Below are 57671 nucleotides of genomic sequence, written 5' to 3' on the forward strand. Positions count from 1 at the left end.
CGTTGTCCACCATCACCCTGACCACGCCGGTACGCATTCCCACCACCCTGCTCCCCCCCCCCCCCCCCCCCCTCTCGCCTCCCCCCCCCCCCCCCCCCCCCCCCCCCCCCCCCCCCCCGCAGCCGCTGGTCTCCGGGCGCGCGACGCGCTCAGCCGGCCAGCAGCGTCACTCCCCGGTCCGACAGCGCCCGGCTGAGCGGCTCGTGGATCATGCCGCAGCCGCTGTCGGGCCCGCCGCTGAGGATGCCATGAGCGGTGGATCCGTCATAGACGCCGCTGCCGCTGTCACCAGCAGCGTCGCAGGCGGTGCTCCAGGTCATGCCGGCCAGGGTGCGGTCGGGATAGGACACGGTCGCGTCGGTCTCGGTGATCTGCCCGCAGGTGTAGCCGGTCGTGGAGCCCTGCTTGCAGACGTACTGCCCGACGTAGTCGTAGCCCCAGCCGGTGATGCGGGTCGAGGGGTAGACCCAGCCCCGGGGCTGCCACCAGTTGGAGTCGTCGATGCGTACGACGGCGGAGTCGCCGTAGTAGCCGAAGGTGTAGTCGGCGACGCTGCCGACTCCCTGGTAGCCGTAACTGTAGGTCGGGACCTGCCAGTACGAGCTGCCCTCCGCGCAGTGGCCGGCGGTCATCATGTAGTAGCCGGACGAGTCGTAGGCCATGAAGGCGCTGGTGCAGCGGATGTTGCTGCCGTAGATGGCCAGACCCGAGCGCAGCGGCGGGTCACAGGAGTACTGACCGCCGCAGTAGAACGGCTTGGAGGCGTGCGCGTAGCTGCTGACGGTGAGGGCGTCACCGAAGGTGTGCTTCGCCCACCGCACGACCGTGCGCTGAGCACCGGTCAGGGCCTTGCCCCGGGGCAGGTCCAGGCGCAGCTTGTTGTCCTGCACCACCACCGCGGACTGCAGGCCGTGGGGCGCCGACTTGTTCGCCGCGGCGATGCGCCTGGCCAGCGTGTCCGACATGCGGCTGAGCTGCTGCCAGCTGCGGCGCACGACCACGGTGGCGGTGTCGGGCGCCTGGGCCCGTGCCGCCTGCCGCCGCACGGACGCCGCGGCCTCGGGGCGCGTGACGGCGACGGTGAGTCTGCCGCCGTGCTCCTGGTCGATCCAGGCTCCGCCGAAGCGGGAGGCCAGGGACTTGCGTAAGGTGCCGGCGACGTCCGTGAGGCGGTCCTGACGGAGGATCCGCCGTCCTGCTTCCTGCGCGGAGACGTGCTGGTCCGCGGCGAGTCGGGTGGCGGCGGCCCGCTGCGCGGTGCTCAGTCGCGGTGTGCTGCGGTCGCTGCTGCCCGCGGCGGGGGACGCGAGGGCACAGGTGACCGTGAGAGAAGCGAGGATCGGCCAGAGAAGGCGACGTCGTGGGGTCGAGGCTTTCACTTGATTACCTCCTTCGCTGAGGCGGAGCCGGCCGCTTACTGCGGCCGGAGTCCGGGCGGCGGCGCCACCCCGTGCCGCCGCCGCCCGGGGTATCACGGCCGGGCGGGGGGAGCCGCGCCGGCCGTGAGGTGGGGGAAGTACCGGGGAGACCCCTCAGTACTGGGTGGTGACGGTTGCTCCGGAGAAGCTCTGGTTCGCGTAGAGGGTGATGTAGTTGTAGCCGGCCGGCGGGTTGGTGATGGTCAGGGTGTGGCTGTTGCCCGCGCCCGTCGCACGGCTGGTGTAGCTGGTGCTGGTCGCCCAGCTGCTGCCGCTGTAGTAGAGGTCGGCGTCACCGGTACCACCGGAGGTGGTGATCTTCAGCGAGGTCACACCGGCCGGCAGGTAGACGTAGAGGTAGTCGTTGTTGCCGGTGGTGGCGGTCCGGTTGCTGCGCTTGCAGTTCTGGCCCAGCACCCGGGTGTCGGTGTCGGTGCACTCGGTCACGGTGCCGCCGCCGCCGACGGTGACGGTCTTGGTGACGGAGTTGGTCGCACCGTTGTTGTCGGTGACGGTGAGCTTGACGCTGTAGGAGCCGGCCGTGGCGTAGGCGTGGCTCGGGTTGGTCGCCGTGGAGGTGGCACCGTCACCGAAGGTCCAGGAACGCGACGCGATGGTGCCGTCGGCGTCGGTGGACTGGTCGGTGAAGTTGGCCGTCAGGTTGCTCACGGAGAAGGTGTACGCCGCGGTCGGGGCCTGGTTGGTGCCGCCGCCACCGCCGCCGCAGTTGCCCGCCGCGCAGGCGGCGAGGAAGGTGCGGAAGTCGGCGTCGTAGCGGGTGCCGATGGTGCTGGTCAGGTAGGTGCGGGCGGCGTTCCAGTTACCGGTGCGGTAGTAGCCGAGCACGGTGGCCATGTCGGAGGGGTGCTTCTCCAGCATGTACCGGGAGGCGAGGTAGCCCCAGCGGTAGATCCGCGTGGTGTCGTTGCTGTAAGTGGTGTCGAACAGCGTGCGCAGCGAGTACGTGCCGTAACCGGCCTCGGTCATGGCCTCGTTGTAGGTGACACCGCGGTAGGAGTAGGAGATGTACTCCGCGAAGCCCTCGATCCACCAGACGGTCGGCGTGGTGACGTTGGCGTTGAAGTCGCCGTACATGTCGAACCGGCCGTCGAGGTAGTGCGTGTACTCGTGGTTGAGGTTCCAGATCTGGAAGTCCGGACGCAGCCACTCGGCCTCGTAGGCGATGAAGCGGGGCTGGTTGCCCGCCGCCGCCGGGTCACCCTCGAGGTACATGCCGCCGTTGTTGGTGTCGATCCCGTACATGGCGCCGGCGTACGTCTGGTAGTCGGTGCTGGAGTCGAAGACGACGACCTCGATGGTGTTGTTGTTGTCGTTCGCGACCGGTCCGCTGTCCTTGACGACGCTGTGGAAGTAGGCGTCCTGGTTGCGCAGGCTGTTGCAGGCCCAGGACAGCTCGCTGGACGTCATCTGCTGGGCCTTGATGACGATGCTGGAGCTGCAGTTGTACGTCACCGTCAGGACCGAGCTGGTGAGCTGCTGCTGCAGGTTGCAGGTGCCGTAGTAGGAGCAGTTGGCCTTGTCGTAGTAGTCGGTCATCTCGGCCACGCCGACCCAGAGCGGGGCGGTGGTGCCCTTGATCGAACTCGAGTTGAGCAGGCCGGAGGCCAGCGGACGGACCTTCGACTGCAGCGCCGTCTCCTGGAGGAACCTGCCGAGTTCACGTCCGGCGTTGGACGTGAGGTACGACTGGTCGGTGCCCAGGAGTGAGAGGTGTCCGGTCGCGAAGTTGTACAGCGAGTCGATCAGGCTGGGGTCCGACTGGACGGCACTGACGAACGCCGGCACCTGGTGGCCGCGGAACGTCACGGTGTAGACGTTGTTGGCCGCGTTGAGCATCCACCAGGAGCTGTTCCAGGAGGAGTTGTAGTTCGCCAGCAGCCGCTTGAGGACGTATATGTAGCGGGCGTTCTCCTCGGCGCTGTCGATCAGGGTGACGGCCTCGGCCAGGGTCTCGCCGTTGGCGTCGGAGACGTCGCCGGAGTGCGCGCTGGCGAAGAAGGCGTCCAGACCGGCACGGACGGCCGTCTGCAGGGTGGTGCCGTAGGTGCCCACGTCCGTCGCGTTGTACCAGTGGACGTAGTAGCCGGCGCGCAGGTACAGCACGAGCTGCGGCATGCCGGTGGTGCCGTTGCCGGGGTAGGACGCCGAGCCGTCGCGCACCGCGTAGGCGACGCTGGCCATCTGCGACTCGTTGAACGCGTAGTAGGCGTTGGTGCCGGTCAGGCTGAACAGCGTGTTGACGCAGTCGGTGGTGGACGCCTTGATCTGCGTCACCAGGGCACTGCCGGTGCGGCTGGTGAAGTCGGAGACGTTGCACGTGGCCGCGGCGGCGAGACCCTTCTTCCCGGCCTTCTTGCCCGACGTCTTCGCCGACATGGAGGGCCGGACCGGCTGCTTCTCGGGCCGGCCGTAGGGCGTCTTGAGCGCGTCCTTGCTCGCTCCCAGCGGCGGCAGCTGGGACGCCTTCAGACGCCCCTTGGCGACGTGGTGGGCATCGGCCGTGGCGGACTGTGCCACGGGCGCGGGCCCGGAGTGCTTCGCGCCCCGGGCCGCGGCGTGCGCGGCGGACACCGGGGCTTCCGTCCGAGCGCTGGCCGGCTGCGCCAGCAGGCCGACGCCCATGGCGAAGGTCAGGGCCAGCGGCAGCGCCGCGCCCAGACTTCGCCGGACAAGTGACTTTCTCACTACGCCTCCCATGAGGATTCGGACCACGCGTGGGTGGTCTGTGGGGGATGACGGGTCCGTGGATCGGGGTGGGCCGCGCCGTCGATTCGACGGGGGCACCGACCGATGTCGCGATTGACATGACCACGACCTGTGACATGTACCATTGCACACGTGACATGGTTCTGGGAAGGTGTCCGCCGGAATCGAGGGCCGCCAATTGGCTTGCTGCGGCGCGGAGTTGGCTCCGCCGGGGAAAGGGCCTGGTGGGGCCTGTGGCGGGGCCCTAACCGTTCTCGGGGAAGTGGCAGGCCGCCTTCCGGGTCCCCGGACCGACGGCCGCCAGATCGGGCCGCTGGGTACGGCAGATCTCCCGCGCCTTGGGGCACCGTGGATGGAAGGCGCAGCCGCTGGGCGGCGCGGCCGGGCTCGGCGGATCGCCCAGGAGCACGATGCGTTCGCGGCGGCGCTCCGCGACGGGGTCGGGGAGCGGGACGGCGGACAGCAGCGCCCGGGTGTACGGGTGCGCCGGCGTTTGGTACACGTCCCGCTTGTCGCCCACCTCGACGATGCGGCCGAGGTACATCACCGCCACCCGGTCGCATATCCGCTTCACGACCGACAGGTCGTGGGCGATGAAGAGGAGGCCGAGGCCGAGTTCGTGCTGCAGGCGCTCCAGCAGGTTGACGATCTGGGCCTGCACGGAGACGTCGAGCGCGGAGACGGGTTCGTCGGCGACGATGAGCCGGGGACCGGTGGCGAGGGCGCGGGCGATGCCGATGCGCTGGGCCTGGCCGCCGGAGAACTGGTGCGGATGACGGTCCAGGTGTTCCGGGCTGAGGCCCACCAGGTCCAGCAGTTCCGCGGCCTTGTCCCGTGCGGCCTGGGCGGAGGCGCCCTGGACCAGCAACGGCTCGGAGATGATGCGCGCGACGGTCTGCCGTGGGTTGAGCGACGCGTACGGATCCTGGAAGATCATCTGCAGGTGCCGCCGTGTCGGTCTCAGCCGGCGTTGCGGGACGTGCGTGATGTCCTGGCCGTCGAAGGCGATGGCGCCGGAGGTCGGCTCCAGCAGCCGTACGAGCATCCGGCCGGTGGTGGACTTGCCGCATCCGGACTCGCCGACCAGTCCCAGCGTCTCGCCCGCCCCCAGGTCGAGACTCACCCCGTCGACCGCCCGCACCGGGGCGGAGGGCCGGCCGACTCTGCGCCGGCCGGGAAACGTCTTGGTCAGATCGCGTACGGAGAGCAGCGCGGAATCGGCCGGTATCGCGGCGGCCGGGGCGTTCGGTCGGATCATCGGGTCTCCTCGGCCGGGATCTGGGCGCCGTCGCGGGGCGTGGCACGCGTGGAGACGCCCAGGGGCAGATGGCAGGCGACCAGCCGGCCCGGAGCGTAGTACGCGACCGAGGGCCGCTCGTCGGCGCAGCGGAGGCGGGCGGCCTCGTCGGCTTCGGCCCTGCGGGGGCAGCGCGGGGCGAAGGCGCATCCGGGTATCGGCGCGGCCAGCGACGGCGGGCTGCCCGGGATGGCGCGCAGCGGGGCGTCGTCGGGGTCGTCCAGCCGCGGCAGCGAGTCGAGCAGGCCGCGGGTGTACGGATGGGCGGGCTTGGCGAACAGGTCGTCGACCGGGGCCTGTTCGGCGGCCCGTCCGCCGTACATGACGAGCACGTCGTGCGCGACGCGGGCCACCACCCCCAGGTCGTGAGTGATCATCAGGACGCCCAGCCGCCGCTGCTGCTGGAGCCGGGCGACGAGTTCCAGGATCTGGGCCTGCACGGTGACGTCGAGGGCCGTGGTGGGCTCGTCGGCGATGAGCAGGTCGGGTTCGCAGGACAGCGCCATGGCGATCACGGCTCGCTGCCGCATGCCGCCGGAGAACTGGTGCGGGTACTCCCTGGCCCTGCGGGCCGGTTCGGGGATGCCGACTTCGCCGAGCATCTCCACGGCCTGCCGGTGGGCCGCCCGGCGGCCGGTGCCGAAGTGACGGCGGTGCGCCTCGGCGATCTGCTCGCCGACCGTGTAGGCGGGGTGCAGGGCGGAGAGCGGGTCCTGGAACACCATGGCCATGCGCCGGCCGCGCAGCCGGCTGAGCTGCCGGTCGGTCAGGGAGAGCAGTTCCTGTCCGGCCAGGGCGATCGAGCCGCTGACCCGGGCTCGCCGGTGCAGGCCCATGACGGCCATCGACGTGACCGACTTGCCGGACCCGGACTCACCGACCAGCCCCAGGGTGCGGCCGGCCTCGACGGTGAAGGAGATCCCGTCGACCGCCCGGACGGTTCCGGCCGGGGTGTCGAACTGTACGCGCAGATCGCGTACCCGCAGCAGTGGTGCGTCGGTTGTGGTGCTGGACGGCACGGCTAGTTCCTCACCCTCGGGTCCACGACGGCGTACAGCAGGTCGATGACGACGTTCGCCGCCACGATGAAGAAGGCGGCCAGCAGCGTCACGCCCAGGACCACGGGCTGGTCGGAGCGTTGCAGGGCGTCGTAGAACAGCCGGCCCACCCCGGGGATGCCGAAGATGGACTCGGTGATGACGGCTCCGGCGAGCAGGGCGCCGAGGTCCATGCCGAAGATGGTGAGCACCGGCATCATGGCGGACCGCAGGCCGTGTTTGGCCACCACCGTGTACTGGGGCATGCCCTTCGCCCTGGCGGTGCGGATGTAGGGCTGCGCCATGGCCTCGATCATGGAGCTGCGGCTCTGGCGGGCGTACATCGCGGCGTACAGCAGGGCCAGCGCGGTCCAGGGCAGCAGCAGGTTGGCGGCCCATCCCAGCGGGTCGTCGGTCAGCGCGGTGTAGGTGGGGTAGGGCAGGAGCCCGCCGACCCGGACCAGGCCGTAGATGAGCATGACGGCGGTGAAGTAGACGGGCAGCGAGGCCGTGGCGACGGCACCGACCATGAGCGTCCGGTCCAGCAGTCCGCCCTTCTTCAGGGCGGCGGTCACCCCGGCGCCCAGCCCCAGCACGAGCCACATGCAGGCGGCCCCGAAGGCGAGCGAGGCGGAGACCGGCAGCCGGTCCATCAGCAGGTCCCAGACCGGCAGGGCGTTGTCGTAGGAGTAGCCCAGGCACGGGAAGCCGCAGTGCAGCGCGTGCGGCCCGCTGCCCAGGTCCCGTCCGGCGAAGATGCCGACCACGTAGTCGCCGAACTGGCGCCACAACGGCTGGTCGAGCCCCATGTGGTGGCGCACCTCCGCCAGCCGCTCCGCGCTGCACGTCTTGCCGCAGGCGGCCGCGGCCGGGTCGGCGGGCAGGAGGTAGAAGATGACGAAGGTGACGGCACAGATGGCGAGCAGCACGCCGGCCACGCCGAGGCATCTGCGCAGCAGGTAGGCGGTCACGACCGGCCTCCCTGGGGATCGAGGATGTCGCGCAGGGCGTCGCCCAGCACCGTGAAGGCCAGCACCGCGACGAAGAGGAAGGTGCTCGGGACGAAGAAGTACATGGGGTCCGTCTCGTAGTAGGCGACGGCCTCGGCGATCATCTGACCCCAGGAGGAGGTCGGCGGGCGCACGCCCACTCCGAGGAAGCTCAGTGCCGCCTCCGTGCTGATCATGCCGGGGATCAGCAACGTGGTGTAGGCGATGATGGGTCCGGAGATGTTGGGAAGGACCTCGCGGGTCAGGATGCGCCACGATCCCGAGCCGGCCACCCGGGCCGCCTCGACGTACTCGCGGTGGCGCAGGGTGAGGGCCTCACCGCGCACCACGCGGGCGATGCCGGGCCAGCCGAAGACACCGATGACGGCGGTCATCAGGGCGACCCGGTTGACGTCCTGCGCCACGGACATCATGGCGATCATGAAGATGAGCGAGGGGAAGGACATGGTCAGGTCCATCAGCCGGCTCAGCACGGTGTCGACGCGGCCTCCGAAGTAGCCGGCCGCGATGCCGGCGGCGGTGCCCACCACGACGACGATCGCGGTGGCGGCGAACGCGATCAGCAGCGAGACCTGGGCTCCGTGCACCACGCGCGCGAACAGGTCACGGCCGGTGGCGGGCTCCACCCCCAGCCAGTGCTCGGCGCTGATGCCGCCGAGCGGCCCGCGGGGCATGCCCCCGAGGTAGGGGTCGATCGCGTCGCTGTCGAATTCGGTGGGTGACCAGCCGCCCAGCCGGCTGAGCAGCGGGGCGGTCAGGGCGACCAGGACCAGCAGTACGACGGCGACCAGGGCGGTCCTGCTGCCCCGGTCACCCCACAGCTTGCGCGACGTTGCCCGCAACGGATGCTCGGGCAGGGCCGAGGGCCCGGTCTGCGCGGTGGTGTCCAGTGTGAAGGTCACGACGGCTCGTCCTCAGCCCTTGCTCTTCGACGGGTCCTTCAGACCGATCACCGCGAAGTCGAACTGGCCGGTCCAGGCGGCGTGGCCGAAGGCTCCGGCGATGTTGTCGCCGGCCAGCAGGGGCTTGCGCTTCCACAGCAGCGGAACGGCCGGCGACTTGCGCTGGATGACGGGGTCGAGGCTGATCCAGGCCTGGTTGGCGGTCTCCGCGTCGGGCATCGCGGCGATCTCGTCCATCCGCTTCTCCACCGCCTTGTCGCGGAACTGGGAGACGTTGCCCTGGTTGCCCTTCTCCTTGATGGTCCGGCCGTCGAACACGAAGGGCAGGAAGGTGGAACCGGACGGGTAGTCGGGGCACCAGCCGCTGATCGCCATGTCCGGTGCGTGCTTGGTGTCACCGATGGTGTCGTAGTAGACCGACGGGTCGACGGTCTGGATCTGCAGGCGGACCCCGACCCGGGACAGGCTCTGCTGGAGCGCCTCGGCCCGGGTCTTGTCGCCCGTCGACACCGTGATCGTGGTGGCGAAGCCGTCCGGCTTGCCGCCCTCGGCGAGGAGCTTCTTGGCCTTGGCCACGTCGCCGGTGGCCGACCGCCCGTAGACGGCGTCGGCGCGGCTGCCGCCGGTGAGCGCCGGCGGGAGGTAACCGGTGGCCATGTCGTTGAGGGCGGGGCCGCCGCTGGCGGTCACCTGGGCCGACTTGTCGACCGCGTACTGCATCGCCTGACGCAGCTTCAGGTTGTCGAACGGCGCGCGGGAGGTGTTCAGGGCGAGCATGTCGGTGCAGCCGGTCCGCTCCGCGGACAGCCTCTTCCTGACCTCCGGCCGCGGCAGCACCTTGGCGATGCTGGACGGCTGCATGTCGGACCACTCGACGGCGGAGGCGTCGGCGCCCTCGCCGGCGATGATGCGGTCGTCGATCTGACCGCCCTTCAGGCCCTGCTGTACGACGATCCGGTCGGGGTAGGCCTTGCGCACCGGGTCCGTGCCGGGGTCCCAGTGCGTGTTGCGGACCAGTACCAGCTTCTTGCCCCGCGCATAGCTCTCGATCTTGTACGGCCCGGAGGAGAACGGGCGCAGGTCGTACTGGACGCCCTTCTCCCGCGCTTCGGGCACGGGGGAGAAGGTGGGCAGCGTGACCGTGTAGGAGAACTCCGCGACCGGTCTGCGCAGCGAGAAGACGATGGTGCGGTCGTCCGGGGTCTTGATCGAGTCCAGGTGCTTGCCCCGCAGCGGCCCGGTGTAGCCCTCGGTGCCGGCCAGGTACCGCTGGGCGTAGTCGGGACCTCCGACCAGGTCCGGGGCGAAGGAACGCTCGACGTTGTACTTGACGTCCTGGGCTCTGATCGGGGTCCCGTCCTCGTACTTCAGGCCGGGCTTGAGCGTGAACGTCCAGGTCCGGCCGCCGTCGGAGGACTTGCCGAGGTCCGTGGCGAGATCGGGGACGATCTCACTGCCCTGGTTGCCGGGGGCGGCCTTGAACGTGGTCAGCGTGCGGTAGAGCAGACGGCTGCCGAAGTCCATGGTCGGCATCACCCAGTTCCGGGCCGGGTCCAGGTGGCCGAAGTCCTGGTTGGACAGCACGGTGAGAGTGCCGCCCTTCTTCGGGGTGCCGCCGATGACCGTTCCGGTGGCGACGCCGGGCCTCTTGTGCTCGTCGGAGCCGCCCTCGCCCGACTGACTCGTACAGGCGCCCAACAGCGCCAGCGTGAGCGAGGCACTCAACGAGGCGGACAGGGCACGCGTGTGACGGCTCATCAGCCACTCCTTGCTTGTGTTGGCGGGAATCCGCCTGTGAGGTGTGACGCGTAAAACAGTAATGTGAAATTGCATAGCCGGAGGCGTGACGTCTCGTTGCCGAGCCGTGTCCGATATCCGGAATGCAGGCTGCCGACGCAGGTGACGCCGTCAGGGTGCGACGGCGCGGCCGGGCGGACCGGCAGTCTCACGGCCTGGGGAAACGGCCGTCCGGAACATGGCTATGGGTGATCGTGTATGCGGAAAAGTCCCCGCGCACCGCAGACAGGGGCTGCGGAGCGGTGGTGTGTCTGTGGCCCGTGTGGCGGCCCGGCCGGCGGCGTGCCGCCGTATTCCGGGGGTGGCCGGAGGCCTACCTGCCGAGCCGAAGAGCCGGTGCGTCGGCCGCGGCGTCGGCCTGGCCGTCCGCCCACAGGGTGCGGACGTGTGCGAGGTGGCGGCGCATGCACTCCTCCGCCTCCTGGATCCGGCCGGCCAGCATCAGGTCGAGGAGTTCGACATGCTCCTGAGCGGAAGAGACCAGACGGCCGGTCTCGTTCAGGCTGCCCAGTCCGAACAGGCGTGACCGCTTGCGCAGGTCGGCCACGACCTCCACGAGATGAGGATTGCCGGCCAGGGCCAACAGCTCCAGGTGGAACCGATGATCGGCTTCGAGGTACTTCAGGACGTCATGCCCCTGGGCTGCCGTGACGATCTGCTCCGCCAGTGGACGCAAAGACTCCAGCTGCTCGGCACTCGCCGTCGCGGCGACGCGGCCCACGGTGGGGACCTCGATCAGGGTCCGGATGTCGGTGAAGTCGTCGAGGTCCTTGTCGGTCATCTCCGTGACGCGGAACCCCTTGTTGCGCACCGCCTCGACCAGGCCCTCCCGCGCCAGGTCCAGCATGGCCTCACGCACCGGGGTGGCCGAGACGCCGAGTTCCGCCGCCAGTGTGGGGGCCGAATAGATGACACCCGGACGGAGCTCACCCGCTATGAGCGCTGCTCGGAGGGCGTTGGCGACCTGGTCGCGCAGATGGGTCTGGACGGAGATCGCCTGCGACTTGAGATGAGGCATCTTCGCTCCTCCGAACACCAGCCCTGCACAGCCCAATGACCTCCCACTATACAATGTCACGTTGCTCCACTTGCGCGATCGGTTCGAAGCCGCGGGGCCGCACCCGGGCAGGGCGGTGAGTCAGCGCAAGGACGCCATCCAGGTCTCCACCTCGTCCGCGCCGCGCGGCAGGCTCGAGGACAGGCAGGTGGCTCCGTCGGCCGTGATGACGAAGTCGTCCTCGATCCGTACGCCGATGCCGCGCAGCTCCTCGGGCACCGTCAGATCGTCGGGCTGGAAGTAGAGTCCGGGTTCGACGGTCAGGACGTGTCCGGCCTCCAGGACACCGTCCAGGTACGTCGCGTCGCGGGCGCCGGCGCAGTCGTGGCAGTCCAGACCGAGCATGTGGCCCGAACCGCACAGAGTGTACCGGCGGTAGCGATCGGACCCGGAACCCGGAACCGCACCGCCGGACGGCCGCAGACCCCAGGTATCGAGTCCCTCGCCGATGACCCGCATGGCGGCGTCGTGGAAGTCGCCGTACCGGGCGCCGGGCCGCAGCGCGGCGATGCCCGCCGACTGGGCGGCGAAGACCAGGTCGTAGACGCGGCGCTGGACATCGGTGAAGCGACCGCTGACCGGCAGCGTCCGGGTGACGTCCCCGGTGTAGAAGGAGTCCGCCTCGGCGCCCGCGTCCAGCAGGAGCAGGTCCCCGTTCCGCACCGGACCGTCGTTGCGCATCCAGTGCAGGACGCAGGCGTGCGCCCCGGCCGCCGCGATGGTCTCGAAGCCCAGACCGTGACCGCCCAGCCGGGCACGCCGGTTGAAGGTGCCCTCGATCCAGCGTTCCCCCCGCGCCAGGCGGGTGGCGTTGCCCAGTTCGCCGACGACGTCGTGGAAACCGGCGACGGTGCAGTCCACGGCGGCGCGCAGTTGGCCGATCTCCCACTCGTCCTTGACCAGCCGCAGTTCCGACAGGAAGGTGACCAGTTCGGCATCCGCCCGCGCGGCCGGCGGGACCAGCGCGTCGACGTCCGGGTCCTCACCGCGCAACACACGGGTCGGTACCTTCTTCCCGAGCGCCCGGTCGAGGCCGTCGCGCGCGGCGACCTCGAGGCCGAGGGCGTCCGCGGTCTCCGACAGCGTTCTGCGCCGGCCGATCCAGAACTCGCCGTGCCGTCGGTCGCCGTAGAACTCCGCGCCGTTCCGGCCGCCGTCACGTGGCGACCGCGGCCGGACGAACAGGGTCACCGAGTGTCCGCATCCTGTCGGTTCGAAGACGAGGACGCTGTCGGGAACCGCCTGCGTCCCGTGATCGGCGGTGAGATGGACGAAGGCGGAGTGCGGCCGGAACGTGTAGTCGAAGTCGTTGCTTCTGACCTTCAGCCCGCCCGACGGGACGACGATCCGCTCGCCGGGAAACCGTTCGGACACCGCCGAGCGCCGCTTGGCCGCGCACGCCGCACCCGGCAGGAGCGGCGGCCGCAGGTCCGTGTTGGCCCAGCCTCCCTGGAAGGGGCCGGCCGGGGTGGCCGGCACTTGGGACTCGTCATCGCCCGTGTCGGAGGCGTTGCCCTGCTCCTGCATCGAGAAGCCTCTCCTGTTCCGTGTCGTGGTTTCGGCGCTTCGGCTGCACGGCTTCCGCGCTGCAGCGAAGATGCGGTTGACCGGAGTCGTGCTGACGTCAGGCGCGCAGCCGGGACATCCAGGCCTCCACCTCGTCCGCTTGCCGCGGCAGGCCGGCCGAGAGGTTCTCGTTGCCCTCCTCGGTCACCAGGATGTCGTCCTCGATCCGTATGCCGATGCCCCGGTATTCCTCGGGAACCGTCAGGTCGTCGGACTGGAAGTAGAGGCCCGGCTCGACAGTGAGCACCATGCCGGGCTCCAGCGTGCCGTCCACGTACATCTCGGTGCGGGCCTTGGCGCAGTCGTGCACGTCCAGGCCGAGCATGTGGCCCGTGCCGGCCAGCGTCCAACGGCGCTGCAGCCCGAGTTCGTACGCCTCCTCCGCCGACCGGTCCCCGAACAGGCCCCAGGCGGCCAGGTGCTCGGCCAGAACCCGCTGGGCGGCGTCGTGGAAGTCCCGGTACGCGGCACCCGGCTTGACCGCGGCGATGCCGGCTTCCTGAGCCGCGTACACCGCTTCGTAGATCTTCCGCTGGACCGGGGTGAAGCACCCGTCGACGGGCAGCGTGCGCGTGATGTCGGCGGTGTAGAGATGACGGGTCTCCACTCCGGCGTCGAGCAGCAGAAGATCGCCGGGGCGGGTCTCGCCGTCGTTGCGCACCCAGTGCAGAGTCGTGGCGTGGGGTCCGGCCGCGCAGATCGACGCGTAGCCGACGTCATTGCCCTCGATCCGGGCGCGCGTGAAGAACGTACCCTCGATGAGGCGCTCGGACGTCGGTGCCCCGGCGCTGAGCGCGCGGACGACGTCCTCGAAACCGAGGGCCGTGGCCTCGCAGGCGAAACGGAGATCGGCGAGCTCCCACTCGTCCTTGACCAGACGCATCTCGGAGAGGGCCACCCGGAACTCGTCGTCGCGCTCGGCCGTCACCTTCCCGTCGAGCGCGGAGTCGATACCCGCGTCGTAGCCGCGCAGCAGGCGTACCGGGCCGTCGGCCGCGCCGAGCCGGTCGGCGAGCGTGCGGACATCGCCGCAGGGCAGACCGAGCAGTTGCTCGTTCTCGGCCAGGCTGTTGCGGCGACCGTCCCAGAGCTCACCGTGATAGTCGAGCCAGAACTCTCCGCTCTCCCGGTCGGAACGCGGGAGCAGGTACGCGATCGCCCGGTGCCCGCCGTACCGGCCGGGCTCCAGGACCAGCACGGCGTCCTGGGACTGATCGCCGGTCAGGTAGACGTAGTCCGACGAAGGCCTGAAGGGATAGGCCGTGTCGTTGGCGCGCACCTTCGGGTTGCCGGCCGGGATCACCAGCAACTCACCGGGGAACCGGGCGGACAGCTCCGTCCTGCGACGCGCGGTGTAAGCCGCCTGCGCGATCGGTTCGAGACCGCGGCGCTCCGTGTCCGCCCAGCCCTGCCTCATGTTCTCGGCGAGTTCGAGGCTCACCCCGCGGTACAGACCGTTCTTCCGCTGCCTGCTCTCATCCGTCTCCGCAGCAGTCTCCGCGGCAGTCCCTGCGGCCGTCTCTGCAGCAGTCTCCGCGGCAGTCCCTGCGGCCGTCTCTGCAGCAGTCTCCGCGGCAGTCCCTGCGGCCGTCTCTGCAGCAGTCTTTGCGGCCGTCTCTGCAGCCACCATCGCCTCCTCGGACGTATTGATCATGGACATATCTCGAACAGGCTCGACAGCAGCCATTCGCCGGCGGGCGTCACCGACCAGCGCGCATCCGGGGCGCTGCCGTCCTGAGTGCTCCGCTCGACAGCCGGGGCAGGTGTGGTCGCCACGGGCAGAACCGCCCAGCAACGCTTGCCGAAGGCGGTGCGTTCGACGCCCTGGAACAGACAGAGGGTCTCTATGAGAAGAAGGCCGCGTCCACGCTCGTCGTCGACCTCGGCCGCACCCGGCCGCGGAACCTCCTGACTGCCGTCGAGGACCGCGATGACGAGAAGGCCCTGCTCCAGGGTCACCTCGACGGTCATGGGTCCGCCCGCGTGCTGGAGGCCGTTGGTGAGCAGCTCCGATGCCACCAGTTCCAAGCGGGAGAGCAGTTCGTCGTCCAACGGATTGCCCCACGACCTCACCGTCGCGGAGACACGGTGGCGGGCGCCGTGAACCGCCGCCGCGGTCGCCTCGACGGTGAAGCGGGCCTGGTGATGAGGCATGTTTGTCTCTCCTCGAAGATGAGGCGCTTCGGCGGCCACCGGACGCCACAGCCGCCGCGGCGCACGAGCACTCCGCACGGCGGAAGGACCACCGCGGGGATGCACGAGTCACCGGGAGCAGACCCGCTCCACCTCGGCGGGTCAGGACGTGCAGTGGAGATTTCCACGACCGGCTCCGCGGGGACAACGGGCTGAGGCATAAGAGAACGAGCGGACCACGCATAACGCGCGGCGCCCGCGGCGAGCCGGCCGGGCCGCACCGCTCCGACCCGGAACGAGGAGTGCCGCGCCCGCCGGCTCGCGCGCATAATGGACCCCGTTTTCTGCCGCACGACGAGGTGGACCGATGGAACTGGAGTTGCGTCACCTGCGTGTGCTGTGCGCGATCGCGGACTGCGGGAGCGTCGGCCGGGCAGCCGTCGCGCTCGGATTCACCCAGCCCGCGCTGAGCACACAACTGCGTCGCATCGAGCGACTGCTCGGTGAGGGGGTGTTCCTGCGCGGCAGTACGGGCGTGCGGCTGACCGCCTATGGCGCGGAGGTCGTGAGCCAGGCACGCGAGATCCTGGTGCGTGCCGACGCCCTCGGGCGACGGCGTACGAGCGGCCCGACCACGGTGGACGGTACGCTCCGCCTCGGCGCCACCAACACACCGATCGTGCCGACGCTGCTGAACGCCCTGCGCGATGCCTGCCCGGACCTCAAGGTCTCCGTCTGCAGCGTCTACGCCACCGGCGAACTGCTCAGTCTGCTGGAGGCCGGCGAACTCGACGCCGCACTGGGCGTCGACTACCCCGGACTGCCCCTACGGCACTCCTCCGCTCTGGCGCACCGTGCCATCAACACCGTCCCGATCTTCGTGGCCATGCACGCCGCCCACCCACTGGCGCACCGCGTCGAGGTCCCGCTGGAGGAACTGGCCGAGGACACCTGGTTCGTCTCCTCCGACGACGGGGTGGGCTGGCCCGGTGCCTTCTACGACGCCTGCCAGGCCGCGGGTTTCATGCCGGCCGGTACCCACGAGTTCCACGTACTCGATCAGCTGCAGTCCATGATCGCCAGGGGGCTGGGGGTGACGGTGGTGCAGCCCACCGTGCGCCCCATCGACGGGGTGGTGGTCAAGCCCCTGGCCGGGGACCCGTTGTGGCAGCGGCACCTGCTGATCTGGCGCGATGAGGCCGTCGAGGCATCCGTGGTCGAGGCTGTGCACCACCACGCCGTCCGCGTCTACCGCGACCTGTTGGCCCAGGCCCCACACCTGCAGAGATGGGTGAACCGGGCCTACACCTCCACACGCCTGCCGAGCGGGCTCGGGTAGCAGGGCCCGGGCTGCCCGCGCCCTGCCCACCCCCGCTGCGCCGGTGATCCGTGCTGCGTCTCACCCGCTCTCGCCCGCTCTCACCCGCCGAGGTCGGGCAGGGGGCGGCGGGCGACCTCGTGGGCGTCGTCCGCGGAGAGGCCCAGCATGCGCAGGACCATCTCGGCGAGGTGCGATGCCGCCTCGTCCCCGTCCAGGTCGGGGCGGGAGAACTTCAGCTCCAGCAGTGACAGCAGCGTGCCACCCAGCGCGGAGAGGGCGACGGCGGGTTCCACGGCGGCGAAGCGGCCGGAGGCGATCCCGTTCTCCAGGTCGCGCCGGGCCCGGGAGGACAGGCCGTTGTCCGTGTGCAGGTAGCCGAGTCCGCGGCGGCACGACTGACCAGGACGCAGTTCTACCTTTGATCTTGGCCAGTGCTCCGGGGTTTACGCCGGGGGTGAAGGCCATCTCAGGGCTGCTCTGACCCGCATGCGGGCATGGGTCCGCAGTGTTCGGCTCGGCTCACGGGGCGCTTCTGGTTCTCGATGTACTGCTTGACCATGGTCAGCGGAGCACCGCCGCAGCTTCCGGCGAAGTAGGAGCCGGACCAGAAGTGTCCGCCCCGCGGGTACCGGCGCACGTGCGCGTCGTATTCCTTACGCAGGAGCCGGGCTGAGACGCCCTTGAGTAAGTTGACCAGCTTGGAGAGCCGGACCTTTGGCGGGTAGTGGACCAGGAGATGCACGTGGTCGTCCTCGCCGTTGAACTGTTTCAGTTCGGCCTCGAAGTCCGTGCGCACCTCCCGCATGATCTCTTCGCACCGCGTCAGCATGGCGTCAGTCATGGCCTTGCGCCGATACTTCGTGACAAAAACCAAGTGAACGTGCAGGTTGTGGACGACGTGATGCCTGTTGCGAACATCAGGATTGGGATTCATCGTGGTGACTTGGACCAAAGGGTAAGTTGATCGGCATGCAGCTTCGGTACGGCTTCCGCGTGTACCCGAGTGCCGGTCAGCGCACGGCGTTGGCGAGGGCGTTCGGGTGTGCTCGGGTCGCCTTCAACGACGCGCTTCGCGTCCGTGAGGACGCCCGCGCCGCCGGGCTGCCGTTCGTCGCCTCCGGCGAGCTGTCCAGGCGGCTCACCGCGTCGAAGAAGACACCGGAACGGGCCTGGCTCGGCGAGGTTTCCTCGGTGATCCTCCAGCAGTCCCTTCGCGACCTGGACGCCGCCTACCGGAGCTTCTTCGACGGCCTCAAGGGCAAGCGGCCCAGGATGGGACCGCCCCGCTTCAAGTCCAAGCGGGACACGCGGCAGGCGATCCGCTTCACCGCGAACGCCGGATGGAAGATCACCCCCGGCGGGAAGCTGCGGCTTCCGAAGGTCGGCGACGTGGCCGTGAAGTGGTCGCGCACCCTGCCGTCCACCCCCGCCACGGTGACCGTGATCAAGGACAGCGCGGGTCGTTACTTCGCGTCGTTCGTCGTGGAGACCGGCCCGGAAGAAGCCCTCGCCCCCGTCGCTTCCGAGGTCGGCATGGACCTCGGGTTGGGGCACTTCGCCGTCCTGAGCGACGGCCGGAAGATCGACAGTCCCCGCTTCCTGCGACGGGCTGAGAAACAGCTCAAGAAGGCTCAGCGCGCCCTCTCCCGAAAGGAGAAGGGCAGCAACAACCGGAACAAGGCCAGGGTTCGCGCCGCACGGGCACATGCCCGCGTCGCGGACGCACGGCGAGAATTCCACCACCAGCTCTCCACGAAGCTGATCCGCGAGAACCAAGCGGTCGCCGTGGAGGACCTGGCGGTGAAAGGGCTCGCCCGCACGCGCCTGGCCAAGTCCGTGCACGACGCCGGATGGTCGGCGTTCGTGAGCATGCTGGAGTACAAGGCCGCCCGGTACGGCCGCATCTTCGTGAGCATCGGCCGTTTCGAGCCGACCTCTCAGGTGTGTTCCGTGTGCGGCGTCAAGGACGGCCCCAAGCCCCTGCACATCCGCGAGTGGACATGCGGGGCCTGCGGGGCCGTCCTTGACCGTGACATCAACGCGGCGGTCAACGTCGCCAAGGCGGCCGGACTGGCCGTGTCAGCCTGCGGAGCGCGGGTAAGACCGGGACTCGTCCCGGCGCAGCGCGGTGAAACAGGAACCCACCCGAAGCCCCAGCCGGTGACCACCGGCAGGCAGGCGGGAATCTCCGTCCTTTAGGGCGGAGAGGACGTCAAGAGAGCAAGTCCTACCCCCACCCCACCTTCACGCCCACCGAGCCCCACCTGGCCCTCCTGGAACCGGAGGACTTCGTCCACCTGCCGGACCTGCGGCTGAGGCTGTCGGTCAACGGCGAGCCGCGCCAGGACCGCACCCTCGCCGACATGATCGTCCGCCCGGCGCGGGCGCGACCCTGCTGGCCCGCTTCCAGGCCCTCGACCCCGGCGACCTGCTCCTGACCGGCACCCCCGGCGGTTCGGTTCTGAAGGCGCCGCCCAAGGCCGTCGAGAAGATCGCCTCCCTCCTGCCGCCCGCCGCGAAGTGGAAGGGGTTCTTCAAGGCCCAGGCCAAGAACCCGCACTACCTGCGCGACGGCGACACGATCAACGCCACCATCGCCACCCCGGACGGCCGGATCGACCTCGGCGAGCAGCTCACTCCTGTGACCGACGGACACTGAGACGACGGAAACGAGCCGCACATGACCGTCCAGCACAGCCCGGCACACGTACCCATTGCCACTCGACTGCACCCCCGTGCCGTTCGACCACCCCCTGTGGGGCGTGTTCTCCTACGGCACCACCGGCCTGCCCAAGGGCATCGTGCACGGCCACGGCGGCGTCCTGCTGGAACACCTCAAGACCCTGGGCCTGCACTCCGACCTCGGTCCCGGCGACCGCCTGCTGTGGTACACCACCACCCACTGGATGATGTGGAACCTGGTCGTGTCGACGCTGCTGACCGGCGCCACCACATGCACCTACGACGGCAGCCCGGCCCCCATCACCCGCTCGGACGTCCTGTGGGAGCTGGCGGCCCGCCACCGCGTCACCCTCTTCGGCACCAGCCCCCAATACCTGCTTGGCATGGCCAAGTTCGGCATCGCCCCGTCCGTGCACGACCTGTCCTCGATCCGCGCCGTCGGCTGCACCGGGTCCACGCTGCCGGCCTCCGCCTACCCCTGGGTGCGCGACCACGTCGGCGACCGGGTGCTGCCGGCCTCGACCAGCGGCGGCACCGACGTGGTGTCCGGGTTCGCCGGCAGCGCGCCCACCACGCCCGTGTGGGCGGGGGAGCTGTCCGCCCCGAGCCTGGGCGTCGCGCTGGCGGCCTACGACACCGAGGGCCGGCCGGTCGTCGACCAGGTCGGCGAACTCGTCGTCACCCGCCCGATGCCGTCCATGCCGCTGTACTTCTGGAACGACCCCGACGACACCCGCTACCGCGACGCCTACTTCTCCGTCTACCCCGGCGTGTGGCGGCACGGCGACTGGATCACCGTCACCTCGCACGGCTCGGTCATCGTGCACGGCCGCTCCGACTCCACCCTCGACCGCAACGGCGTCCGCCTGGGCAGCGCCGACATCCACGACGTCGTCGAACGGCTCCCCGAGATCGCCGAGGCGCTCGTCATCGGCGCCGAGGAACCCGACGGCGGCTACTGGATGCCGCTGTTCGTGGTCCCCGCCGCCGGCGTCGAACTCGACGACGCCCTCCGCGACCGGATCCGCGACGCCATACGCGCCGGCACCTCACCCCGCCACGTCCCCGACGAGATCATCGCGGTTCCGGCCGTCCCGCACACCCGCACCGGCAAGAAGCTCGAGGTCCCCGTCAAATGCCTGCTCCAGGGCGCCCCCGCCGAGCAAGTCGTCAACCCGGCAGCCGTGGACTCCCCCGACCTGATCACCTACTTCGCCCACCTGGGCGCCGCCTGCCGCGCCACCCGCACCGGCAGCAGCACCTGACCGGGCACCGGCGCCGGTGCGGGCGTCGCCACCTCACCCGGCACCGGCGCCTGCCGCGCCCGCACCACCGAACGAACACCCCCCCCGCACCAGAGGAAACCCATGTCCCTGACCGTCGCCCTGGCCTGCCTGGTCGCCCTGACCTACGTCGGCTTCGGGGTGCCCAAGATCCTCGCCCTGCCCCCGATGCGGCGGTTGGCCGCTCACGCGGGCTTCTCCGTCCCGGCCTACCGGGTCATCGGGGTCCTCGAGGTGGCGGGGGCCGCCGGAGTCGCCGCCGGCCCGGCCGTACCGCCACTGGGCACCCTGGCCGGTGCGGGGTTGCTGCTGCTCATGGCCGGCGCCATGCTCACACACGCGCGCCGCGGAGACGGCCCGCGCGCCCTCGCCCCCGCGCTGTTCTGCGCCCTGCTCGTCACCGGCTACCTCACGTCCCTGTGGGTGATGAGGTAGGCGGGGCCTTCGCCGAGGCGGGCGCGTTCGACGGCGTCGAGGCGGGAGAAGGCGCGGGGCGCCATCAACTGCCGCCAACCCTCCAGATCGTGCACGGCCCACATGTCGTGCTCCGCGGGGTCGAGGCGAATCCGGCGGAGCCGGTCGTCGGTGAGGCGCCCTCCGTCGAAGACGAGGCCGACCTTGCCGAGCGGTAGCCGGGGCCCGGCGTGCAGGAAGTGCGTCAGCAGCAACCTCGCTTCGCCGAGGCCGATTTCGAGGCCGGTCTCCTCGACGGCTTCGCGACGGGCGGTCTGCAGCGGGTCCTCCCCCTGGGCGTCGAGATCGCCGCCCGGGAACTGCCAGAGCCGGGAGCCGTAGACCGAGCGCAGCTGTACCGGCCGGTCGTGCGCGTCGCGTACGTACAGGCAGCCGTACACCGTGTGGTGGGGCACGGTCCGCGCGTACTGCGACGGCGTCATCGGCATGGCGCGGCCCGGGCGCGCGGGACGGTGGTCGAACTCGAAGGCCAGCGGGCCGAGCGCTTCCCGGCTCGGCGGGTAGATCCCGCGAAGCGCGACGAGCAGTTCCTCGCGCCCGGCGTCAGGATCGACGCGCGACGGGTCCTCCGCGTCGAGCAGTTCTCCGAACGACGCGTACCGGGTCACCCGTTTCACGACGATGTCGAGTTCCCGGCCGCTGTCGCGGTCGTGGAAGACGATGGTGTCCCCGACCCCGACGGCCGCCTTGGCCGGGGTGGCGACTCGTACCTCGACCGTCTTGCGGCCCGACTCCACCTGGTCGTAGTACCGCCGCTGCAGGTGGAAGCGATGTTCCCGCGGGGACGCGGTCACGGTGGCATCGAGGCTCCGGGGGTCGGACGGCGCTGCCGGCGTCACAGCGCCGGGTGAAGTGTCCTGCGGTGGGCGCTGGCTCTGGTACGGGCCGCGCAGAACCAGGAAGGCCAGCCCTTCGGAGTCGTGGCGCTCGGCGCTGTGCCAGCGGCTTCGCAGCGCTGTGAGTTCGTCCTCGTCGAGTGCGATCCCGCGCCGCTCGGCGGGCGTGTCGGCCGCGAGCGGTGTGATGACCACGAGGGCTCCGCCGCGGCGCAGACGCCGGCCGAGCGCGTGCAGGGTGTGATCGCGGGAGTTGAGGAACGCGGCCACGAACCGCAGGGTGATCAGGTCGTACCCGTCGGCGTGCAGAGGCTCCCAGGTGTCGCCTTCGATGTCGAGGCGGAGCCATCGTGCGGCCTCGCCGTGTCGGGTTCGGGCTTCGGCGAGCGCGGTCTCGGACCAGTCGAGGGCGTCCACGGCGTAGCCGAGGTCGTGCAGGTGGGCCGCGAGCTCACCGACCCCGCATCCGACGTCGAGGGCCCTGCCCGCGTCCGGTGCCGGCACATGGGTGGCCAGCAGTGTGCGCTCACTGTCGCCGAGCCCGCGATAGCGGCGGCCGTCGGCGTATCCGCGGTCCCATTGTTCCTGCGAGGTGAACATGTGTCGGAGTGTGTCCTTTCCGGGGGCGGCGGATTCGAGGAAGACGGCATGGCCGGGGTCATGCGGGATCCGTGACGGAGGGCGCGGTGCGAGGTGCGGTGGGTTTGGGGATGGCGGCGTCGGGGGCGTACTGGGCCGCCTGTGCGGCGAACATGGCGGCGTAGCGGCCCCGGGCGGTCATGAGTTCGTCGTGGGTGCCGTGTTCGGCGAGGCGCCCGTGGTCGAGGACGTAGATGCGGTCGGCGTGCCGGACGCCGGACATGCGGTGGGTGACCAGGACGACGGCCCGGTTCGGGGCGGCGAGGCGGCGGATGCGGTCGAAGGCTTCGATCTCGGCTTCGGGGTCGAGGGCGGAGGTGGGTTCGTCGACGATGAGGACGCTGTCCGCCCGCGATGTCGAGCTGCGCCAGTGGGTGCGGGCGAGCCCCACCTTCTGCCATTCCCCGCCGGAGAGCTCGACGGCGCCGCGGAACACGCGGGCCAGCAGGCTCCGCAGGCCCTCGGGGAGTCTGGCGATGACCGGCCCGGCTCCGGCGTAGTCCACCGAGGGCTGCAGGTCCTGCGGTGTGGCCGCGTGGTCGGGGCGGCCGAGCCGGATGTTCATGGCCGCGGTCACGGGCCAGCGCTGGAAATCCTGCGTCAGCAGGGAGACGCGTTCGAAGACCTGGGCCCGGTCGAGGTCGCTGATGTCCGTCCGGCCCCAGCGTAATGCGCCGTCCTGGGGCAGCAGCAGGCCGGACAGGATCTTCATCAGCGTGCTCTTGCCGGAGCCGTTCTCACCCACCACGGCGGTGACCGAGCCCATCGGCAGGGTGAGGGACACCTGGTCCAGGGCGTTCGTGTCCCGGTCGGGGTAGCGGTAGGTGACGCCGTCGAGGACGATCTCCTCGATCCGCTCGGGGACCGGATCGCCCCCCTCGGGGATGGTGCGCCGCGCCGCCTGGACCAGGAACCGGCCGTGGTCGCGGACGTAGAGGGATTCCTCGTGCAACTGGTTGATGTTCATCACCAGCGCGCCCAGGCTCGCCGACCCGGTCCGCACCGCGATCACGGCGGTGCCGGCGATGGCGAGGCTCATGTGCCCGGCCGTGATCAGCCAGAACATCGCCCCGTACGTCGCCGCCATGGCCAGGCCGGACAGCGCGGAGGCGACCCATTCGGTCAGGGCCTTGCTGGAGGCGAGGCGTTCCTGCTCGGCCTCCGCGCTCTCCGCCATGCGCCGGTAGCGGCTGAGGAGGAAGGCGCCGACGCCGTGGAGGCGGACCTCCTGGGCCGCGCTGCGCTCGGTCAGCAGGTTGCCGATGAGCCGGCCGGCCCGCACATGCTCGATCCAGCTCATCACCGACACGTACCGCTCCTGAGCCACCCGCATGGCGCCCCAGCCGCGCGGGGCGGCGATGAGGATCAGCATGGGCAGCAGGAGCGGGTGGAGAACGGCGAGCACGCCGGCGGTGGTGATCAGGGAGATGAGGCCGTTCAGCGCGGCGACGCAGGCACCGATCATGCGGCGGGCGGACGCCGGACCGTACTGGGCGACGTCGACGAGCCGCCGGAAGTCGGGGTCGTCGATGGCTTCCAGCTCGACGCTCGTCGCGGCGGCCAGGTACTGGGTGGTGGCGATCCGCTCGACCTTCGGCTCCAGGCGCCCCGCGCGAGAGGTCGACCACGCGGAGAGGGCGGAGTTGACCACCCCGGTGGCGGCGGCGGCCAGCAGGCCGGGCAGCAGGGCGTGCAGCCGCTGGGCGGCGTCGCCGCTCCCGGCGAGCAGGGCATGCATGACGGCGTTGACGGCGAGCAGCCCGACGGCCGCTGCGATGCCCTGGCCGATCTCGCTGACCGCCACGGCGAGCAGGGCGCGCCGGTCGGCGCTCCACGCCAGGCGCATGGTGGCGCCGACGAGGGACGGCATGGAGCGAAGAGCGGACATCATCGTCAGGTCCAGGCCCGCGTGCTCGTGGTGCGACCAGCCCATGTCGTAGCGCAACGGTCCGCCGAACAGCTCCTGTTCGGCGTCGGAGACCCGGGGCTCGGCCATCTTCACCGGACCGAAGAACCTCTTCACCGGGCGCCTCCAGAGGTGGGCCAGTTCAGGGCCCGGTGTGCCGGGCCGGGGGTGAGCGTGCGCGGGACGGCGGCGGTGCGGGGGTGGCAGTCCCACGGGCGTTGTTTCCCCGTCGGCACCCGGAACAGCCCTTCGTGCTCGCCTGGTTGGGGGTTGCGCGGTTCGCCGGTCCAGTAGTGAGCCACGGACATGAGTCTGTTGCAGACCGCTGCCCGGCAGGATCCGTTCGCGGAAGTGTCACGCTTCCGGGGCGGGTTTCGCCCATGCCCGACCGGGCGTTCGAATACGCTTTCCGAGCCGGCCGGCCGGGTGCTGAGCGCGGTCGGTCCGCACCGCTCGCCGGTGGACCTGCGTCGTAGGCCCGGCCCGCTCGCCGGGTGGAGCTGTGTCGTAGGCCCGATGGTTCGGGCATTCCGTCGCGGCTGTCACGCTCGGTTACGCTGTTCCCTCAGGGAACGCAAGCCGAGTGAGTCGAGTGATCTGGGGCCTGGGAGATGCTGAGAGAGGTCACCGCGACCCGTTACGTCGCGCCCCTGCACTCCGGCGGCTCCGTCCCCGCGATCGTCGAGGCCGACGACCTGGGCACCTACGTCGTGAAGTTCACCGGCTCCGCGCAGGGCCACAAGGCGCTGGTCGCCGAGGTGATCGTGGGGGAGCTGGCCCGCGCCCTGGGACTGCGCTTCCCCGAACTCGTGCTGGTCCACTTCGACCCGGCGATCTCCGGGCAGGAGCCGCACCAGGAGGTGCGCGACCTGCACGCCGCCAGCCACGGGCTCAACCTCGGCATGGACTTCCTGCCGGGCGCGCGGGACTTCACGCCCGAGGTCGCCGAGGTGTTCCCGGTCGATCCGCTGGAGGCGGGCAGGATCGTCTGGCTCGACGCGCTGACCACCAACGTGGACCGCACGGTGCACAGCTCCAACCTGATGCTGTGGCCCACGTTCGGCATCGCACCTCCGCGCCTGTGGCTGATCGACCACGGCGCGGCCCTGGTCTTCCACCACCGCTGGGACATCTCCGCCCCGGAGAAGGCGTACGACTTCCGGCACCACGCCCTCGGCCACTACGGCCCCGACACCCGGGCGGCCGACGCCGAACTGGCGCCGAAGGTGACGCCGGAGCTGCTGCGCGAGGTCACCGCCTGCGTGCCGGACGCCTGGCTGGCCCAGGAGGCGGGGTTCGCCGGGCCGGACCAGGTGCGCGAGGCGTACGCGGGCTACCTGCACGCGCGCGTGAGGGCCTCGGCGGCCTGGCTGCCCACCGACTTCCCCGGCCGGGAGGAGCTCGCCGCCGAAGAGGCCCGGCGCGCGGCACGTACCCAGCAGGGCCGCCCGGACTGGCTCAAGCGGGTCCCCGACCTGCACGGGAAACCGGCGGCGGAACAGGACTGGTCGGTCCACCTGGGGTGATGTCTGTCTGAAGGTCCGGCCGCCCGGGCCGGTGAGGCGGGGCGTCAGCCCGTGAGCTGTTCGTACGCCGGCAGGGTCAGGAACTCGGCGTAGTCCTCGTCCAGGGCGACCCGGAGCAGCAGGTCGTGGGCCTGCTGCCAGTGGCCGGCCGCGAAGGCCTCCGCGCCGGTCTCCCGGCGGACGGCGTCGAGTTCACCGGCGGCGATCTCGCGGACCAGTTCCGGCGTCGCCCTGGCGCCGTTCTCGAACTCGACGCCCGCGTTGATCCACTGCCAGATCTGGGAGCGGGAGATCTCCGCGGTGGCCGCGTCCTCCATGAGGTCGAAGATGGCGACCGCGCCGAACCCGCGCAGCCATGCCTCGATGTAACGGATGCCGACCTGGACGGCGTTGACCAGACCGGCGTACGTCGGCCGGGCGTCCAGGGAGTCGACGGCGATCAGGTCGGCCGCCTCGACGTGGACGTCCTCGCGCAGCCGGTCCTTCTGGTTCGGCCGGTCGCCGAGCACCTTGTCGAATGACTCCATGGCGATCGGCACCAGGTCGGGGTGGGCGACCCAGGAGCCGTCGAAGCCGTCGCCCGCCTCGCGGTCCTTGTCGGCCCGGACCTTCTCGAAGGCGACCCTGTTGACCTCGGGGTTCCTGCGGGAGGGGATGAAGGCCGCCATGCCGCCGATCGCGTGCGCGCCGCGCTTGTGGCAGGTGCGCACCAGGAGTTCGGTGTACGCCCGCATGAACGGGGCCGTCATCGTGACCGCGCTCCGGTCCGGCAGCACGAACCGGGGCCCGCAGTCCCGGAAGTTCTTGATCACGGAGAACAGGTAGTCCCAGCGGCCGGCGTTCAACCCGGAGGCGTGGTCGCGGAGTTCGTAGAGGATCTCCTCCATCTCGTACGCGGCCGTGATCGTCTCGATCAGGACGGTGGCCCGGACGGTGCCCTGCGGGACGCCGACGTAGTCCTGCGCGAAGACGAACACGTCGTTCCAGAGGCGGGCCTCCAGGTGCGACTCCGTCTTCGGGAGGTAGAAGTACGGGCCCTTGCCGAGGTCGAGCAGGCGCCGGGCGTTGTGGAAGAAGTAGAGGCCGAAGTCGACGAAGGCGCCGGGGACCTGGGCGCCGTCGGCGTCGACGAGGTGACGCTCGTCCAGGTGCCAGCCGCGCGGGCGCACGACCACGGTCGCCAGTTCCTCGTCCGGGCGCAGGGCGTACGACTTGCCGCTCGCCGGGTCGGTGAAGTCGATGCTGCGCGTGTACGCGTCGATCAGGTTGACCTGGCCCAGGACGACGTTCCCCCAGGTCGGGGCGGAGGCGTCCTCGAAGTCCGCGAGCCACACCTTCGCGCCGGAGTTGAGGGCGTTGACCGTCATCTTGCGGTCGGTGGGGCCGGTGATCTCGACCCGGCGGTCGTCGAGGGCGGGGGGCGCGGGGACCACCCGCCAGGAGTCGTCCGCGCGGATGTGGGCCGTCTCGGGGAGGAAGCCGAGGGTGGCGGTGCGGGCGATCTCGGCGCGGCGCTCGGCACGGCGGGCGAGGAGTTCGTCGCGCCGGGGCGTGAACCGGCGGTGCAGCTCGGCCACGAAGGCGAGCGCCGCGTCGGTGAGGACCTCCTCCTGCCGCGGCAGGGGCTCGGCGTCGACGACGGCCAGCGGGGACGGCGCTGCTGCGGGCATGAGCTGTCACTCCTCGATTCGGCGCTTCTGCTGAACGGATACTAATTTCCTCATCGTGGAACCTCAATGACGCGCTGCCCGCGCCGGGAGGCGCGTACCTACTCCAGGTGGGCCAGATCCTTCTGCGTGTCGATGTCGTACGGCCGCGCCACGTCCGCGCACTCGACGAGGGTGAGCGCCGCCTCGTGCGCCCGGAGGTAGGCGCGCGCCCCCCGGTCCCCGCTCGCGGCCGCCGCGACGCCCGCCCAGTGGGCGGCGCCGAGCAGGACCGGGTGGCCGCGTACGCCGTCGTAGGCGGCCGACGCCAGCGAGGTCTCGTCCCGATAGGCCGCCAGCACGCGGCCCGCCGCCTCGGCCCCGATGCCGGGCTGGTCGACGAGCGAGACGAGGGCCGCCCGGGCGCCCGTGCCGGCCAGCGAGCCGAGCCCGGCCCGCAGCGAACTGCCCATCCCCTCCTCCCAGCCGGGGTTGTCGACGAGCACGCAGCCGGCCAGCCGCGCCCGTGCCCGCACGTCGGCGGCCCGCGCCCCGAGCACCACGTGGACGCGGGAGCAGCCGGCCGCGCGCAGCACACCGGCCGCGTGCTCCACCAGCGGTCGCCCGCGGTGTTCGAGCAGCGCCTTCGGCCGCCCGCCGAGCCGGCGCCCGCCTCCCGCGGCGAGCAGCAGTCCGGCGACCTGGTCGTGGCCGTCGGTGGTGTCGGGGTTGTTGAAGGGGGCGGTGTGGTCGGTCATGTGTCCTGCATACCTGACGTCCCGGCGACCGCCCGGTCTCCTAGGGCTGAATTTCGGCCCGCGCGGTGGCGCCCGGGGTCCCGGGTGGCGTTTACTGGCCCGCATCCCCGGCGCCCGACCAGCGCACGGGGGCGCGGATCAAGCGGATCACGACAGAACGGCGCACGGCGGCGCGCGAGGGCGCGTGAACCGGCGTGTAAGGGCGCGCGAGTACGTGCGAGGGGGAGAACTGTGTTGCGGAGCTTGGGGCAGAAGTCGGTGACCGGCAGCGGCGAGGATCCGAGGGTGACGGGACTGCGGGCCGCGGTGTCCCGGCTGCGTCGTGAACTCGCCGCGCACCCGGCCGAGGTCCCCGACCGGTGCATCGCCGACCAGGAACTGGCGGCGCTGGCCGCGATGATCCTCGACGGCGCGCCCGAGACCCCGCGGCTGCGCCGCTCGCTGCTCGTGATCGCCGGCGCGATCGGCTCCGTGAGCGCGCTCTCCGGCGCGATGTCGCAGGTGCGCGACGCGGTGGACGGGTTCGGGGAGCCGACGCGCGGCTGAGCTCCCGTTCGCGGCGGCCGGGCGGACCGACCGGGTTCAGGCCGGCGTGCCGCCCGTGCTCGCCAGGGACTCCGACAGTTCCCGGGCCACCTGCTGCAGCACCGGCACGATCCGCTCCGTCGCCGTCTCCGTGACCCGGCCCGCCGGGCCGGAGATCGAGATGGCGGCGGCGGTGGGGGAGTCGGGGACCGGGACGGCCAGGCAGCGGACGCCGATCTCCTGCTCGTTGTCGTCCATGGCGTAGCCGAGGCGCCGTACCTCCCGCAGGGCGGTGAGGAAACCGTCCGGCGTGGTGATCGTCCGGTCGGTCAGGGCCGGCATCCCGGTGCGGGCGAGCAGGGCGCGCACCTCGTCGTCCGGGACGGCGGCCAGCAGCGCCTTGCCGACGCCCGTGGAGTGCGGCAGGACGCGCCGGCCGACCTCGGTGAACATGCGCATCGAGTGCTTGGAGGGCGCCTGGGCGACGTACACGACCTCGTCGCCGTCCAGCAGCGCCATGTTCGCCGTCTCGCCGGTCTCCTCGACCAGGCGGGCCAGGTGCGGCCGGGCCCAGGCGCCGAGCAGGCGGGAGGCGGACTCGCCCAGGCGGATCAGCCGGGGGCCGAGCGCGTACCGGCGGTTGGTCTGCTGGCGGACGTACCCGCAGGCCACGAGCGTGCGCATCAGGCGGTGGATGGTGGGCAGCGGCAGCCCGCTGCTCGCGGACAGTTCGCTCAGGCCGACCTCGCCGCCCGCGTCCGCCATCCGTTCGAGCAGGTCGAAGGCGCGCTCCAGGGACTGGACGCCGCCACCGGCCGGGGGCCTGGCGGAGCCGGTGGCGCTGGCGCTGGACGTCGGCACGGCGCGTTCCTTTCGCGACTGGCGGCAAGGGCAGAAGCCTACCCGCAGGCCCCCCGGCCAACGTGCGGAGCCCGCGGGCGAGGGCGCCCTTGACGACGCGGGGGCGGGGAGTGAAGACTCCTTCAACAGAACGTTGAATTCCGTTACGTGGAAGTAAACCCCGTTCCGCGGAAGCAACGCGTCAGACGGCGGCGGAGAGGGGTCCGGGTGTCCGACACAGAGCCCGACACGGGGCTGGTGCTGCGCTCGACGCGCGTGGTCACCCCGGAGGGGACCCGCGCCGCCTCGGTCGCGGTGGCGGCCGGCCGGATCACCGCCGTCCTGCCGTACGACGCGCCCGTCCCGGCCGGCGGCCGGCTCGAGGACCTCGGGGACGACGCCCTGCTGCCCGGCCTGGTCGACACCCACGTGCACGTCAACGAGCCCGGCCGCACCGAGTGGGAGGGCTTCTGGTCCGCCACCCGCGCGGCGGCGGCCGGCGGCATCACCACCCTCGTCGACATGCCCCTCAACTCCCTCCCGCCGACCACCACGGTCGATCACCTCCGCACCAAGCGGGCCGTCGCGGCCGGTCAGGCCCACGTCGACGTCGGCTTCTGGGGCGGCGCCCTGCCGGACAACCTCAAGGACCTGCGCCCGCTGCACGAGGCCGGCGTCTTCGGCTTCAAGGCCTTCCTGTCGCCGTCCGGCGTCGAGGAGTTCCCGCCCCTCGACCAGGAGCAGCTCGCGCGGGCCCTGGCCGAGATCGCCTCCTTCGACGGACTGCTCGTCGTGCACGCCGAGGACCCGCACCACCTCGACGCGGCCCCGCACCACGGCGGCCCGCGGTACGCCGATTTCCTCGCCGGCCGCCCGCGCGACGCCGAGGACAGCGCTGTCGCCCATCTGATCGAGCAGGCCGAACGCCTCCACGCGCGCGTGCACGTCCTGCACCTGTCGTCCTCCGGCGCGCTGCCGCTGATCTCCGCGGCCAGGGCGAGGGGCGTCCGCGTCACCGTCGAGACCTGCCCCCACTACCTCACCCTGACCGCCGAGGAGGTCCCCGACGGCGCAAGCGAGTTCAAGTGCTGCCCGCCCATCCGGGAGGCGGCCAACCAGGACCTGCTGTGGCAGGCGCTCGCCGACGGGACCGTCGACTGCGTGGTCACCGACCACTCCCCGTCCACGGCCGACCTGAAGACCGGCGACTTCGCCACCGCCTGGGGCGGCATCTCCGGCCTCCAGCTGAGCCTGCCGGCGGTGTGGACCGAGGCACGCGTGCGCGGGCACGGCCTCGAGGACGTGGTGCGCTGGATGTCGGCGCGGACGGCGCGCCTGGCCGGCCTGGAGGCCCGCAAGGGCGCCATCGCACCCGGCCGCGACGCCGACTTCGCGGTGCTCGCGCCCGAGGAGACGTTCACCGTGGACCCGGCGGCCCTGCACCACCGCAACCGCGTGACGGCGTACGCGGGCAGGACCCTGTACGGCGTGGTGAGGTCCACCTGGCTGCGCGGCGAGCGCATCGTGGCCGACGGGGAGTTCACCGTCCCGAGGGGCCGGCTGCTCACCCGCCCCCGCTGACCGGGGCACCCCCGACCGGTGCATCCCCCGACCGGCGCACCCCCGACGGCGTATGCCCGACCGCAGCGGCCGACTCCGAAAGGAACCCCTGATCGACGTGACGGCGATTCCGAGCTTCACCGGCGACGCGCGCCCCTACGCCGGCGGTGACCCCTACGCGGACTACCGCACCGCCGACTTCCCCTTCACCCACCACGCCGACCTCGCCGACCGGCGGCTCGGCGCGGGCGTCGTCGCCGCGAACGACGAGTTCTTCGCCGAGCGGGAGAACCTGCTGCTGCCGGGGCGCGCCGAGTTCGACCCGGAGCGCTTCGGGCACAAGGGCAAGATCATGGACGGCTGGGAGACGCGGCGGCGGCGCGGCTCGTCGGCGGGCCGTCCGTGGCCGGCGGCGGACGACCACGACTGGGCACTGGTGCGCCTCGGCGCGCCCGGCGTCGTGCGGGGCATCGTCGTCGACACCGCGCACTTCCGCGGCAACCATCCGCAGGCGGTGTCGGTCGAGGGCACGTCGGTGCCGGGCCACCCGTCCCCGGAGGACCTCCTCGCCGACGACGTGAAGTGGACGACGCTGGTGCCGCGCACACCGGTCGGCGGCCACGCGGCGAACGGTTTCGCCGTCCACGTCGAACAGCGCGTCACCCACCTGCGCCTCAACCAGCACCCCGACGGCGGCATCGCGCGCCTGCGCGTGTACGGCGAGGTCGTGCCCGACCCGGCGTGGCTGGCGGCGCTCGGCACCTTCGACGTGGTCGCGCTGGTCAACGGCGGCCGGGTCGAGGACGCCTCCGACCTCTTCTACTCACCCGCCGCCAACACCGTCCTGCCCGGCCGCTCCCGCAGGATGGACGACGGCTGGGAGACCCGCCGGCGCCGCGACCGGGGCCACGACTGGATCCGCTACCGGCTGGCCGCCCGGTCCGCCGTCCGCGCGGTCGAGATCGACACGGCGTACCTGAAGGGCAACAGCGCCGGCTGGGCGTCGGTCTCCGTCAAGGACGGCGAGGACGGCGACTGGCGCGAGATCCTCCCGCGCACCCGCCTCCAGCCCGACACCGACCACCGCTTCGCCCTGCCGGAGCCCGCGGTCGGCACCCACGCGCGCGTGGACATATACCCCGACGGCGGCATCTCCCGCCTGCGCCTGTTCGGCTCCCTGACACAGGACGGGGCGACGGAACTGGCGACACGCCACCGGGCGTCTGCCGGTTGACGGGGCGGGCCCGGCCCCGCGTACCGCCGACCGGCGCGACGCCACCACACGGCGCACGGCGCGCCGACGTCCCCCGGGCCGTCATGACCGCGTCCCGTGCCCGGCCGATGCGGGCCGTGATGGCCGCGCGCCCGCTTCCGCCCTGGGCCGTGATGGCCGCGTGTGCCCGGTTCCGTCCCGGGCCGTGATGGCCGCGTGCCGCGCCGGCTCCCGTGCCGGGCTGTCACGGTCGTGCGCCGCGCCCGCTTCTGTCCCGGGGCGTGATGGCCGCGTGCCGCGCCTGCTCCCACGCCGGGCCGTCGCGGCCGTGTGCCGCGCGCGGTTTCGATGCGGGCCGTGATGGCCGCGTGCCGCGTCCGCTCCCGCGCCGGGCTGTCAGGCCCGGGTCCCGCGCCCGCTTCCGACGCGGGCCGTCACGGCCGGGTCCGTCCCGCGCGGGGCAGGCGGCGGCGCGCTCCGTTCAGGGTGCGACGACGCCCAGCAGCGCCCGACCGGCGTCGACTACAACGGTCCCCGGAACGGCGACAAGCCCGCTCCCGCGCCATGGCGCGCGTCGCCCCGGCCGTCACTGCAGCGCGCCGTGGCGCGCCCGGTCAACGCCGCGGGTGCCGTGGCGCGTCCGGTCACGCCGCGTGTCCTCCGTCCACGGACAGTTCGGTGCCGGTGATGTAGGCCGCGTCCGGGCCGGCGAGGTACGCCACCGCCGCCGCGATCTCGTCGGGGTCGCCGAAGCGGCCGAGCGCGGTCAGTTCCTTCTGGGCAGCGGCGTACGGTCCGTCGGCGGGGTTCATGTCGGTGTCCGTGGGGCCCGGGTGCACGATGTTCGCGGTGATCCCGCGCGGGCCCAGCTCCCGCGCCAACGCTTTCGTCAGGCCCGTCAGGGCCGACTTGCTCATCGTGTACAGCGTCGCGCCGGGCCCCGCCACGCGCTGGCTCAGGCAGGTGCCGACGGTGATGATGCGGCCGCCCGTCGCAAGGTGCGCGGCCGCCGCCCGGCAGGCCAGGAAGACCCCGCGCACGTTCACGGCGAGCACTCGGTCGACGTCCGCCGGGGTGAGCGTGCCGAGGGGGCCGAGGACTCCGATGCCGGCGTTGTTCACCAGCACGTCGAGCCCGCCCAGTTCCCTCGCCGCGCGCGCCACCGCCTCCGCCGCCTCCCGCGCGTCCGCGGCGTCCGCCCGCAGGGCCACCGCCCGCCGCCCGAGGCCCTCGACGCGCCGGACGACGTCCTCGGCCGCCTCCTTGCCGTCGACGTAGGTGACGGCCACGTCCGCCCCCTCCCGGGCCAGCCGTACCGCGGTCGCCGCGCCGATGCCGCGGCTGCCGCCGGTCACCAGGGCCGCTTTGCCGGCCAGGGGAGCCGAGGAGGCCGTCGCGGGGTCGGGGGACGTGGTCAGGGAGTGCTGAGAAGTAGTCATGGGCCCATCCCAGCGGCCGCCGCACCGCGGCGCTGGCGGCCGGCGGACACCGACCTCGGCTCGCATGCCGACCGGGGCGACGAGTTGCGAGGGCCGGCACGGTACGGCGCGTACGAACTCCCGGAGCCGGAGGCGGAGGCGTAGCGGCGACACCGTGTCCGGGCAGGGGCCCGGACACGGTGTCCGGCATGGTCTCCGGCATCGGCCGGCCGGCCTCAGCAGCCGAAGTCGACGAGGTCGAACGTGGCGTAGTGGTCGGCGGTGTAGTAGTCCTCCTGGTACTCCTCGCCGGTGACGATGCGGCGCGCGCCGCGTGTGGAGGAGCCCGGGGTGATCACGGTGTACTCGTGGTAGTAGCCGGACGGCTGGCTGGGCAGGACGCCTTCACGGTTCTGGAAGACGGTGCCGTCCTGCGAGTACGGGAACGGGCCGTCCGACGCGATCAGGTCGAGCGTGTCGTGGGCCTGGGACGGCAGGTCGCTGTAACAGATGCTCCCGACGGAGGTGGCGGCGGCGTCCGCGGTGCCGGCGGAGACGGCGCCGCCCACGAGGAGGGCGGACAGGAGGGTGGCTGCTGCGCCGATCCGGGTGGCGCGTGGGGGGAATCTCATGGCCCTATGATGACGCGCGTAGAAGGTGGCATGTCAATGACAACTTCGGGCGATTTCCCGGCCCGGGCCGTACGTCGCCCGCCGTTCATCCGAACGCCGACCGGACTCCGCCGGGGATCTCCGCCAGCGCCACCGGTCTGCGCTCCCGCCGGGACACCTCGCAGGCCTCGGCCACGCGCAGCGCCTGCAGCGCCTCCCGGCCGTCGCACGGGTTCGCCCGCTGGCCGAGCACCACGTCGACGAACGCGGCCAGCTCCGCCTCGTAGGCGGGTCCGAAACGCTCCAGGAACCCGGGCCACGGCTTGTCCGCGGCCGGCGGCCCGGTCGGCTCGGTGGAGGCGATGGGCGTGCGGTCGTCCAGGCCGACGACGATCTGGTCGAGCTCCCCGGCCAGTTCCATGCGTACGTCGTACCCGGCGCCGTTCAGCCGGGTCGCGGTGGCCGTGGCGAGCGTGCCGTCGTCGAGGGTGAGCAGGGCGGCGCCGGTGTCGACGTCGCCCGCCGCGCGGAACATCGCGGGTCCGGCGTCCGACCCGGCCGCGTACACGTCGACGATCTCGCGCCCCGTCACCCAGCGCAGGACGTCGAAGTCGTGGATGAGCGTGTCGCGGAACAGTCCGCCGGACAGCGGCAGCCACTCCGGGGGCGGAGGCCCTTGGTCGGAGGTGAGCGCCCGCACGGTGTGCAGCCGTCCCAGCCGGCCGGAACCGACCGCCTCGCGCGCGCCCAGGTAACCGGCGTCGAAACGGCGCTGGAAACCCATCTGCAGAATCGTCCCCGCGGCCTCCACCTCGGCGATCGCGTTCAGGGTGCCGGGCAGGTCGAGGGCGATGGGCTTCTCGCAGAACACCGGCAGTCCCGAGCGTGCCGCCCGGCCGATCAGTTCGGCGTGGGCCGACGTGGCCGTCGTGATCACCACCGCGTCCACGCCCCAGGTGAAGATCTCGTCCACTCCCGGAGCCGCCGTCTCGCCGAGCCGGTGCGCGAGCTCCTGGGCCCGTGCCGGATCCGTGTCCGTGAGGATCAGGGAGCCGACCTCACGGTGACGGCTGAGCGTGTTCGCATGAATGGTGCCGATGCGGCCCGTACCGATGACCCCGATGCGCATGGAAACAAAAGTGCGACGTGAACACGGAAACTGTCAATGCGTATGTCCGGACAATCGAACTACACAACTTCCCGTCAACAGCGCACGGAGTTACGCTCGGCCCCGTGCCGAAACCACAAGTGGACCCGACCGTGTCGCTCGACCTGCGGGTGGACCGCAGCTCTCCGGTGCCGCTGTACTTCCAGCTCTCCCAGCAGCTGGAGGCGGCGATCGAGCACGGAGAGCTCACCCCGGGCAGCCTGCTGGGCAACGAGATCGAGCTGGCCGCGCGCCTGGGCCTGTCCCGGCCCACCGTCCGCCAGGCCATCCAGTCCCTGGTCGACAAGGGCCTTCTGGTGCGCCGCCGCGGCGTCGGCACCCAGGTGGTGCACAGCCAGGTCAAGCGCCCGCTGGAACTCAGCAGCCTCTACGACGACCTGGAGACGGCCGGCCAGCGCCCCGCCACGAAAGTACTGGTCAACACCATGGAACCGGCTACGGCGGAGATCGCGGCCGCGCTCGGCGTGGCGGAGGGCAGCGACGTGCACCGGGTGGAGCGGCTGCGGCTCGCGCACGGGGAGCCGATGGCGTGCCTGTGCAACCACATCCCGCCCGGCCTGCTGGACCTGGACACCGGGCAGCTGGAGACGACCGGCCTGTACCGCATGATGCGCGCGGCCGGCATCACGCTGCACAGCGCCCGACAGTCCATCGGCGCCCGCGCCGCCACCGCCGAGGAGGCCGGGCGGCTCGGCGAGACCGAGGGCGCCCCGCTGCTCACCATGCAGCGCGTCACCTTCGACGACACCGGCCGCCCGGTGGAGTTCGGCAGCCACACCTACCGGCCCTCGCGCTACTCCTTCGAGTTCCAGCTGCTCGTACGGCCGTGACCCCCGCGCTGGTCGCATTGTCAGGACAAAGGCGCGGGTGACTCGTCCTCGCCTTTTCTCCCCTGCACGGCACCCACAGTCACGGTGAGGCAGAATCGGGCCTTGATGAGCACCTACCGCGACTTCACCGCCCCCATAGGCTCCCGCCGCGCCCCGGTCCTGAGAACCGTGGGCACCCGGGAGCGCCGCTCGCACCTCACGGCGCCCCGCGTCCCGACGGTGGGCATCGACATCGGCGGCACGAAGGTCATGGCGGGCGTCGTCGACGCGGACGGCAACATCCTGGAAAAGGTCCGCACGGAGACGCCGGACAAGTCCAAGAGCCCCAAGGTCGTCGAGGACACCATCGTCGAACTGGTCCTCGACCTGTCCGACCGGCACGACGTGCACGCCGTCGGCATCGGCGCGGCCGGCTGGGTCGACGCCGACCGCAACCGCGTCCTGTTCGCGCCCCACCTGTCCTGGCGCAACGAGCCACTGCGCGACCGCATCGCCGGCCGCCTCGCGGTCCCCGTCCTGGTCGACAACGACGCCAACACCGCCGCCTGGGCCGAGTGGCGCTTCGGCGCCGGCCGCGGCGAGGACCACCTCGTCATGATCACGCTCGGCACCGGCATAGGCGGCGCGATCCTGGAGGACGGCCAGGTCAAGCGCGGCAAATACGGCGTCGCCGGCGAGTTCGGCCACATGCAGGTCGTGCCCGGCGGCCACCGCTGCCCGTGCGGCAACCGCGGCTGCTGGGAGCAGTACAGCTCCGGCAACGCGCTGGTGCGCGAGGCGCGCGAGCTGGCCGCCGCCGACTCCCCGGTGGCCTACGGGATCATCGAGCACGTCAAGGGCAACATCTCCGACATCACCGGCCCGATGATCACCGAGCTGGCCCGCGAGGGCGACGCCATGTGCATCGAGCTGCTGCAGGACATCGGCCAGTGGCTCGGGGTCGGCATCGCCAACCTCGCCGCCGCCCTCGACCCCTCCTGCTTCGTCATCGGCGGCGGCGTGTCGGCCGCGGACGACCTGCTGATCGGCCCCGCACGCGACGCCTTCAAGCGCCATCTCACCGGCCGCGGCTACCGCCCCGAGGCCCGCATCACCCGCGCCCAGCTGGGCCCCGAGGCCGGCATGGTGGGCGCCGCCGACCTGGCCCGCCTGGTCGCCCGCCGCTTCCGCCGCGCCAAGCGTCGCCGGGTCGAGCGGTACGAGCGCTACGAGCGGTACACGTCCTCCCGCCGCGAGGACACCGCATGACGGCCTCGCTGCCGCGCCAGGCGGAGCCCACCGACGAGCGGCCCGGCCACGCCGAGGACCGCCGCCACATGATCCGCCGCAGGGCGCTCACCCTCCTGATCATCGTGCTGCTCATCGGCGTACCGGCCGGCTACCTGGTGATCTCGGCCAACCAGAGCCGCAACGCCGGCAAGGACAAGGAGGCGAAGTACTCCGCCACCGGCCTGACCAAGGGCTGGCCGTCCAAGGTGCAGCGCCGCCTCTACCAGGTCCCGATGCCGCACCCCTCCGGCAAGGTCGCGTACTACGAGACGAACAACTGGAAGACCAGCCGCCTCTACGTCCAGTTCCAGACGCCGAACGCCAACCTCGACGTCTTCCTGCACGACATGGGCGTCAAGCGGTCGGACCTCAAGCGGGGCGACATCACCATCGGCGCCCGCGACCAGAGGATCACCGGCTGGCGGTTCACCGGCCACGGCCCCTGGTACGGCCTGGTCCACAAGCAGCAGGACCCCAAGCCGACCCAGGACGTCGTGGTCAGCCTCGCCGACCCGAAGAACCCGTTCATCTACGTCGTCTCCCGCACCGTGCCCTGACGAGGGCGGCCGCCGGAGCCGATTGTCAGACCCCGCCCGTAGAGTCGAAGACGTCTGATCCGACACGACGGGGCGGGAGGTGACAGTCGTATGAGCGACACGGCCACGGTGGCCGGGCGTGAGGGGGAGCGGGTGCCGCTCCGGCTGGCGGCCGTCTACCTCCCCGCGCCGCTGCCCCGCGACGGGCGGATCGCCTTCTGGGACCCGCGGGGCGCGCCGCTGCCCGACGCGGGAGACACCGAGCTCACCGTCGTACGACAGCACGGCGCGGGCGTACGGCGCCGCACCACGCCCGCCCTCGCGCTCCCCGTCGGCGAGGCGCTTCCCCTGCTCGTGCGCGCCCGCCGCGACCCGGCCGCCCACCCTGCCACCGCCGCCTGGGGCGCGGCCGCGCTGCACGCCCTGCGGCTCGTCGCCCGGGGCCGCCTGCTGCCCGGCCTGACGCCCGGCGGCCACGACGCCTGGCGGGCCGGCCCCCTCGACCCCGACGACATCGCGCACCTCAGGGCGATCGCCGCGGCCCTGCCGTACGAGGGACACGCCGTCCCGCTGCCCGGATCCGGCCCGCTGCGGCTGCCCGAGCCGGAGGCGCTGATGCGCTCCTTCCTGGACGCGGTCGCCGACACGCTGCCCCGTACCCCCGCCGCACCGCACGCCGCCGGCCGGCCCTTCGCCGACCGCCGCCCCCAGCGCCTGCCCGACGCCCACGACTGGGCCGCCGAGGTCGCCGCCGGCATGGACGCGGGCGTACGCCTCTCGCTCCGCCTGGACCTGTCGGCGTACGCGCTGTTCGACGGCGGCGAGGGAGTGCGCACCGCGGGCGCGGCGATCGTCCAGGTGCACAGCCTGGCCGACCCCACCCTCGTCGTCGACGCGGCGGCGCTGTGGGCGGGCGAGGCGGACGCGGCGTTCGGCCCACGCGCACGCGTGGACGCGGCACTCGCCGTGCGCCGGGCGGCCCGTGTCTGGGCCCCGCTCGACCGGCTCTGCGAGCAGGACGTGCCCGACGTCCTCGCCCTGTCCGACGAGGAACTGGGCGACCTGCTCGGCGTGGCGGGCGTACGGCTCGCGGCCGCCGGGGTCGCCGTGCACTGGCCCCGGGACCTGGCCCGGGACCTCACCGCCGCCGCGGTGGTCCGCCCCGCGCCCGGCTCGGCCACCGACGGCACCGGCTTCTTCGAGAGCGAGGAACTGCTTCAGTTCCGCTGGCAGTTGGCGCTCGGCGGCGATCCGCTGAGCGAGTCCGAGATGGACGCGCTCGCCGAGGCCCACCGCCCGGTCGTCCGGCTGCGCGACCGCTGGGTGCTCGTCGACCCGGCACTGGTCCGCAAGGCCCGCAAACGCGAACTGGGCCTGCTGGACCCGGTCGACGCGCTGTCCGCCGCCCTCACCGGCAGCGCCGAGGTCGACGGCGAGACGGTTCAGGCCGTGCCGGTCGGCGCCCTGGCCGCCCTGCGCGACCGCCTGACGGCCGGGCTGCGCCCCGCCGAACCGCCGCCGGGCCTGCACGCCACCCTGCGCGACTACCAGCTCAGGGGCCTGGCCTGGCTGGACCTCATGACCTCCCTCGGCCTCGGCGGCTGCCTCGCCGACGACATGGGCCTCGGGAAGACGATCACCGTCATCGCCCTGCACCTCGCACGCGCCCGCACCGAACCGACCCTGGTGGTCTGCCCGGCCTCCCTGCTCGGCAACTGGCAGCGCGAGATCACCCGGTTCGCGCCCGGCGTCCCGGTCCGCCGCTTCCACGGCCCCGACCGCACCCTGGAGGACCTGTCCGGCGGCTTCGTCCTCACGACGTACGGCACGATGCGCACCACGGCGCCGCTGCTGGCCGGGCAGCGCTGGGGCATGGTCGTCGCGGACGAGGCGCAGCACGTCAAGAACCCCTACTCGGCCACCGCGAAGGCGCTGCGCCTGATCCCGTCCACGGCACGCGTCGCCCTCACCGGCACGCCGGTCGAGAACAACCTCTCCGAGCTGTGGGCGCTGCTCGACTGGACGACGCCGGGACTCCTCGGCCCCCTGAAGTCCTTCCGCGCCCGGCACGCGCGCGCGGTGGAGAACGGCGAGGACGAGGAGGCGGTGGCCCGCCTCTCCCGCCTGGTGCGCCCCTTCCTGCTGCGCCGCAAGAAGTCCGACCCCGGCATCGTCCCCGAACTGCCGCCCAAGACGGAGACGGACCATCCGGTGCCGCTCACCCGCGAACAGGCGGCCCTGTACGAGGCGGTGGTGCGGGAGTCGCTGCTGGCCATCGAGACCGCCGAGGGCATCGCGCGCCGGGGCCTGGTGCTGAAGCTGCTGGGGGCGCTGAAGCAGATCTGCGACCATCCCGCGCTGTACCTGAAGGAGACCGCGGCGCAGACGCACGGCGAACGCCTGGTCGCCCGCTCCGGGAAGCTGGCCCTCCTCGACGAACTGCTGGACACGCTGCTGGCCGAGGACGGCTCCGCGCTCGTCTTCACCCAGTACGTCGGCATGGCCCGCCTGATCATGTCCCACCTCGCCTCCCGCGCGGTCCCCGCCGAATTCCTGCACGGCGGCACGCCGGTCGTGGAGCGCGAGCGCATGGTGGACCGCTTCCAGAGCGGGGCGACACCCGTCCTGGTGCTGTCGCTGAAGGCCGCGGGCACCGGCCTCAACCTCACCCGCGCCGGTCATGTCATCCACTTCGACCGCTGGTGGAACCCGGCCGTCGAGGAACAGGCCACCGACCGCGCCTACCGCATCGGCCAGACCCAGCCGGTCCAGGTCCACCGCCTGATCACCGAGGGCACGGTCGAGGACCGCATCGCCGAGATGCTCCAGGCCAAGCGCGCCCTGGCCGACGCGATCCTCGGCTCCGGCGAGTCGGCGCTCACCGAACTGACGGACCGTGAGCTGTCCGACCTGGTGTCCCTGCGGAGGCCGTCATGACCCCCGGCCCGGCCGACGAGGCCCGCCGCGCCCTACGACAGGCCCGGGAACGCCGGGCGGGCGACCCCGACGCGGGGTCCGACGCGGGGGAGGACCCGCCGGTGGACGCAGCCGAGGGGACTGCGGGCCGAGCTGCGGACCGGGCTTCGGTGGCTGAGGAGAGCGCGGGGCGGACGCCGGTGGCGGAGGACGCAGGCGGCCGGTCGCCGGGGCCCGGGACGGCCGGCCCCGGCCCCCGCGAGTCGCGGCGACCGGCCGACGCCGCCCGCGCCGCGCTGCGGCAGGCGGTCTCCGCCCGGCGCAGCCTGGGAAGCGCATCCGCCGGAGGGTTCCCGGAGGAGCCGGAGGCCGACCCGGCGCCGGGCGACGCGGCTGGGGGGAAACCGGCGGGGGAGACCCCGGCGGGCGGTCACTCCGTCAACTCGCCCGGAATCCAAGGGGCTTCGCCTGTCGGCAGGGGAGCGGGCCGGTCCGCCGACGGGGAGACAGACCCGGTGGGTGTCGGGAGAGCGGGCCGGAGCGTCCGGGAGGCCGAGTCCGCTTCCGGCGTCAGCCCGAGCCCGCCCGGCGAAGCCGGGACGCGCGGACCGCGCCCCGCCGACGTCGCGCGCGAGGCGCTGCGAGCGGCGTTGCGGCAGAGGCAAGCGCAGGCGGGCGCCGAACACGCGGACCCCGAACGCACGGACCCCGAACGCACGGACACCGGCCGCCGGAACGACGACCGTACGGACGCGGAGACCGAGCGGCGGCAGGCCGCCCGCGTGGATACCGGCCGCCGGAACTCGGAGCATCGTGGCCCGGAGCACCTGAACGCCGTGCCCACGCGCGACCCCCGTCGCGCCGGTGGGCCGCACGCCCGTAGCGTGGGGGAGTTGCTCGCCGGGGCCTTCAGCGTGCCTCGCGAGGAAGTAACGACCCGGCCGAAGGCGGCTCCCGCCGACAGGGATCACGGCGCCGACAGTCACGGTGACGACGCTCACGACGACGGCGTGGGCGGAGCCACCCCGGCGTCCCAGGCGGCCCCCACCGTGCCCCGTTCCATGGCCGCCCCGTCCCGCGACGGCGACCTTCGCCGTACCTTCGCCGCCTTTCCGCCCCGCTCGTCGGGCGAGGACGCGCGCTTCGCCGAGACCTGGTGGGGCAACGCGTGGGTGACGGCGCTGGAGGAGGGCGCGCTGGACGCCAAGCGGCTGGCCCGGGGCCGGGGTTACGCCCAGCAGGGCCATGTGGACGCCATCACGGTGACCCCCGGCCTGGTGCTCGCCTACGTGCAGGGCAGCCGCCCGCGCCCCTACCGTGTACAGGTGCGGCTGCGCACGCTGGACGACGCGGACTGGGACCGGTTCCTGGACGCCGCCGTCGAGCGGCCCGGGCACATCGCCGCGCTGCTGGACAAGGAGTTGCCGCACTCCCTCGCCGACTGCGGGGTGCCGCTGCTGCCGGGCCCGGGCGACCTGGAGCCGCACTGCAGCTGCCCCGACCGGGGGCACCCGTGCAAGCACGCCGCGGCCCTGTGCTACCAGACGGCCCGTCTGCTCGACGCCGACCCCTTCGTGCTGCTCCTGCTGCGCGGCCGCGGCGAACGCGAACTGCTCGACGCCCTCTCCCGCCTCAGCGCCGCGCGTGCGGCCCGCGCCGCCCGGGAGCGGGAACCGGCGCCGCTGCCCGGCATACGCGCCACCGACGAGGTCGCCCGACAGCAACTCCCGTCGCTGCCAACGCCGTTGCCCGTGCCGCCACACCCCGGACAGCCGCCGGTCTATCCGGCGGCGCCGGGCGGCCCGGACCCCTTCGCGCTGGACCAGCTGGCGACGGACGCCGCCGCCCGCGCGCACGCCCTGCTCGTCACCGGCCACGACCCGGTGGCCGAGCTGACGCTCTGGCAGGACGCGGTCCGGCTCGCCGCCGCCCGCCCCGGCTCGGGCCTCACCGTGGCAACCCGCGCGCTGTACTCCTCGCTCGCCACGGCCGCCGGACGCACCCCGGCGGAGCTGGCGCGCGCCGTGGCGGCCTGGCGGCAGGGCGGCCAGGAGGGGCTGGCCGTCCTGGAGGAACCCTGGGATCCGCCGGCCGGGCGCTTCGACCGCGCCCGCCCCCTGCTCCTCGCCGCCGACCTGCCGGCGTTCCGGCCCTGGCACAACCGACTCACGCACCCACGCGGCCACGTCCAGCTCCGCCTCGGCCGCGACGGGCTGTGGTACGCGTACGAGTCGGAGCCCGGCCACGACGACTGGTGGCCCCGCGGCACCCCCGACCCGGACCCGGTGGGCGCGCTGACAGGCCTAGGCGCGTCGAGCGGCGCGTGAGGCGTCAGGCCCCTCCGGTTCGCGGACCGGCGGCCCTTCGCCCCCAAGACACGCCCCACAGCCGAACCCCGGCCTGGCGGCCTGGGTGCAGACCTTCTCAGGGTGCCTCGGCGGGGTGATTCGCAGAGGTTCGGGGTGTGGCCGGTTGTGCCGACTCTTACCGTCGCTGGGGTCGAGCCCGCCGTGAGGCGTGCGGGTGCTGAGCGAGGACGGGTGTGGTGTGCCGTCGTTGATGGAGGCGTCGGAGGCCAGGCGGGCTGAGGCGCTGGGCCAGGCCGAGCGTCGGTTTCGACGGCCCTGCCGGTCAAGCGGCAGGAACCCGTCCGTCAGCGGACGATCGCGCTCGCCAGCTCCCACAGGCGCTCGGCGTTGCCCGGGTCGAGGGCGTACCCCGCGACTCCTGGGACCCCCAGCCGACTGGGCCTGCTCTGCACTACCGGCGCCTCGTTGACGTCCTCGAAGTAGCGGCCGCCGATGCCCGCCACGAGCGGAGAGCCCGCGAGGAAGACGGTGGTGGCGGCGCCCTGCTCGATCGACTTGCGGTAGGGCTCGGGCGTCCTCAGACCGCCGGTGTGCCGCTGCAGGTTCGTGGCGATGGCACCCGGGTGCAGGGCGTTGGCCGTGATGCCGTCGTCGGCCCAGCGGCGGTCGGCCTCGACGGCCAAGAGCACTTCGGCGGTCTTGGACTGGCCGTAGGCGGTCAGCGCGTCGTACGGGCGGAAGCGGAAGTCGAGATCGTCGAAGACGACCGGGGAGAACAGGTGTCCGCTGGAGGAGACCGACACCAGCCGGGCACCGTCGGCGGCGGCGAGCGCGCGGTGCAGTCCCAGAGCCAGCGCGAAGTGCCCCAGATAGTTCGTGGAGAATTGCAGTTCGTGACCGCCGATGCCGCGCTTGAGCTCCGGCGGCATCATGATGCCGGCGTTGTTGACCAGCACGTGCAGGGGACCCTGCCAGGCGGAGCTGAACGCGCGCACCGACTCAAGGTCGGAGACGTCCAGGACGGCGACATGGATCGCGTCGTTGCCGGTGGCCTTGCGCAGCTGCGTGGCGACCTGCTCGCCCGCGTCGGGCCGCCGTACGGCGAGCGTGACCTCGGCACCCTGGGCGGCCAGGGCCCGGGCCGTCTCCACTCCGATACCCGACGTGGCGCCCGTGACGATCACCCGCCTGCCCGAGAGGTCGGCGCCCGCGATCACCTCCGACGCTGTGCTGTTGCGGTCGAACGGGATGGTGAACAGTGGGGACATGGGGTGTTCTCCTTCGGTTGAGCGCGCTGCGTCGCCATCGTTCGCCGCACCGGGCGCGGCGGCCAGGCTCCGCTGAGACTGGGACTGACAGAGCCACCCACCTGCGGCGCAGCGGACGTACGCTCTGACATGTGTCAGCCACCGGAGAACCCAGCCCGCTGGGCCGCTACCTGCGCGCCCGCAGGGAACTGGTCCGGCCCGAAGAAGCGGGGGTGCCCGACCAAGGCAACCGGCGCGTGCCGGGCCTTCGCCGGGAGGAGGTCGCCTTCCTCGCCGGGATCAGCTCCGACTACTACAACCGTCTGGAACAGGGCCGTGACAAGAACCCGTCGGAACAGGTGTTGCGGAGTATCGCCCGCGTCCTGCAGCTCGACGACGAGGCCACGGCCTACCTCCTGCGCATAGCCGTGGCAAAGGGCCCGCGGCGCAGACGCTCGCGCAAGCCCGAGGTGGTGCACGAGGGCATCCGTACACTCATCGGTACCTGGGATCTCACCCCGGCGTACGTCCACGGCGCCTGCATGGACGTCCTCGCCGCCAACGCCCTCGCCGTCGCCCTGTCGCCGTTCAACGCTCCGGGCCACAACAGCATCCTCAGTGCGTTCCTGGAGCCGGAGGCGCGGGAGCTGCACCGGGACTGGGACGAGATGACGGCACGCATCGTGCCCTATGTCCGCTCCGTGGCCGGGGCGGACGTCGACGACCCACGTCTGGTGGAGATCGTCGGGGAGCTGTCCCTGCGCAGCGAGCGTTTCCGCACCCTCTGGGCCCGGCAGGACGTCAAGCACAAGAGCTCGGGCATCAGCCTGTTCCAGCATCCCCAGGTCGGTCCTCTGGAACTGCGCTACGAGAAGCTGCTGGTGCCAGGCGCCCACCGGCAGACTCTCGTCACTTACCACGCGCTGCCGGGCAGTGCCTCGGAGGAGTGCCTGCGCCTGCTCGCCGGTATGACGCCAGGGCCCCGCGGCCCGGGTGCCGAAGTGCCGACGCCGCAGCGGGACGTGCGGCGCGGTGAAGCGAGCCGATGAGCACGGCCACCGGGCGATCGGTCGGTTCGTGGTGGCAGGGACTCGGTCGGCTCCGCGACACCCGTGCGGCTTCGCGGCGGGTGTCGCGGCCGTCGCACACCCGGGTATGACGGGCGCGCCTTCCGCCCGCCCACGGACGGCACGCGGGACCGCCCCTCTGCCGGCACAGGCGTCCCACCGCCAGGCACGGAGCGGCCCGGCGCCTCGGCCGTCAGCCCTGGGCGGTGGGGCGCACGATCAGTTCGTTGACGTCGACGTTCGCCGGCTGGTCGATGGCGAAGGCGATCGCGTCGGCGATGGCCGAGGCGGGGATCGCCAGTTGCTCAGCCGCCGTACGGGCGGCACCCTGGGCTTCCGGCGATCCACCGCGGTGCGTCAACTCGCTCTGTGTGAATCCGGGGCTGACGACGGTGACCCGGATGTCCCGGCTCTCCTGCCGCAGCCCCTCCGACACGGCAGCCACGGCGAACTTGGTGGCACTGTAGACGGCGGCGGTCGGATCCACCCGGTGCCCCGACACCGACGACACGTTGACGACGTGGCCGCCTGCCTGCCGCCGCATCTGAGGCAGCACGGCGGCGATCCCGTGGAGCACCCCGCGCAGGTTGACGTCGATCATCTGTTCCCACTCGGCGATGCGCAGGTCCTCGATCGGTGACAACGGCATCACGCCGGCGTTGTTGATCAGCACGTCGATACCGCCGTACTCCTCCACGCCGGCGGCGGCGAAGGCGCGCACGGAGTCCAGGCTGGTCACGTCGAGTTCGCGGTGGGCGACCGAGGCGCCGGCCGCACGAAGCTCTCCGGCGAGGGCAGCCAGGCGGTCGGTCCGGCGGGCGCCGAGGAGCACCCGGTGGCCGAGCCCGGCGAGCCGGCGCGCGGTGGCCTCGCCGATGCCGCTGCTGGCGCCGGTGATCAGGACGGTCTTCGATTCTGCTGGCGTGGGCATGCGTGCTCCTTCAGATGTGCCAAGACGGCGGCTGTCGCGCCTTCGACTTCACCGCATCGGCGGAGGTCGGGGAAGAGACCATGAGCCTGGGTGCCGCACACCCAGGCTCCCGCGCCCTTCTTCGCCGTGGGGCGCGGGTGGAGGCTGGGGGGAACCGGTGAGAGACGCCGGCCGGATCCCGGACGGGTCTCCCGGTACGACAAGAGAGGGCCGCCATGAGCGACGAGCGCGAGATCCAGGAGGTTCTGGCGCGCTACGTACGGGCCACGGACCAGCGCGACGGCAAGACCCAGGGGGCGCTGTTCACCGACGACGCGGTCGTGCAGAGCTTCTCCAGGACGGGCCCCGGCAGCCACACGCCGGTCGCGCCGCCCATGATCGGCGGGGCGGCCGTGGAGTACGCGGTGGACCACTACATGGCCCCGCACCCCGTGGGCGGCTCCAGCCACCATGTGACCGCCGACCACATCATCGAGGTGGACGGTGACCGCGCCCACATGAACGCCCAGTTCATCGTCTTCCGCGTCCAGGCCGCCGCGCGCCCCGAGGGCGGCTGGGCGGAGGGCACCTTCGGCTCCCAGGGCACCGTGCAACCCATCGAGTCCGGGTACTACGACACCGACCTGCGCCGGATCGACGGCGAGTGGAAGATCGTGGGGCACCGGATCCTGCTGGACATGCCGTATGTCATTCCGGGAGTCTGACCGGGGCGCCGCGAGGGCGGGGGGCGGGAGAGCGTCCGTGATCAGGCGGCTGACGGTCCCGAACCAGCGGATCGCCGACCCGGCGGGCGGGGCTAGCATCGGTGACATGACCCCACGTGACAACGAGCTCGGTGCCTTCCTCCGCGCGAGCCGCTCGCGTGTGGAGCCGGGCGACGCGGGGCTGGCCGGCGGGGTCTCCGGGCGACGCGTCCGCGGCCTGCGGCGCGAGGAGGTCGCCGTGCTCGCCGGGGTCAGCGCGGACTACTACGCCCGTCTCGAGCAGGGACGCGAGCGCAACCCCTCCGCCCAGGTGATCGATGCCCTCGGGCACGCCCTGCGCCTCGCGCCCGAGGCACGCGAGCACCTGTTCCGGCTGGCGGGGCTCAATCCCCGGCTGGGCCCCGACAGTCCCCGGGACCTCGTGCACCCGTCGCTGCTGCGGCTGCTGGAGACCTTCGCCCAGGCGGCGGCATACGTGCTCGGCCCGGCCCTCGACGTGCTCGCGGCGAACCCGATCGCCGACGCGCTGCTGTCGCCGTTCGGCACCGAGCGGAACATGCCGCGTGTCCTCTTCACCGACCCCCGGGCCAAGGAGGTGTTCGCCGACTGGGAGCTGCAGCTGAGCAGCAGCGTGTACGCGCTGCGCCTGAACGCGGGACGCTTCCCGGACGACGCGGAGATCACCGACCTCGTCGCCGAACTCAGTGCGGCCTCGCCCCAGTTCAGAGCGCTGTGGGCCGACCACGACGTCGCGGGCCTCACCCGGAAGTTCAAGGTGTTCGTGCACCCCGAGGTGGGCCGGGTCGAGCTGACCTACCAGACGTTCGAAGTGGTCGACGCTCCCGGTCAGCAACTGCTCGTCGGCACCCCCGAGCCCGGTAGCCGCAGCGAGGAGGCCCTGACGTATCTGGCCTCGATGGCGGAGCCGGCCTGAGCGTCCCGTCACCCCGCCCGGACCGCGGCCCCTTCCTGGGCGCCGTACACCCGGGCGGGCCCTGCCTTCCCCCCACCGGGCGGCACGCACGCTGGAGAAACCGCGGGCGGACGGCATCCGCCGAGCCGCAACCGCCACCCCGTCGGAAAGGACACCCTGTTATGTCCGAGATCCTGGAAGTGACCACCCTCCGCCCCGCGCCCGGCCTCACGCCGGAGGACTTCGTCGCGGCGAACGCGGACATCAACGAGTACCTCAAGGGCCGGCCCGGCTTCCAGTGGCGCCGGATCGTCGTGCGCGACGACGGCACGGTCCTCGACATCGTCGCCTACGACAGCATCGAGCACGCCCGCTCGGGAGCCGCCGGGATCACCGGCGAGATGGGCGGCTCGCCCGTGCACGAGGCGATCGACCACGCCACCGTCGACTGGCAGTTCACGACCGTGCTCCAGCACGTCGCGCCCTGACCGCCTGGAGGAGACGACCATGCCCTTCTCCGACGAACTCGTCAACGGCCACACCGCGCGGTTGCTGACCCGGGCCGTCCGCACCGCGCTGCCCGGTGAGGTCCGTTTAGCTCGATCGTGTGATGGTCGGCTCGCGGGGTTGCGGCGCCGCGTGGGGAACGCGATAGCGTTTTCCGCACGATCTGGGACGCCGGGTGCGGCGCCAGTGTGCGAGGCCCCTGCTCCACCGGAGTGATGGTCCAGGGCCTCCTCGCCACCTCTGGCCGTAGCCATATGGCCAGGTCGTACAGGGAACCGGCCTGCCGGGAACGGACCACGCGCAGGATGCGTGCCGCCGCCCCGGGGCTGAGTACGCCGGGGACCAGTGCGCCCAAGACCGTTCGGGGCGTGCGGTTGACTGGGATCACTCCTGCTCAGTCCCGAGGAACGGTTTCCCGCCGTACATCCCTGTCGCTTCCCCGTTGCCGGGGTAGGTGCGGCGGGCCGGGCGGCGCCAGGCCGCCACTGTCAGTTCCTGAGCGCCGGGCGGCGGTACACGCCGTGCCAGTAGCCGTGGGCGAGTTCCCGGGCCACGTCGGCGTCGTCGCTGCCGTCGCCGCCGACCACCTGCCGGGTGATGACCTCGCCGCCCCCTTGGACGATCAACCGCGCGGCGAGCCGCGGATCGATGTCCGCGGGCGTGCGGCCGGCCCGCTGCTCCCCCTCCAGCACCGCCACCGTGTTGTCGACGAAGCGGTCCTGGTGCGCCGACCACGAGTCGCGGACCGCGGGGTCGTAGGCGGCCACCTCGTGGATGGCCGACAGCAGGGCCGCGTGCTCGCGGTAGTGACGCATGATCTGTTCGTAGGTGCGGGCCAGCCCGTCGGCGCCGCCGTCGGGCCCGCAGGGTTCCCACGCCTCCGCGATCTCGTAGCTCCGGGTCCTGAGCGAACCGCTCACCCGCAGCAGGACGTCGACCTTGTCGCGGAAGTACAGATAGAAGGTCGACCGCGAGATGCCTGCCGCGTGCGCGATCTGTTCGACGCTCAGTTCGGTGTAGGTCAGACCGCCCCGCAGGAGTTCCTCGAGCGCGGACACCATGCGCTCCTCGAGTGCGGCCCGCCGGTCGGCCGCGGTGGAACGTCGTCGCGTGGTGGAAGCCATGCCGCCATCCTACGGAGCTGCGGAAACGGCCCCCGTGGGGGAGGAGGCACGGCTCGCGGCCGGTCGGGCCATGGGGGTCACACCCCCGTCGGCGTCCAGGAGACGGCTCAGTCGGCCGACCCGGACGCGATCTTCGCGAGAAGGCGGGCGAACTCCCCGGGCATCGACAGGAACGGAGAGTGACCGCTCGCGATGCGGTGCACGGAGCCGGACCTGACGGCGAGCTGCTCCTGGTCGCCCGGCGGCAGCGCCCGGTCCTGCTCGCAGACGACGTACGTCGAGGGGACGGTGTGCCACCCGGCCGCGGTCAGCGTGTCGCTGAAGGATCTCGTGCTCTGGGGTACCAGGCGCCCGGCGGCCGCCTCCGCGTCGGCCGCGGGGACGTCCGCATAGAAAAGCGGGACCGGATGGTCCGGCACGGCCTGGAATCCGCCGGGATCCGCCGGCGGGGGCGCGCCATGGTGGCTGAGCAGGCTCTCGCCGACGTCGAGTTGGTAGGCCGCCAGGTACACGAGGTGCGAGACGTGGGCGGCCTCGGCGACGGCCTGGGTGGCCGGCACACCGCCGTAGGAGTGGGCGACCACGACCACCGGGCCGTCGATCCGGGCCAGAGCCTGCAGCACCACGCGCGCGTCGTCCCGTACGCCGGCCCCCGAGCCGGCGCTGGGGAGGTCCACGGTCCGGGTCGTCCAGCCGTCGGCTTCGAGTATCGGGGTCAGTCTCTCCCAGCACCACGAGCCGTGCCACGCCCCGTGCACCAGGAGGAGGGTCGGACGGGTCGTTCCACCAGCACTCACTGCGATTCCACTCTCGAGTCCGGATGAAGAAGGCGCTGAACTGCGCTGTCGTCGGAGCCTAAGCAAGATTGGACTCATTGTCCAACGACATGTCTAGAATTGCCGTCGGCGCACGGTCGCCGTGCCCGGGCCCGAACACCGGGGACTCCCGCCGGGGCCCACGGATGCGGGCGGCCCGGCGCCGGAACAGGCTTGCCGCATGCCCGCGCAGATGAAGAGGAGCCGGCCATGAGCATCACCACGACCGCCTCGGCCGAGCCGACGATCGTGTTCGGCACGGAGCGTTCGCCGAGTCGTCGAACGGGAACGGCGTCATCACCGCACTGCTCGACGGAGGAGGCGAAGGCCGCGGCACGCCTGCTCGTCGCCGGCCGCACCTGAGCGCACCCGGTGCACGCGCCGGCCCATATCCACCCGGTACGACAGGAAAGAGGCGCAGTCATGCGCGCAGTGATATTGCACGAGTTCGGCACCCCGCTGGTCCTCGGCGAGATCGACAAGCCCGCGCCCGGCCCGGGGCAGGCGCTGGTCAAGGTCGGAGCCAGCGGCGTCAACCCGCTGGACACCAAGATCCGGGCCGGCAAGGCCGCCCACGCCCGGCGTACGCTGCCGGCCGTCCTCGGCCTGGATCTGGCCGGTGTGGTCGAGGAGGTCGGCCCCGGCGTCCACGGCTTCGCGCCCGGTGACGAGGTCTTCGGCATGACCGGGGGCGTCGGTGACGTGCAGGGCTCGCTCGCCGAGTACGCGGCCGTCGACGCCCGCCTGATCGCCCGCAAGCCGGCCGCCCTCACCCTGCGCGAGGCCGCGGCCCTCCCCCTGGTCTTCATCACGGCCTGGGAGGGCCTGGTCGACAGGGCACGGGTACACGCGGGGCAGAAGGTCCTCGTCCACGGCGGGGCCGGCGGGATCGGGCATGTGGCCGTGCAGATCGCCCGGGCCCGCGGTGCCGAGGTCTTCGCCACCGCGTCGCCCGCGCGACGGGAGGTCGTCGAGCGCCTGGGGGCCACGCCGATCGACTACACCTCCTCCTCCGTCGACGAGTACGTCGCCAAGTACACCGGTGGCGAGGGCTTCGACGTCGTCTTCGACACCGTCGGAGGGTCCGTGCTCGACGACTCCTTCGCGGCGGTGCGCACCTACACGGGCCACGTGGTCAGCGCCCTGGGCTGGGGAACCCACAGCATCGCGCCGCTGTCCTTCCGCGGGGCGACCTACTCCGGCGTCTTCACCCTGCTGCCGCTGCTGACCGGGCACGGCCGGGAGCACCACGGCGAGATCATGGGCGAGGCCGCCGCCCTCGCCGACGCCGGGGCGCTCAGGCCGCTGCTCGACCCGCGGCACTTCACGCTCGCCGACGTCGCCGACGCCCACGCGGCCGTGGAGAGCGGCACCACCCAGGGCAAGATCGTGATCGACGTCGGCTGATGTGCGGCGCGACCGGCCGCGGAAAGTCACTCGAGAGCGCCCACAAGTTGTCCGGGCCCGTGCCGTACAGCTTCTCCGGGCGCGTGCTGACGAGCCCGAGACGCACCTCGCAGTTTCTGCCGGCATCCGCGGGGCGCAGGACGAACGGCCGTCGAACGGGCCGTTCCACCCTTCCGCCCTTCCGGCCTCCCCGTCGCCGCCCGGCGTGGGCTCGGCGGGTCGGACATGCGCAGGGCACCGGCCGTGGTGGCCGGTGCCCTGTCGCCCGCGCGGCGGCGTACGGAGATGCGCGGTGACGTGCGGTGACGTGCGGTGAGTCTCCGGGCCCCGGGGTGGTACGCCTCGCGCCGGAGACCCGGTCGCCTGGTGGGTCAGCGGGTGAGGGCTGTTTCCTGCCTGCCGTCGCCCTCGGGGGCGGTGGAGGGGATTTCCTCGTGGTCGTCGGAGCGGTGCGTGTGGGTTCCGATCATGCCGAAGGCGGTCAGCAGCGCGGCGACCGCCGCAGCCACACCGCACACCAGGAACGCGGTGGTGAAGCCGCTGCCCAGGGATTCGAGGGCCACCCCGTGCGCCGCGGACCCGGGGACGCCGGACGGCAGGCTGTTCACCGCGATGGGTCCGCCGGCCTCGGCGATCTGGCGGGCCGCCGCCTCCTGGGCGGCCGGCAGGTGCGCGCCGGGCAGGTTCGAGGCGAACGCCGACCCGGCGTTGCTCAGGGCGACCGCGCCGACGACGACGGGGCCGAGGGCGAAGCCGAGGTCCCGCAGCATGTTGGTGGTGGCGCTGGCCATGCCCGCCAGGTTCAGGGGCACGCTGTTGAGCGCCACGGCCGTCACCGAGCTGACGGTCAGCGCGAAGCCGATGCCGATCAGCAGGGCGGGCGCGAGGAACGGCCCGAGGTCCGGGTCGGTGACATCCAGCCGGGTGCACAGCAGGCAGCCGATCGCCATCAGGACGAAACCACTGGTCAGCAGCCAGGACGGGGCGACCCGGTGGAGCAGGCGGGAGACGATCGGGATGAGCAGGAAGGCGGGCCCCTGCAGGAGCAGGAAGGGGATCGCGACGCGGATCGGGTCCTGGTGCTGCACCGGACCCAGCCACATGCTGGTGGCGAAGCAGGCGCCGAGGAAGGCGATCATGCCGATGACCGCGACGACGGACGACACCGCGAAGGCCCGGTTGCGGAACAGCTTCAGGTCGAAGATCGGTGACTCGGCGCCCAGTTCCACGACGACGAACCCGGCGAGGAAGCAGATGCCGATGGCGAAGGCGAGCAGGACGGGAAGCGTGGTCCAGCCCGACTCGGGCCCCTCGACGGCGCCGAACAGGACCAGGGTGAGACCGATGGCGAAGGCGATCTGACCGGGCACGTCGAGTTTGCGGCCCTCGGGCGCCTTCGACTCGGTGGCCAGCACCAGGGTGAGCACCGCGCTGACCAGGGCGAGCCCGACGAGGACCCAGAAGGAACCGCGCCACGACCCGATCTTGGCGAACATGCCGCCGAGCAACGGCGAGACGGCGGCGCCCGCGGACAGGAAGCCGCTCCAGACGGCCACGGAGTGCGCCCGTGCCCGCATGGTGCGGGTGACGGCGGTGATCGCGGTGAGCGAGCCGGGGAACATGGCGCCGGCGCCCAGTCCGTTCAGGGCGGCGCCGATCCACAGCACCTGCACGGTCGGGGCGAGCGCGGCCACGCTGCTGCCCGCGGCGACCAGGAGCGTGCCGGCCACGACCAGCCGTCGCCGTCCGAACAGGTCGCCGAGGACGCCGAAGGTGAACTCGAAGCAGACCACGGCGATCATGAACGCCGCGGTGATCCAGGTGAGCTGGGATCCGTGGGTGTGCAGGTCCTCCTGGAAGAGCCCGTTGAGCGAGGCCGGCAGCGCGTTCGCGACCTGGGCCACGAAGACCGCGCTGCAGGCGGCAGCCAGTGTTCCCGCGTAGCCCGGTGTCCGGGCGGCCCCCGCGGTTGGGCCCTGGGACGTCGTCGTCCCGTTGTCGAGCGTCATTGCTGTTTTTCTCCCTGGCTGGGGAAGGCGCGGGCGCCCCGCGGGGGGAGCCTCGAGCGTGTGGAACGGTTCGGCTCCGCGTGCGTGGTGGGGGAGGGAGGGCACGACGCGATTCCGGCGCGATGCCGTGGAGAATGACACTCGCTTTACGCGACGTCAATGATTTGTTCGTAACCTAAGCCGAACAAGCATCATGTAAAGAGACCCTGCTTGGCCCCCTCCTGCGTCCGCTCCGGTGCCCGCTCCGCGTCCGGTTCGCCATAAGGCGAGGTCAGGTCCTTCTCCAGGGCGCGCGCCGTGGCGTCCAGGGTCGCGACCAGGGACTGGAGGCGGTGGGGGTCGTAGCGCACGCTGGGCATGGACACCGACAGGCCGGCCACCGCGGTGCCGTCCCGGTCGCGCACCGGCACGCCGACGGCGACGAGGCCGCGTTCGGAGCGCTCCCTGTTCACCGCGAACCCGTTGCGGCGCAGACGCCTCAGCTCGGTGCGCAGCCGGGCGAGGTCCGGGCGGTCGGCCGGACGGTCGCGGTAGCGCTCGGGGGCGTAGACCTCCTCCAGCTCCCCGTCGGTCAGGTCGGCGAGCAGCAGCAGCCCCGCCGTCGTGCGGTGGGCCGGGAACACCATGCCCTCCCGGGAGCCGACCCGCAGCGCCTGCCGGCACTCGACGCTGGCGATGAAGCGGGCCGTGTCCCCGGTGCGCACGGTCAGGTTCGTCGTCTCGTCCAGCAGGTCGACGACCCGGTGCAGGTGGGGCAGTGCCGCGGCGCGCAGCCTCGACACGAGCGACTGGGAGTGTGCGGCCAGTTCCAGCACCGGCCCCGCCCGGTAGACGCGGTCCTCGTCCTGCACGGCGAAGTCCCGGTAGACGAGCATCGCCAGCACCCGGTGGGCGGTCGACCGGGCCACGCCCAGCCGCTCGGCGATCTGCGACACCGTCGCGCCGCCCTCCATCTGCAGGATGGTCGCCGCCCGCAGCGCGTGGTCCACGCTGGCGATGGGATACGGCGGCGGCGTCTTGAGCGGCTTGTCCATCGCTGGTCCTCCGGGGTGATACGGGCGTGCTGGATCCTGCTGTGGCCTGCGGGATTCTGTCGAGATTCTGCTCTCCAGAATCTATACGTCCCTCCTGGAGGACACACTGCACCCTGCGGTGTGTGACTCAGTCCTCCATCGCCCAAGACAACGCAACGGGTTCCCCGGTCCGGCTCCAGGCCGTCACCGCCGAGGGGCAGCCCGAGGTCACCCCGGCGCTCGAAGAGCTGTACCGGGGCTTCGAGAGCGAGTTGCTCGTACCGCTGTGGACCGAGATCGGCGACCTGATGCCGGCCCACCCGCGCTCCCGCGCCGTGCCGCACCTGTGGCGCTGGCAGCGGCTGCGGGAACTGGCCGCCCGGGCCGGCGGCCTGGTCCCGGTCGGCCGCGGCGGTGAGCGCCGGGCCATCGCGCTGGCCAACCCCTCCCTCGGCGGCAGGCCGTTCGCCACCCCGACGCTGTGGGCGGCGATCCAGTACCTGATGCCAGGCGAGGACGCCCCCGAGCACCGCCACACCCAGCACGCCTTCCGCTTCGTCGTCGAGGGCGAGGGCGTGTGGACGGTCGTCGGGCGCGACCCGGTGGCCATGCGGCGCGGCGACTTCCTCCCGCAGGCGGGCTGGAACTGGCACGCCCACCACAACGCCACCGCCGAACCGATGGCCTGGATCGACGGACTGGACATCCCCTTCCAGTACGCCACCGAGACCCAGTTCTTCGAGTTCGGCCGGGACGAGATCACCGACGCGGAACGGATCACCCCCGACCGTTCCCGCTCCGAGCGCCTGTGGGGCCACCCCGGACTGCGCCCGCTCTCCGTCGGCGCCACCGCCCCCGGCTCGCCACTGCTGGCCTACCGCTGGGAGCACACCGACCGCGCCCTGGCCGACCAGCTCGCCCTGGAGGCAGAGGGCTTCGCCGGCACCGTCGAGCCCGGTCACGCGGCCGTCCGCTTCACCGACCCGGCCACCGGCGCCGACGTGCTGCCCACCATCCGCGCCGAGATGCACCGGATCGCCCGCGGCGCCGAGACCGCGCCGGCGCGCGAGACCGGCTCGTCGGTCTACCAGGTCTTCGACGGCTCCGGCACCGTCACCGTCGGCGACATCTCCTGGTCGGTCACCCGCGGCGACCTGTTCGTCGTGCCGTCCTGGCAGCCGCTCTCCGTGCGCTCCGAGGCCGGCGCCACCGACTCCGACTCCGGTGCCCTGGACCTGTTCCGGTTCAGCGACGCCCCCATCTTCGAGGCCCTCCGGCTCGACCGCACCCACCTGGAAGGAACCACCCGATGAAGCTCGCCACCCTCCGCACCGGCGGCACCACCCGCGCCGTCCGGCTCGACGGCGACACCCTGGTCGACCTCGGCGTCCCCGACCTGGGCGCCCTGCTCGCCGAGGAAGGCTGGGCCGAGCGCGCCGCCACGGCCACCGGGGAGACGTACGACGTGGCCGGCGCCGACTTCGCGCCGCTGGTCCCGCGGCCGTCCAAGGTGGTCTGCGTCGGCCTGAACTACCGTAACCACATCCAGGAGATGGGCCGCGACCTGCCCGAGCAACCCACCCTCTTCGCCAAGTTCGCCGACTCGCTGATCGGCGCGGGCGACGACATCGTGCGCCCCGGAGAGACCGGCCAGTTCGACTGGGAGGTCGAGCTCGCCGTCGTCGTCGGAGCGCCGGTGCGCCGGGCCCGGGGCGAGCAGGCCGAGCGCGCCATCGCCGGCTTCACCGTGCTGAACGACATCACCTGCCGCGACTGGCAGTTCCGCACCCGCGAGTGGCTCCAGGGCAAGACATGGGACTCCACCACGCCCGTCGGCCCGTACCTCGTCACGCCCGACGAGCTGCCGGGCGGGGTCCGTCCGTCGCTGGACGTGCGGCTGCTCGTCGACGGCGAGGTCATGCAGTCCGACTCCACCGGCGACCTGCTCTTCGACCCGGTCCACCTGGTCGAGTACGTCTCCACGATCGTCCGGCTCAACCCCGGCGACATCATCGCCACCGGCACCCCCGGCGGCGTCGGCCACGCCCGTAGGCCCGAGCGCTACCTCCTCGGCGGCGAGACGGTCGTCGCCGAGATCGACGGCATCGGCCGCCTGGAGAACCGGGTCGTCGAGGAGGACGCCTCCTGATGTCCCGGACCTTCGACGACGCCCGCCGCTGGGCCCGCCTCGGCACCGAGCTGGTGCTGAAGGCCGCCGCCGGGCTGGACGACGACGCCTTCGCCGCGCCGAGTGCCCTGCCCGGCTGGAGCCGGGCGCACGTGGCGGCGCACGTCGCCGCCAACGCCGAGGCGCTGTCCAACCTGGTGCACTGGGCCGCCACCGGCGAACCCACACCGATGTACGCCTCGCCCGAGGAACGCGCCGTCGGCATCGAACGGGGCCGCGCCCTGCCTTCCGTCGAACTGGCCGCGTGGCTGCGCGGCTCCGCCGACGCGCTGGAGCAGGGGATGGCCGCCCTCGGCGAGGAGCAGTGGCGCGCCCGGGTGGTCACCGCGCAGGGCCGGACCGTGCCGGCCACCGAAGTGCCCTGGCTGCGCTCCCGCGAGGTGTGCGTGCACGCCGTCGACCTGGCGAACGGCGTGACGTTCGCCGACCTGCCGGACGACTTCCTCACCGCCCTGTGCGACGACGTCGTCACCAAACGCGCCGCGGCCCCCGGCCCGGCCGTGACGCTGCGCGCCCCGGCCACCGGAGCCGCGTGG

The 57671-nt window shown here is 72.2% G+C and carries 47 protein-coding genes and 3 pseudogenes (1 of these 50 running past the window's edge); 23 read left to right on the forward strand and 27 right to left on the reverse strand.

All coding sequences use genetic code 11. The features are described 5' to 3' along the window. Positions 1-149 precede the first annotated feature (149 nt). The 11 genes from ACZ5GT_RS16840 to ACZ5GT_RS16890 form a co-directional block, all read right to left on the reverse strand. A complete protein-coding gene (locus tag ACZ5GT_RS16840; protein ID WP_469023238.1) occupies positions 150-1379 on the reverse strand; it encodes a S1 family peptidase in 1230 nt (409 codons plus the stop codon). Positions 1380-1532: 153 nt separating this feature from the next. After that, positions 1533-4124, reverse strand: a complete 2592-nt coding sequence (locus ACZ5GT_RS16845; RefSeq protein ID WP_469023241.1) for a collagenase — start codon at positions 4122-4124, stop codon at positions 1533-1535. Positions 4125-4389: 265 nt separating this feature from the next. Continuing rightward, positions 4390-5403 (reverse strand): ABC transporter ATP-binding protein, encoded by a 1014-nt coding sequence (locus ACZ5GT_RS16850; RefSeq protein WP_469023243.1) that lies wholly within the window; start codon positions 5401-5403, stop codon positions 4390-4392. Further along, positions 5400-6461 carry an ABC transporter ATP-binding protein gene (locus ACZ5GT_RS16855; protein ID WP_469023247.1) on the reverse strand — a complete coding sequence of 354 codons (1062 nt, stop codon included), beginning with the start codon at positions 6459-6461 and terminating at the stop codon, positions 5400-5402. Before ACZ5GT_RS16855 ends, ACZ5GT_RS16850 begins: the two co-directional genes overlap by 4 nt. A 2-nt stretch (positions 6462-6463) precedes the next feature. Next, positions 6464-7450, reverse strand: coding sequence for an ABC transporter permease (locus tag ACZ5GT_RS16860; protein ID WP_469023251.1), 987 nt, complete (start codon positions 7448-7450; stop codon positions 6464-6466). After that, positions 7447-8331 carry an ABC transporter permease gene (locus ACZ5GT_RS16865; protein WP_469023731.1) on the reverse strand — a complete coding sequence of 295 codons (885 nt, stop codon included), beginning with the start codon at positions 8329-8331 and terminating at the stop codon, positions 7447-7449. The genes ACZ5GT_RS16860 and ACZ5GT_RS16865 overlap by 4 nt, the downstream gene beginning before the upstream one ends. 72 nt (positions 8332-8403) lie before the next feature. Continuing rightward, positions 8404-10149, reverse strand: coding sequence for an ABC transporter substrate-binding protein (locus ACZ5GT_RS16870; RefSeq protein WP_469023253.1), 1746 nt, complete (start codon positions 10147-10149; stop codon positions 8404-8406). Positions 10150-10501: 352 nt separating this feature from the next. Next, entirely contained in the window at positions 10502-11206 is a 705-nt protein-coding gene (locus tag ACZ5GT_RS16875; RefSeq protein WP_469023256.1) for a GntR family transcriptional regulator, read from the reverse strand. 120 nt (positions 11207-11326) lie between these two features. After that, positions 11327-12772 (reverse strand): aminopeptidase P family protein, encoded by a 1446-nt coding sequence (locus ACZ5GT_RS16880; RefSeq protein WP_469023260.1) that lies wholly within the window; start codon positions 12770-12772, stop codon positions 11327-11329. 97 nt (positions 12773-12869) lie between these two features. Further along, complete coding sequence (locus ACZ5GT_RS16885) at positions 12870-14264, reverse strand: aminopeptidase P family protein (RefSeq protein WP_469023734.1); 1395 nt, start codon at positions 14262-14264, stop codon at positions 12870-12872. A 197-nt stretch (positions 14265-14461) separates the two neighbouring features. Next, entirely contained in the window at positions 14462-14965 is a 504-nt protein-coding gene (locus ACZ5GT_RS16890) for an ATP-binding protein (RefSeq protein WP_469023265.1), read from the reverse strand. Between the two features lie 346 nt (positions 14966-15311). On the opposite strand from ACZ5GT_RS16890, the gene ACZ5GT_RS16895 reads away from it, so the two are divergent. Next, entirely contained in the window at positions 15312-16283 is a 972-nt protein-coding gene (locus ACZ5GT_RS16895; RefSeq protein WP_469023270.1) for a LysR family transcriptional regulator, read from the forward strand. Between the two features lie 80 nt (positions 16284-16363). On the opposite strand, the pseudogene ACZ5GT_RS16900 reads toward ACZ5GT_RS16895, so the two are convergent. Then, positions 16364-16654: pseudogene (locus ACZ5GT_RS16900) on the reverse strand (TetR/AcrR family transcriptional regulator); the annotation flags it as partial. A gap of 77 nt (positions 16655-16731) precedes the next feature. Then, on the reverse strand, positions 16732-17199 hold the full coding sequence (tnpA, locus tag ACZ5GT_RS16905) for an IS200/IS605 family transposase (protein WP_469023275.1): 468 nt from the start codon (positions 17197-17199) through the stop codon (positions 16732-16734). 35 nt (positions 17200-17234) lie between these two features. On the opposite strand from tnpA, the gene ACZ5GT_RS16910 reads away from it, so the two are divergent. The 4 genes and pseudogenes from ACZ5GT_RS16910 (at position 17235) to ACZ5GT_RS16925 (ending at position 20665) form a co-directional block, all read left to right on the forward strand. Beyond that, positions 17235-18464, forward strand: coding sequence for an RNA-guided endonuclease InsQ/TnpB family protein (locus ACZ5GT_RS16910; protein ID WP_469023279.1), 1230 nt, complete (start codon positions 17235-17237; stop codon positions 18462-18464). A 17-nt stretch (positions 18465-18481) separates the two neighbouring features. Continuing rightward, positions 18482-18924 (forward strand): annotated as a pseudogene (locus ACZ5GT_RS16915) (fumarylacetoacetate hydrolase family protein); the annotation flags it as partial. 61 nt (positions 18925-18985) lie between these two features. Next, a pseudogene (locus ACZ5GT_RS16920) lies at positions 18986-20212 on the forward strand (acetoacetate--CoA ligase); the annotation flags it as partial. A gap of 102 nt (positions 20213-20314) precedes the next feature. Continuing rightward, on the forward strand, positions 20315-20665 hold the full coding sequence (locus tag ACZ5GT_RS16925) for a DoxX family protein (RefSeq protein WP_469023283.1): 351 nt from the start codon (positions 20315-20317) through the stop codon (positions 20663-20665). On the opposite strand, the gene ACZ5GT_RS16930 is transcribed toward ACZ5GT_RS16925, so the two are convergent. Continuing rightward, positions 20635-22140: a methyltransferase domain-containing protein gene (locus ACZ5GT_RS16930; RefSeq protein ID WP_469023290.1), complete on the reverse strand. Its 1506-nt coding sequence runs from the start codon at positions 22138-22140 to the stop codon at positions 20635-20637. The two genes, ACZ5GT_RS16925 and ACZ5GT_RS16930, sit on opposite strands and share 31 nt — an antisense overlap. Before the next feature lie 58 nt (positions 22141-22198). Further along, complete coding sequence (locus tag ACZ5GT_RS16935) at positions 22199-24202, reverse strand: ATP-binding cassette domain-containing protein (RefSeq protein ID WP_469023293.1); 2004 nt, start codon at positions 24200-24202, stop codon at positions 22199-22201. Positions 24203-24696: 494 nt separating this feature from the next. Between ACZ5GT_RS16935 and ACZ5GT_RS16940 the strand changes: the two genes are divergently transcribed. After that, positions 24697-25611: a HipA family kinase gene (locus tag ACZ5GT_RS16940; protein WP_469023297.1), complete on the forward strand. Its 915-nt coding sequence runs from the start codon at positions 24697-24699 to the stop codon at positions 25609-25611. 44 nt (positions 25612-25655) lie between these two features. Here the strand turns inward: ACZ5GT_RS16940 and aceB are convergent, their stop codons facing one another. Together aceB and ACZ5GT_RS16950 are read right to left on the reverse strand one after the other, a co-directional pair. Beyond that, positions 25656-27281 carry a malate synthase A gene (gene aceB, locus ACZ5GT_RS16945; RefSeq protein WP_469023302.1) on the reverse strand — a complete coding sequence of 542 codons (1626 nt, stop codon included), beginning with the start codon at positions 27279-27281 and terminating at the stop codon, positions 25656-25658. A 98-nt stretch (positions 27282-27379) separates the two neighbouring features. After that, positions 27380-28015: a nucleotidyltransferase family protein gene (locus ACZ5GT_RS16950; protein ID WP_469023309.1), complete on the reverse strand. Its 636-nt coding sequence runs from the start codon at positions 28013-28015 to the stop codon at positions 27380-27382. 231 nt (positions 28016-28246) lie between these two features. Here ACZ5GT_RS16950 and ACZ5GT_RS16955 point away from each other — a divergent pair, with 231 nt between their 5' ends. Beyond that, positions 28247-28561, forward strand: a complete 315-nt coding sequence (locus tag ACZ5GT_RS16955) for a DUF5955 family protein (protein ID WP_469023312.1) — start codon at positions 28247-28249, stop codon at positions 28559-28561. A 36-nt stretch (positions 28562-28597) separates the two neighbouring features. Here ACZ5GT_RS16955 and ACZ5GT_RS16960 read toward each other — a convergent pair whose 3' ends face one another. Further along, positions 28598-29401 carry an IclR family transcriptional regulator gene (locus ACZ5GT_RS16960; RefSeq protein ID WP_469023319.1) on the reverse strand — a complete coding sequence of 268 codons (804 nt, stop codon included), beginning with the start codon at positions 29399-29401 and terminating at the stop codon, positions 28598-28600. Between the two features lie 207 nt (positions 29402-29608). Between ACZ5GT_RS16960 and allB the strand changes: the two genes are divergently transcribed. Further along, positions 29609-30961 carry an allantoinase AllB gene (gene allB / locus ACZ5GT_RS16965; RefSeq protein ID WP_469023324.1) on the forward strand — a complete coding sequence of 451 codons (1353 nt, stop codon included), beginning with the start codon at positions 29609-29611 and terminating at the stop codon, positions 30959-30961. 97 nt (positions 30962-31058) lie between these two features. Further along, on the forward strand, positions 31059-32174 hold the full coding sequence (gene alc, locus ACZ5GT_RS16970) for an allantoicase (RefSeq protein ID WP_469023331.1): 1116 nt from the start codon (positions 31059-31061) through the stop codon (positions 32172-32174). Positions 32175-32797: 623 nt separating this feature from the next. Here alc and ACZ5GT_RS16975 read toward each other — a convergent pair. The 3 genes from ACZ5GT_RS16975 to ACZ5GT_RS16985 form a co-directional block, all read right to left on the reverse strand. Next, positions 32798-33592: an SDR family NAD(P)-dependent oxidoreductase gene (locus ACZ5GT_RS16975; protein WP_469023338.1), complete on the reverse strand. Its 795-nt coding sequence runs from the start codon at positions 33590-33592 to the stop codon at positions 32798-32800. Positions 33593-33807: 215 nt separating this feature from the next. Next, positions 33808-34203, reverse strand: coding sequence for a guanyl-specific ribonuclease (locus ACZ5GT_RS16980; protein WP_469023342.1), 396 nt, complete (start codon positions 34201-34203; stop codon positions 33808-33810). 85 nt (positions 34204-34288) lie between these two features. After that, on the reverse strand, positions 34289-35311 hold the full coding sequence (locus ACZ5GT_RS16985) for a Gfo/Idh/MocA family protein (RefSeq protein WP_469023346.1): 1023 nt from the start codon (positions 35309-35311) through the stop codon (positions 34289-34291). Positions 35312-35442: 131 nt separating this feature from the next. Between ACZ5GT_RS16985 and ACZ5GT_RS16990 the strand changes: the two genes are divergently transcribed. The 5 genes from ACZ5GT_RS16990 to ACZ5GT_RS17010 all read left to right on the forward strand — a co-directional run bounded on the left by ACZ5GT_RS16990 (position 35443) and on the right by ACZ5GT_RS17010 (position 43228). After that, positions 35443-36180: a GntR family transcriptional regulator gene (locus tag ACZ5GT_RS16990; RefSeq protein ID WP_469023738.1), complete on the forward strand. Its 738-nt coding sequence runs from the start codon at positions 35443-35445 to the stop codon at positions 36178-36180. 105 nt (positions 36181-36285) lie between these two features. Then, positions 36286-37428 (forward strand): ROK family glucokinase, encoded by a 1143-nt coding sequence (locus tag ACZ5GT_RS16995; RefSeq protein WP_360742930.1) that lies wholly within the window; start codon positions 36286-36288, stop codon positions 37426-37428. Beyond that, positions 37425-38006, forward strand: coding sequence for a sugar kinase (locus ACZ5GT_RS17000; RefSeq protein WP_469023350.1), 582 nt, complete (start codon positions 37425-37427; stop codon positions 38004-38006). Before ACZ5GT_RS16995 ends, ACZ5GT_RS17000 begins: the two co-directional genes overlap by 4 nt. Positions 38007-38096: 90 nt before the next feature. Next, a complete protein-coding gene (locus ACZ5GT_RS17005; protein ID WP_469023358.1) occupies positions 38097-40922 on the forward strand; it encodes a DEAD/DEAH box helicase in 2826 nt (941 codons plus the stop codon). After that, complete coding sequence (locus tag ACZ5GT_RS17010; RefSeq protein WP_469023365.1) at positions 40919-43228, forward strand: SWIM zinc finger family protein; 2310 nt, start codon at positions 40919-40921, stop codon at positions 43226-43228. The genes ACZ5GT_RS17005 and ACZ5GT_RS17010 overlap by 4 nt, the downstream gene beginning before the upstream one ends. Positions 43229-43554: 326 nt before the next feature. On the opposite strand, the gene ACZ5GT_RS17015 is transcribed toward ACZ5GT_RS17010, so the two are convergent. After that, complete coding sequence (locus tag ACZ5GT_RS17015) at positions 43555-44478, reverse strand: SDR family NAD(P)-dependent oxidoreductase (protein WP_469023371.1); 924 nt, start codon at positions 44476-44478, stop codon at positions 43555-43557. A gap of 131 nt (positions 44479-44609) precedes the next feature. Between ACZ5GT_RS17015 and ACZ5GT_RS17020 the strand changes: the two genes are divergently transcribed. Next, complete coding sequence (locus ACZ5GT_RS17020) at positions 44610-45506, forward strand: helix-turn-helix domain-containing protein (RefSeq protein WP_469023374.1); 897 nt, start codon at positions 44610-44612, stop codon at positions 45504-45506. A 211-nt stretch (positions 45507-45717) separates the two neighbouring features. Here the strand turns inward: ACZ5GT_RS17020 and ACZ5GT_RS17025 are convergent, their stop codons facing one another. Then, positions 45718-46455 carry an SDR family oxidoreductase gene (locus tag ACZ5GT_RS17025; protein ID WP_360742941.1) on the reverse strand — a complete coding sequence of 246 codons (738 nt, stop codon included), beginning with the start codon at positions 46453-46455 and terminating at the stop codon, positions 45718-45720. Between the two features lie 215 nt (positions 46456-46670). Here ACZ5GT_RS17025 and ACZ5GT_RS17030 point away from each other — a divergent pair, with 215 nt between their 5' ends. The 3 genes from ACZ5GT_RS17030 to ACZ5GT_RS17040 all read left to right on the forward strand — a co-directional run bounded on the left by ACZ5GT_RS17030 (position 46671) and on the right by ACZ5GT_RS17040 (position 48560). Beyond that, positions 46671-47159: a nuclear transport factor 2 family protein gene (locus ACZ5GT_RS17030; RefSeq protein WP_469023382.1), complete on the forward strand. Its 489-nt coding sequence runs from the start codon at positions 46671-46673 to the stop codon at positions 47157-47159. 106 nt (positions 47160-47265) lie between these two features. Continuing rightward, on the forward strand, positions 47266-48093 hold the full coding sequence (locus tag ACZ5GT_RS17035; RefSeq protein WP_360742947.1) for a helix-turn-helix transcriptional regulator: 828 nt from the start codon (positions 47266-47268) through the stop codon (positions 48091-48093). Between the two features lie 161 nt (positions 48094-48254). Then, positions 48255-48560 carry a hypothetical protein gene (locus ACZ5GT_RS17040; protein ID WP_469023387.1) on the forward strand — a complete coding sequence of 102 codons (306 nt, stop codon included), beginning with the start codon at positions 48255-48257 and terminating at the stop codon, positions 48558-48560. 507 nt (positions 48561-49067) lie between these two features. Here ACZ5GT_RS17040 and ACZ5GT_RS17045 read toward each other — a convergent pair. Both ACZ5GT_RS17045 and ACZ5GT_RS17050 read right to left on the reverse strand, forming a co-directional pair. Continuing rightward, positions 49068-49703, reverse strand: a complete 636-nt coding sequence (locus ACZ5GT_RS17045; RefSeq protein WP_469023392.1) for a TetR/AcrR family transcriptional regulator — start codon at positions 49701-49703, stop codon at positions 49068-49070. Positions 49704-49810: 107 nt separating this feature from the next. Continuing rightward, positions 49811-50500 (reverse strand): alpha/beta fold hydrolase, encoded by a 690-nt coding sequence (locus ACZ5GT_RS17050; RefSeq protein WP_469023395.1) that lies wholly within the window; start codon positions 50498-50500, stop codon positions 49811-49813. A 228-nt stretch (positions 50501-50728) separates the two neighbouring features. Here ACZ5GT_RS17050 and ACZ5GT_RS17055 point away from each other — a divergent pair, with 228 nt between their 5' ends. Both ACZ5GT_RS17055 and ACZ5GT_RS17060 read left to right on the forward strand, forming a co-directional pair. Beyond that, the gene (locus ACZ5GT_RS17055) at positions 50729-50881 is read left to right on the forward strand and encodes a hypothetical protein (RefSeq protein WP_469023398.1); all 153 of its coding nucleotides are present in this window, start codon (positions 50729-50731) and stop codon (positions 50879-50881) included. 60 nt (positions 50882-50941) lie between these two features. Next, a complete protein-coding gene (locus ACZ5GT_RS17060) occupies positions 50942-51925 on the forward strand; it encodes a zinc-dependent alcohol dehydrogenase family protein (RefSeq protein WP_469023404.1) in 984 nt (327 codons plus the stop codon). Between the two features lie 371 nt (positions 51926-52296). Here the strand turns inward: ACZ5GT_RS17060 and ACZ5GT_RS17065 are convergent, their stop codons facing one another. Then, positions 52297-53934, reverse strand: coding sequence for an MFS transporter (locus ACZ5GT_RS17065; protein WP_469023412.1), 1638 nt, complete (start codon positions 53932-53934; stop codon positions 52297-52299). Between the two features lie 191 nt (positions 53935-54125). Continuing rightward, entirely contained in the window at positions 54126-54968 is an 843-nt protein-coding gene (locus tag ACZ5GT_RS17070; protein WP_469023416.1) for an IclR family transcriptional regulator, read from the reverse strand. A gap of 122 nt (positions 54969-55090) precedes the next feature. On the opposite strand from ACZ5GT_RS17070, the gene ACZ5GT_RS17075 reads away from it, so the two are divergent. The 3 genes in view from ACZ5GT_RS17075 to ACZ5GT_RS17085 are tightly spaced (each overlapping or abutting the next) and all read left to right on the forward strand, a layout consistent with a single transcriptional unit that may run on beyond the window. After that, a complete protein-coding gene (locus tag ACZ5GT_RS17075; RefSeq protein ID WP_469023420.1) occupies positions 55091-56260 on the forward strand; it encodes a cupin domain-containing protein in 1170 nt (389 codons plus the stop codon). Continuing rightward, entirely contained in the window at positions 56257-57096 is an 840-nt protein-coding gene (locus ACZ5GT_RS17080) for a fumarylacetoacetate hydrolase family protein (protein ID WP_469023426.1), read from the forward strand. Before ACZ5GT_RS17075 ends, ACZ5GT_RS17080 begins: the two co-directional genes overlap by 4 nt. Further along, a protein-coding gene (locus ACZ5GT_RS17085) for a maleylpyruvate isomerase family mycothiol-dependent enzyme (RefSeq protein WP_469023429.1) crosses the window boundary here: on the forward strand, positions 57096-57671 show its 5' portion. Its footprint extends 135 nt past the window's final position; 576 of the gene's 711 nt are visible here — the first part of the coding sequence; its start codon is at positions 57096-57098; its stop codon lies off the right edge, out of view. Before ACZ5GT_RS17080 ends, ACZ5GT_RS17085 begins: the two co-directional genes overlap by 1 nt.

This window comes from Streptomyces sp. NPDC031340, from assembly GCF_055569945.1.

Coding starts and splice junctions, on each gene's coding strand:
- ACZ5GT_RS16850 (WP_469023243.1), bottom strand. CDS start 5,403: ATGATCCGACCGAACGCCCCGGCCGCCGCGATACCGGCCGATTCCGCG.
- ACZ5GT_RS16870 (WP_469023253.1), bottom strand. CDS start 10,149: ATGAGCCGTCACACGCGTGCCCTGTCCGCCTCGTTGAGTGCCTCGCTC.
- ACZ5GT_RS16875 (WP_469023256.1), bottom strand. CDS start 11,206: ATGCCTCATCTCAAGTCGCAGGCGATCTCCGTCCAGACCCATCTGCGC.
- ACZ5GT_RS16880 (WP_469023260.1), bottom strand. CDS start 12,772: ATGCAGGAGCAGGGCAACGCCTCCGACACGGGCGATGACGAGTCCCAA.
- ACZ5GT_RS16890 (WP_469023265.1), bottom strand. CDS start 14,965: ATGCCTCATCACCAGGCCCGCTTCACCGTCGAGGCGACCGCGGCGGCG.
- ACZ5GT_RS16895 (WP_469023270.1), top strand. CDS start 15,312: ATGGAACTGGAGTTGCGTCACCTGCGTGTGCTGTGCGCGATCGCGGAC.
- tnpA (WP_469023275.1), bottom strand. CDS start 17,199: ATGAATCCCAATCCTGATGTTCGCAACAGGCATCACGTCGTCCACAAC.
- ACZ5GT_RS16910 (WP_469023279.1), top strand. CDS start 17,235: ATGCAGCTTCGGTACGGCTTCCGCGTGTACCCGAGTGCCGGTCAGCGC.
- ACZ5GT_RS16925 (WP_469023283.1), top strand. CDS start 20,315: ATGTCCCTGACCGTCGCCCTGGCCTGCCTGGTCGCCCTGACCTACGTC.
- ACZ5GT_RS16930 (WP_469023290.1), bottom strand. CDS start 22,140: ATGTTCACCTCGCAGGAACAATGGGACCGCGGATACGCCGACGGCCGC.
- ACZ5GT_RS16940 (WP_469023297.1), top strand. CDS start 24,697: ATGCTGAGAGAGGTCACCGCGACCCGTTACGTCGCGCCCCTGCACTCC.
- aceB (WP_469023302.1), bottom strand. CDS start 27,281: ATGCCCGCAGCAGCGCCGTCCCCGCTGGCCGTCGTCGACGCCGAGCCC.
- ACZ5GT_RS16950 (WP_469023309.1), bottom strand. CDS start 28,015: ATGACCGACCACACCGCCCCCTTCAACAACCCCGACACCACCGACGGC.
- ACZ5GT_RS16975 (WP_469023338.1), bottom strand. CDS start 33,592: ATGACTACTTCTCAGCACTCCCTGACCACGTCCCCCGACCCCGCGACG.
- ACZ5GT_RS16980 (WP_469023342.1), bottom strand. CDS start 34,203: ATGAGATTCCCCCCACGCGCCACCCGGATCGGCGCAGCAGCCACCCTC.
- ACZ5GT_RS16985 (WP_469023346.1), bottom strand. CDS start 35,311: ATGCGCATCGGGGTCATCGGTACGGGCCGCATCGGCACCATTCATGCG.
- ACZ5GT_RS16995 (WP_360742930.1), top strand. CDS start 36,286: ATGAGCACCTACCGCGACTTCACCGCCCCCATAGGCTCCCGCCGCGCC.
- ACZ5GT_RS17000 (WP_469023350.1), top strand. CDS start 37,425: ATGACGGCCTCGCTGCCGCGCCAGGCGGAGCCCACCGACGAGCGGCCC.
- ACZ5GT_RS17005 (WP_469023358.1), top strand. CDS start 38,097: ATGAGCGACACGGCCACGGTGGCCGGGCGTGAGGGGGAGCGGGTGCCG.
- ACZ5GT_RS17010 (WP_469023365.1), top strand. CDS start 40,919: ATGACCCCCGGCCCGGCCGACGAGGCCCGCCGCGCCCTACGACAGGCC.
- ACZ5GT_RS17015 (WP_469023371.1), bottom strand. CDS start 44,478: ATGTCCCCACTGTTCACCATCCCGTTCGACCGCAACAGCACAGCGTCG.
- ACZ5GT_RS17025 (WP_360742941.1), bottom strand. CDS start 46,455: ATGCCCACGCCAGCAGAATCGAAGACCGTCCTGATCACCGGCGCCAGC.
- ACZ5GT_RS17030 (WP_469023382.1), top strand. CDS start 46,671: ATGAGCGACGAGCGCGAGATCCAGGAGGTTCTGGCGCGCTACGTACGG.
- ACZ5GT_RS17035 (WP_360742947.1), top strand. CDS start 47,266: ATGACCCCACGTGACAACGAGCTCGGTGCCTTCCTCCGCGCGAGCCGC.
- ACZ5GT_RS17040 (WP_469023387.1), top strand. CDS start 48,255: ATGTCCGAGATCCTGGAAGTGACCACCCTCCGCCCCGCGCCCGGCCTC.
- ACZ5GT_RS17045 (WP_469023392.1), bottom strand. CDS start 49,703: ATGGCTTCCACCACGCGACGACGTTCCACCGCGGCCGACCGGCGGGCC.
- ACZ5GT_RS17055 (WP_469023398.1), top strand. CDS start 50,729: ATGAGCATCACCACGACCGCCTCGGCCGAGCCGACGATCGTGTTCGGC.
- ACZ5GT_RS17060 (WP_469023404.1), top strand. CDS start 50,942: ATGCGCGCAGTGATATTGCACGAGTTCGGCACCCCGCTGGTCCTCGGC.
- ACZ5GT_RS17065 (WP_469023412.1), bottom strand. CDS start 53,934: ATGACGCTCGACAACGGGACGACGACGTCCCAGGGCCCAACCGCGGGG.
- ACZ5GT_RS17070 (WP_469023416.1), bottom strand. CDS start 54,968: ATGGACAAGCCGCTCAAGACGCCGCCGCCGTATCCCATCGCCAGCGTG.
- ACZ5GT_RS17080 (WP_469023426.1), top strand. CDS start 56,257: ATGAAGCTCGCCACCCTCCGCACCGGCGGCACCACCCGCGCCGTCCGG.